We start from the raw sequence: 55241 nt of genomic DNA, 5'->3' as shown, positions 1-55241 counted from the left end.
CTGGCCGATCGGTGAGCCCGGCACGCCGGAGTTCCGCTTCTGCACGTCGGAGTCCTTCGCCGGGAAGCCCTATTGCCTGGAGCACGCCTCGATTGCCTACGTGAAGGCGCGCGATCGGCGCGAGGACGCTGCCTGAACGGCAGCGACATCGCGTGACAGGAAAGGCGCCGGTCAGGGGGACCGGCGCCTTTCTTGTTGGTCCTTCGGGAGGCTTTGCCTCCCGTGCCCTCCACCAGGAGGAAGAAGGAATTCTTCCCCCTGGTTCCCCATCATCTTTTTCTCCGAGTTGGTGCCGGGAAGACATGCCCCGCGCCGAGGGTCGTGGCCCCTCGGCGAACCGCCAGCCCCGCATTCCCCGGCAGCCCCCTTAAGAAAGACGAGGGGTGGGTTCCAAGGGAGGGGAGAATTCCTTCTCCCCTCCCTCCAGTCCATCACGCACCGCGCCCGCCGATCAGCCGCCGCCGGATGCGCCCGCCGATCCAATCGATCACCGCGACGGTGACGACCATCAGGATGATGATGAAGGCCACCTCGTCCCAGTGGCGCACCTTGATGCGCTCGGCGATCTGCAGCCCGATCCCGCCCGCGCCCACCACGCCGAGGATGGAAGCGGAGCGCGTGTTGCTCTCGAAGAAGTAGAGGGCCTGGGCCAGCATGACAGGCAGGACCTGCGGCAGGATGCCGAAGCGGACCGCCATGAGGCGCGATCCGCCCGCGGCCACCACCCCCTCCGCCTGGCGGCGGTCCGCGTTCTCGATCGCCTCGGCGTAGAGCTTGGAGAGGGTGGCGAGGTCGGAGACGAAGAGGGCGAGCACGCCCGCCAGCGGCCCGAGGCCGACCGCGCGCACGAAGGCCAGCGCCCAGATCAGCTGGTCCACGCCGCGCATCCCGTCGAAGACCCGGCGGAGCGAGAAGCGCAGCAGCGTGGCGGTGACGACGTTCCGCGCCCCGAGGAAGCCGAGCGGGATGGCGAAGGTCGCGGCCAGCACGGTGCCGAGGAAGGCCATCGCCACGCTCTCCGCGATGCCCTGCAGGATGTCCTGCCACAGCTCCCCGGGCGAGGGCGGGATCATCAGGCGGATGATGACGAAGAGGCCGGAGAGCCCGTTCCACAGCCGCTGCGGCGTGATGTCGAAGAGCCAGAGCGCCCAGACGAACCACAGCAGGAACAGCGCGCCCCCGGCCAGGCGCCACGCGCGCCGGCGCGGGGATAGGGCGAAGGCCTCCGGCAGCGCCGCCTTCCAGTGGTCGATGCGCGCCCCGCTCATGCGCGCGCCTCCCCCACCAGCCCGCGGCGGACGCGGTCGGAGAGGAGGTCGATCATCGCCACCACGATCACGATCAGCACGATGATGGCCGAGATCTCCTCGTAGTAGTTCTGGGAGATGACGAGGTAGAGCTCCTGCCCGATGCCGCCCGCGCCGACGAAGCCGATCACGCTCGCGCCCCGCACGTTGATCTCGAACCGCAGCAGCAGGTAGCTGACGACGTTCGGCGCCACCTGCGGCAGCACCGCGAAGCGGCAGGCCTGCACCCAGGTGCCGCCCGCGGCCCGCACCGCGTCCCACGGCCCCATCGCTGCGTTCTCGATCGCCTCGGCGAACAGCTTGCCCAGCGCGCCCGCCGTGTGGAGCGCGATGGCGATGATGCCCGCCAGCGGCCCCACCCCGAAGGCCCAGACGAGGATCAGCGCGTAGACGATCTCCGGCACCGTCCGCACCGCTTCCAGCCCGCGCCGGGCCAGAACGTACGCCCACCTGTTCGGCGCCGTGTTCCGCGCGGCGGCGAAGGAGAGCAGCAGCGCCGCCGCCCCGCCCGCCAGCGTAGCCAGCGCCGCCATATTCGCCGTCTCCAGCAGCAGCAGCGCCCACTTGTCCAGCCGGTAGAACCAGAAGGCGAGGCTGCCCTCCGTCTCCCAACCGCCGAACAGCGCCCCCCAGCGCAGCTCCGGCAGCAGCTTCACGAAGTAGTCCCCCGCGCGCGGCAGCCCGGCAACCAGCGCCGCCGGGTGGAACTCGCTCATCCACGCGCTGGCCAGCAGGGCGGCCAGGAACAGCGCCACGCCCAGCAGCGCCCGCCCCCGCTTCGCGCGGCGCGCGGCCTGGAAGGCGGCCTCGCCGCGCTGTGCTGCTGCGGTGGTCAGAGGGGGCGCCACTGGGGGAAGAGTGAATTCTTCCCCCAGACCCCCATCATTTTTTTCTCCGGGACTGCCGTGGATACCCTGATCGCTGTCCCGCCCTTGATCCCCGGGCTGCCATGTCTCGCGCCGAGCGGCATGGCCGCTCGGCGAGACCCCAGCGCAGCATTCCGCGGCAGCCTATTAGAAGAAGATGATGGGGGTTCCAGGGGGAAGGATTCTTTCTTCCCCCTGGGGGCCACTAGGACCGTCACCGCCGCCGCCGGCGTTCCGCCGCCTCCTCCTCGCGCAGCTTCAGCACCAGCGCGTAGTCCTCCGCCGTCACGGTGCGGAAGCCGGTTCCGCCGCCGCGCTCGATGCCCTGGTAGATGGCCGGGTGGACCTTCGGCAGGGCGAGGAGGAAGTCCCGCATGTCGTTCTTGAAGGTGTCGGGCAGGTTGGCGCGGCAGGCGACGGGGCCGGCGGGGATGGTGTCGCTGGTCCAGATCACGCGCAGGTCGCGCATGTCGAGCATGCCGTTGTCCACCATGGCTTTCAGCGCGCCGCGGGAATAGCCGGTGGAGACGTCGCCGACGCCGGAGGCCCAGGTGCAGGTGGCGTCGTACTGGCGGTGCAGCACGGCGACGATGCCCTGCTGGTGGCCGCCCGCGAAGCCGGTGCGGGAGAAGTAGGTGTTCACGTCAATGCCGGCGGCGCGCAGCGCGGCGCGCGGGGCGAAGTAGCCGGAGGTGGAGTTGGGATCCGCCCAGGCGAGGGACCTGCCGCGCATCCCAGCCAGATCCGTGATGCCGGAATCCGAGCGCACGATCATCACGGCCACGTAGCCCAGCGTGCCGTCCTCGCCCTCCGGGGCGACGAGGGGCTGGATGGCGCCGCGCGTCTCGGCCCAGGTGCCGGCGAAGTTGGCGGCGCCCATCTGCGCCACCTCGATCAGCCCGGCGGCGAAGGCCTGGCCCAGCCCGGCGAAGTCCGGCGCGGAGAAGAGGCGGACGGGGAGCTTGAAGGTCTCCTCCAGCAGGGCGCGGTAGGGCTCGTTGCGGGCCAGGCGGTCCACCTCGTTCTCCCCGCCGGAGAGGCCGATGCGGAGCGTGCCGATGGCATCCGCCCAGGGGCGGCGGCCGGGTTGGGGAAAGGCGGTGTCCGGGTCGGCGGTGCGCCGTGCTGCCAAGGCCGCCGGGATGAGTAAGGGGGCGGGCAGCGCGAGGGCGGCGGAGAGGAGGGCGCGGCGGCTGGGCATGGCGGGCCTCGGGTTCAGGCAGGCAGGGCGCCGGAGGGGGAGGGCGTCTCCGCCTCCAGCGCCTCCTCCGGCACGCCGTAGATGGCTTGGACCTCCGCGGCCCTCAGGGCGGCGGGCGGGCCGTCGAAGACCACGCGGCCGGCGGCCATGGCGACGATGCGGTCGCAGTAGCGGCGGGCGGTGTCCAGGTGGTGGAGGTTCACCAGCACGGTCAGCCCTTCCCGCCGGTTCACGTCGCGCAGCGCCTCCATCACCACGCGGGCGTTGTGCGGGTCGAGGGAGGCGATGGGCTCGTCCGCCAGGATCAGGCGCGGCTCCTGCAGCAGGGCGCGGGCGATGGCCACGCGCTGCTGCTGGCCGCCGGAGAGGGTTTCGGCCCGCTGCAGCGCCTGCTCCGAGAGGTCGAGGCGATCCAGGGCGTCCAGCGCCATGGCGCGCTCGGCCGGGGTGAAGTTCAGCAGGATGGAGTTCAGCGTGGCCAGGGGACCGTGGCGGTGGTTCAGGCGGCCGACCAGCACGTTGGTCAGCACGTCCAGCCGCCCGATGAGGTTGAAGCCCTGGAAGATCATGGCGCAGCGCGTGCGCCAGTCCCGCAGCGCCCGGCCGCGCAGCGCCGTAACGTCCACGCCGTCGTGCAGGATGCGGCCGGAGGTCGGCTCGGTCAGGCGGTTGACCATCCGCAGCAGGGTGGACTTGCCCGCGCCGGAGCGGCCGATGATGCCGACCATCGCGCCGTCGGGGATGGCGAGGGTGACGCCATCCACGGCCGCGCGGTCGCCGAAGCGGCGCGTCAGGTTCTGAAGTTCGAGCATCCCCGGCCCTGCGGTTGCAGGGCCAGTATAGGGCGGCCTCAGACCCCCGCCAGCACCGCCTCCGTCACCCGCGTCACCTGCGCGTCGTCCAGGTAGGGGTGCATCGGCAGGGCCAGGATGCGCTTGCACAGCGCCTCGCTCACCGGCAGCGGCGGCACCTGGCCGAGCGCGGAGGCGTGGGCCTCCCGGTAGGCGGGCTGATGGTGCAGCGGCAGGGGGTAGTACACCGCCGTCGGCACGCCGCGGGCCTTGCAGGCCTCCTGCACGCGGGTCCGCTGCGCCTCATCGGCCAGCGCGATGGAGTAGAGGCCATAGGCGCTCTCCGCCCCTGCCGGCTTCGCGGGGGTCTGCACCTTGCCTGCCAGCGCGGCGTCGTACCCGGCGGCCACGCGGGCGCGGGACGTCAGCTCATCCTCCAGCAGCGGCAGCTTGCAGAGCAGGATGGCGGCCTGGATCGTGTCCAGGCGGCCGTTCATGCCGGTGCGCATCACCTCGTAGCGGGTCTTGCCCTCGCCGTGGGTTCGCAGCGAGCGGTAGAGCTCCGCCTTCTCCGCGTCGTTGGTCAACAGCGCGCCGCCATCGCCGTAACAGCCCAGCGTCTTCGTCGGATAGAAGGAAAGGGCGGCCGCACCGCCCCAGTTCCCCAGGCGCTTGCCGTTCAGCGCCCCGCCGAAGGCCTGCGCGGCGTCGTCCAGGGCGAACATGCCCTCCTCGGCGCAGATCGCCTCGATCGCCTGCCAGTCGGCGGGCAGGCCGAAGAGGTCCACGCCCACCACGGCGCGGGGGCGGAGCTTCCCTTCCGCCTTCACCAGCGCGATGCGGTTCTTCAGGTCGGCGATGTCGATGTTGAAGGTCTGCGGGTCCACGTCCACGAAGACGGGGGTGGCGCCGAGCACCAGCGGCACCTCGGCCGTGGCCGTGTAGGTGAAGGCGGGCAGGAACACGGCGTCGCCGCGCCCGATCCCCTCCGCCATCATCGCGATCTGAAGCGCGTCCGTGCCGGAGGAGACGCCGACGCAGTGGCCCGCGCCCGCGAAGGCGGCCAGCGCGCGCTCCACCTCCTCCACCTCCGGCCCCTGCACGAAGCGGCCGGAATCCAGCACGGCGGCGATGCGGCGGTCGATCTCCGGCCGGATCAGCGCCTGCTGGGCCTTCACGTCGAACAGCCCGATGGGCGGGAGGGAAGAGGGGTCTTGCGCCATGGGCGCCCCCTTAGCCCAAAGCGGCGGGGGCGTCGAAATCAAGGATCGTATCCGAGGGTTACGCGGCGGGCCCCCTGGCCGGCATCCGCATGACCCGGGAGAGGACGAGGCCCAGCGCCAGCATCGCCGCCCCGCAGGCCAGCAGCGCCACCATCGCCCCGAGCCCCGTGACCAGCCCACCGAAGAGCAGCGGCCCGAGCGACTGCCCGACGAAGAAGGAGAAGGCGTGCAGCGCCACCGCCGAGCCGCGGGCCTTCGGCGCCACCTCCGTCACCCGGGTCTGCAGGGCGTTGTGCATGGTGAAGTAGCCCATGCCGACCAGGAACAGGCCGAGGATCACCGGCAGCGCCGCCAGCAGGGGCGCCGCCCCGGCCCCGCGCCCGCCCGAGAGGGCGACGATGGCGAAGCCCAGCCCCGCCAGCACCCCCGCCACGCGCATCATGGCCGGCAGCCCCAGCCGCGCCAGCATGATCCGCGAGACGAGGGCGTAGCCCACCCCGGCCAGGCCGAAGGCGCCGATGGCCAGCCCCGCCTCCAGCGGGCCGCCCATGCCCCAGCTTGCCATCAGCGCGGCCAGGAAGGGCAGCAGCCCGAAGACCAGGAGCCCTTCGGCCCAGACGGAGGCATAGACCCGGCGCGCCATCGGCAGCCGCACGATCTCGCCGTAGCGGCGGAAGGCGGCCACGGCATCCACCCGGCCCGCCGGCGGCTCCGGATCGCGCCGCAAGTCTGCCCACAGCACCGCCGCCACCAGCAGCACCGGCACCGCGCCGAGGCCGATGATCTCCCGCCAGCCGACCAGCCCGTGCACGAGCCCGGAGAGCACCCCGCCCCCGATCTGCCCGATGATGCTGAAGGCCAGCAGCTGGCTCAGCGCCACCGGTCGCTGCGCCACCGGCACCCGGTCTCCGAAGGTGGCGATGATCAGCGGGTACACGCCACCCGCCGCTGCCCCCGCCAGCGCCCGGAACACAAAGAGCGGCCCCGCCCCCGGCGAGAGCGCGCAGGCGATCAGTGCCAGGCCGGTAAGGATGGTGGCGATCACGATGATCCGCCGCTTGCCCAGCGCGTCGCCGACGGGCCCGAGGATCGGCTGGATCAGCGCGTAGGGCAGGGCGAAGGCCGTGGCGAGCAGCGCGATCCGGTCCGTGGAGACGGCCAGGTCCCGCGCGATCTCCGGCAGGATCGGGTCCAGGCTGCGCGCCGAGAGGCTCGTGGAGAAGGCCGTGAGGCCATAGAGCAGGATCAGCCGGCGGGTCCGGGCTGCGGTGTCATCGGGCGGGGCAGGCATGCCCGGCCATGGTGGGCCCCGTCCCGGCGGATGGCCAGCCACGCCCGCGCGGGGCTGGGATGCCGGGGGTGGCAGGGTGGGCCCGGAGAAGGAGCTGGGCGCGCCCTTGCCGCACGGCCTGGGAAATGCCGGATGCGGTGACGGCGCCACCGCCGCCACCCCGGCCTCAAATTTCCGGCAGGTGCAGCCAGAGCGCGACCGCGCTGAGGATCATGTTGACCGCGAGGGCCGCGAGGATGAGGCCCATGATCCGCCGCAGCAGGTGCGCCCCGTGGGCGCCGATGACGCGCCGCACCCTCTCGCCCAGGAGGAAGACGCAGAGCAGCGCGGCGAGGACGGCCGCCAGGGCGGCGATCGTCACCCCCTGCTGGACCGGCGAGTAGCGGTTGTTGTCCATCAGCAGGACCATCGTGAGCATGGAGCCCGGCCCGGCGATGATCGGCGTGGCGAGCGGGTGGATCGCCACCGCCGTCGCATCCTCCCCGGAGGAGGACTGGATCGCGGATTCCCTGGCCTCGCCCAGCACCATGTTCAGGGCGAAGAGGAAGACGATCACGCCGCCGGCGATCTGGAAGGACAGCAGCGAAATCCCCATCGCGTGCAGCAGGAACTGCCCGACCACGGAGAAGGTGGTGAGGATGCCGAAGGCGATCGCCACGCCCAGCCACGCCGCCCGCCGGCGCCCGGCCTCGCTCAGCGCCGTGGTGGCGCCGAGGAAGAGGGGCAGGTGGCCGATCGGGTCGAGCACGGCCCAGAGGGTCACGAGCTGCGTGGTGAAGAGCCGGTAGTCGTCGAGCAAGGCGCGCTTCCACTGCTGTTGGCATTCCGGTGAGGAAACATGCCTGCCCCGCCTCAGGCGGCGGGGGTGCCTTCGGTCCTCGTGCCCGCGGGCTCGGCGGCTCCCCCCGGCGCCAGCCGCCGCAGGTAGGCCTCCGCCTCGTCCCAGGCATCCGTCGATGCGGAGAGGCCGACATAGCCGTCCGGCCGCACGACCAGGATGCGGCCATCGACGGGCGGCCTGCGGGGGCGCGGCTCCAGCAGGGCCGGGAAGCGCGCCGCCAGGGCCGCCCCGCGCGCGGCGTCTGCGGAGTACAGCACGAAGCGCGGCGCGGCCCCGGCGCCCGGGGGCGGGCCGTCGTAATCGGCGGGCGCGAGCCGCACACCGGCGTGCCGGCCGGCCGAGAGCGGGCTGCCGGCATAGGCGATCTCGATCTCGCTCATGGTCAGGGCCATGCGCTGCCGCACGGTGTGGAGGCCGAGCATGAAGTGGAGCGCCAGGTTCCGCGCCGCGATCGCGGCCGGGTGGGCGAGGGTTGCCATGTCCGTCAGCCTGGCGGCGTTCCGCAGCACGGTCTCGCCCACCGCGCCCCGCTCGGGCGAGTAGCTGTCGAGCAGGGCCGGCGCTGCCCCGCCATGGGCCACCATCGCCAGCTTCCAGGCGAGGTTGATGGCGTCCTGCATCCCCGTGTTCATGCCCTGGCCTCCGGCCGGGCTGTGGATGTGCGCGGCATCGCCGGCGAGGAAGACGCGGCCCTGCCGGTAGTCCCGCGCCTTGCGGCCGTTGATGCGAAAGCTGGCGAGCCAGACCGGGTCCAGGGCCCGGATCTCCCCGCCGGCCCGCTGCCCCAGCACGGCCTGGACCTCCTCGATCGTCGGGGCGGGCCTCGGGTGGTCGGGGCTGGATTCCCCGACGGCCGCGATCATGCGGACGCGGCCGCCCCGCATCGGGAAGATCGCGAGCGGCCCGTCCCGGTGCAGGTAGGTCGTGATCTCGTCGGCGGGCGGTCTTGCCTCTCCCTCCAGGCGTATATCCGCCAAGATCCAATCGTCGCGCTGCGCGGTGCCCTCGAATTCGGCGCCCAGCCCGTGGCGCACCGCGCTGTGAGCGCCGTCGCAGCCGAGCAGCCAGGGCGTCTCCACCGTCTCCTCGCGCCCGCCGGCATGGGCCAGCCGCGCCGTGACCCCTTCGGCGGAGGCGGCGAAGGAGACCAGCTCCACCTCCCGCTCCACCGTGATGCCGAAGGATCGCAGATGCGCGGCCAAAAGGCGTTCCGTGTCGCTCTGCGGGACCATCAGCGCGAAGTTGTAGGCGCTGGCGATGTCGCCGAACTCGGTGCGGCCCAGCACGGCGTCGCCGCTGCGGATGGAGGCGGCATGGACGCGGTGCCCGATCTCCAGGAAGGCCTCCGCGCAGCCCATCCGCTCCATCAGCTCCAGCGTGCGGCTCCAGACGACGATCGCGCGGGAGGTCTCGGCCGGGTGCGGGCTGCGGTCGATGATGCGCACGGGAATGCCGTAGCGCGCCAGCTCGGCCGCCATGGTCAGACCGACCGGGCCGGCACCGACGATCAGGACGGGTTCCATGCTCTCTCCCCTTGCTGCCGGGCGCCAGCCGTGCCGGCAGCGCGCAGGATAGGCTTTGTCGTGCGTCGCCGGCCCCTCAGCCGCGGAAGCAGGGAGGGCTCGCCTCGTCACCCAGGCGATCCAGATGGGGGCGCCTCGTCGTCGTGGCCGTCAGGCCGATCGGAGAAGAGAAGAGCAGGGCAGCCAGGATCACAACGGCGAAGCGGAAGGCGGCCTCCTGCCCGTTTCAGTGGAGAGACCGCCACATCCCCAACCACTCGCGGCCGATCACCGATGAACCGGGGCGCAATCTCTCAATCCGCAGGCCGCGCCCGCGATGGGCAGTGCCCGGCCCGTGCGGAACGGGGCGAAGCTGGTGTCGTGGTGCGCCACAGGAGTGACAAGGAAACGTCGCCCTGCCGGAAGGCTCCCCTTAACTCAACTCCGGAGGACTGGCCGGGGATGTATGCGAGCGGTTCGCCGGGATCGTCGAACCTCGGCCCTGGACATGCGTCCCGAGTACCAACTCGACGGAAATGATGCGCATTCCAGGGAGGAACGCTCTCCTCCCCGGCCTGAGACGGACTGCTCGCGTTTGCCTGGAGGCCTGAAGGTCCACGCCTCCCGGAGATCACCCCACCTTCGCGCCGCCGGGCCGGGGCACGCTGATGACGAAGAGGCGGTGGTTGGCGATGTCGATGTTGCGCCGCGCCTTCTCGTTCCACACGCGATCAGCGGTCTTCTCGTCCGTGTAGGGGCCGTAGCTCTCCTCGGTGCCGGGCTCCAGCGTGCTGAAGGTGGCGTCCGTGAAGATGCCGCCCCAGATGAAGTGCAGCTTGGGGTAGGAGGTGTCGGGCATGGCTTCGGCTCGGCGCTGTTGCGCCGCAGCACATACTCCCGCCCGCCCGATTTCCCAAGCGCCATAGCCCGGATCGTTCATTATTCGTTCTTGTCAGGGTCGGTCCGGTGCCCATATTCCCCCTCCAGCCGGAAGGGGCGCCGATGGAGCTGCGCGAGAAGCTCGAGATCCTGGCCGATGCCGCGAAGTACGACGCCTCCTGCGCCTCCTCGGGCACGGAGAAGCGGGACAGCCGGGATGGGGGCCTGGGCAGCACGGAGGGGATGGGCATCTGCCACGCCTATGCCCCGGACGGGCGCTGCATCTCCCTGCTCAAGGTGCTGCTGACGAATGCCTGCGTGTTCGACTGCGCCTACTGCGTCAACCGCGCCTCCTCCAACGTGCGGCGTGCGCGCTTCTCGGTGCGGGAGATCGTGGGGCTGACGCTGGACTTCTACCGGCGCAACTACATCGAGGGGCTGTTCCTCTCCTCCGGCATCATCCGCTCCCCGGACTACACGATGGAGCAGATCGTGCGCGTGGCGCGGGAGCTGCGCGAGACGCACGGCTTCAAGGGCTACATCCACCTCAAGACCATCCCCGACGCCGACCCGGCGCTGCTCGCGGAGGCGGGGCGGCACGCCGACCGGCTCTCCATCAACGTGGAGCTGCCGCAGCCGGCCAGCCTGAAGACCCTGGCGCCGGAGAAGGACAGCGGGCGCATCCGCGTGGCCATGGCCGGGCTGCGGACGCGGATCGAGGAGGCGAAGGAGGCCAGGGCCCAGGCCGCGAAGCCCCGCGTGCTGATGAATGGCGGCCCGCGCGCGGCCGCGCCGCGCTTCGCCCCGGCGGGCCAGTCCACCCAGATGATCGTGGGCGCGGACGCCTCCACGGACGAGACGATCCTCGACACCAGCACGCATCTTTACGGCTCCTACCGGCTGAAGCGCGTCTACTTCTCCGCCTATTCCCCCATCCCCGACGCCTCCGCCCTGCTGCCGCCCGTGGCGCCGCCGCTGGTGCGGGAGCACCGGCTGTACCAGGCCGACTGGCTGCTGCGCTTCTACGGCTTCACCGCGCCGGAGATCATGGCGGGCGGCGAGGGCGGGATGCTGGACCTGGAGGTGGACCCGAAGCTCGCCTGGGCGCTGAAGCACCGCTGGATGTTCCCCGTGGACATCAACCGGGCCGATAAGGAGATGCTGCTGCGCGTGCCCGGGCTGGGGGCGAAGACGGTGGAACGGATCCTCTCCTCCCGCCGCGTGCGCTCCTTCCGCATCGCGGACCTCGCGCGGCTCCGGGTCAGCATCCGCAAGGTCGCGCCTTTCGTCACCGCGCTGGACCACCACCCGCGCGCCGGGCTGCTGGACCGCGCCGACCTGCGCGCCATGCTCGTGCCGAAGGGCGGGCTGGCAGATCGCGCCGCCATCCTCCCGGCCGGGCTGGTCCCGCGCCCCGTGCAGCTGCCCCTCTTCGCCCATGCCTAGCGTCACCCTCGCCATCCCCGACGACTTCGAGGGCTGGCGCGCCGCCGCCCGCGCCCTGGTGATGGCCGGCATTCCGCCGGAAGCCGTGGAATGGCGCGCGGAGGGCGATCCCGTCCCCCTCTTCGCCGACGGCCCGCCGCCCGCGCCGCCGGCGGATGCGCCGCCGCCCCGCGTGCCGCGCGGCTTCCCGGACCTGGCCGGGCTCGTCATCCGCCATCGCGATCCCGGCCGCTTCGCCCTGCTGCACGGCCTGCTGCACCGCCTTCAGCATGAGCGCGGCCTGCTGGACGACGCCGCCGACCCGGCCGTGGCCCGTGCCAATGCCATGGCCCGCGCCGTGCGGCGGGACGCGCACAAGATGCACGCCTTCCTTCGCTTCCGGGAGGTTCGGGTGAAGGACGGGACCCTGGCGGCGCCGCTGGCCGCGCCCGATCCCGTGGCGGTGCCGGATACCCCTGCCCCCGCGCGCAACGCCCGCAGCGTCGCCCTGGCCCTGCGCGACCTCGGCCCGCTGGAGGAGCCCGCCGAGGCGCCGCCACCCCCGCCCGGGCGCCCCGCCCCGGCCCCCGCGCCGGAGAGCCGCTTCGTCGCCTGGTTCGAGCCCGAGCACCACATCCTGCGCGCCGAATCCGGCTTCTTCACCCGCCGCTTCGCCATGCTGCGCTGGAGCATCCTGACGCCCGAACTCTCCGCCCATTGGGACGGCCAGGAGGTCCGCTTCGGCCCAGGCGCCCGCCGCGCCGACGCCCCCGCCGAGGACGCGGCGGAGACCCTCTGGCGCGCCTACTTCGCCTCCATCTTCAACCCCGCCCGCCTGAAGCCCGACGCCATGCGCGCGGAGATGCCCCAGAAGTACTGGCGCAACCTGCCCGAGGCCCAGGACATCCCCCGGCTGATGCAGGAAGCCCCGAAGCGCGTGGCCGAGATGGTCGCCCGCGGCGCCACCCCGCCCACCGAGCGCCGCCAGCGCGCCATCCACCTGCCCGCCATCATCCGCCCCGCGCAGCCGGAGGCGCCGCGCGGCGTTGATTCCGCCATGCCCGCCGACCTGCTCACCCCCGACGAGGACTTCGCGGAAGCCCAGGCCGCGCTGCGCCGCGACCTGCTGGCGCGCAACGACCTGCCGCCCTGGGTTGCCAACGCCACCCAGCCCGTGATGGGCGAGGGCCCGCAGCACCCGCTGCTGATGTTCATCGGCGAGCAGCCTGGCGACGAGGAGGACCTGAAGGGCCAGCCCTTCGTCGGCCCCGCCGGCCGGTTGTGGAACAAGGCGCTGGAGGAGGCGGGCGTTCCCCGCGGCGAGGCCTACGTCACCAATGCCGTGAAGCACTTCAAGTTCACGCCCACCGGCAAGCGCCGCCTGCACCAATCCCCGGACGCCGGCGACATCACGTTTTACCGCCCCTTCCTCCAGCGCGAGATCGGCTTCGTCCAGCCCCGCCTGATCGTCACCCTCGGCGCCACCGCGCTGCGCGCCGTCTCCGGCCGCGCCATGCCCGTGACGAAGGTGCGCAGCTCCCTGCTGCGCGATCCGGAAGGCCGGCCCTTCTACCCGACCGTCCACCCCTCCTACCTGCTGCGCCTGCCCGACCCCGCCGCCAAGGCACGGGAGTACGACCGCTTCGTGGAGGACCTCGGCCAAGCCGCAGCCACCGCCCGCAACCTGCCGGCGCGCTGACGGCCGGTTCTGGTCTGTTCGGCCCCAGGGGGCTGACTTGCGGCGTGGGGCTGACGATCAGGACCCGGTCCTGCCGTTGCAGTCGCCTCGGCTCATCGAGCCGAGGCGCACCGTCAGCGAGGTTCAGACCAGCTGATAGAAAAAGATGATGGAGAGGGGTCCGGGGAGAGGAAGAATTCCTTCTTCCTCTCCCCGGGACAGACCGCCACCCCAGGAAAAGCGAGCCTAGCTCCCGGTGAACTGCGCCGGGCGCTTCTCCAGGAAGGCGGCCCGCCCTTCCTTGTGGTCGGCGGAGAGGAAGAGCGTGGTCTGGAAGTGCCTTTCCGCTTCCAGGGCCGCTTCCAGCCCGGCGGCGAGCATGGACTTGGTCAGGGCCATGGGCGTGGGGGCCTGTTCCGCCAGGTAGCGGGCGCGCTCCAGGGCGCGGGGCAGGGCTTCGCCGCGGTGGACGACCTCCTCGACCAGGCCGATGCGCTCGGCCTCGGCCGCCGTCACCTGCTCGTGCAGCATCAGGATGCGGCGGGCGCGGCCGGCGCCCACGCGGGCAGGCAGGGTGAAGGGCAGGCCCAGGTCGGCCATCAGCCCCACCTTGCCGAAGCCGGCCATGAAGCGGGCGTCCTCCGCCGCCACGATCAGGTCGCAGGCGCAGGCCAGGGACAGGCCGGCGCCGACGCACCAGCCCTCCACCGCCGCCACCACGGGCTTGGACCCGGTTGCGAGGAGGCGGATGGAGCGGTGCGCGCGGCGCAGCCTCTCCCGCCCGCCGAGGGCGTCCTTCACGTCCATGCCCGAGAGGTCGCCGCCCGAGCAGAAGGTGCCGGAGGCGCCGGTGACGAGGATGGCGCGGATGGCGGGATCGGCCTCTGCCTCCTCCAGCACCTCGGCCATGCGGTCGCGCAGCGGCACGGCCAACGCGTTGCGGCGCGCGGGGTAGTCCAGGGTCAGGAGCAGCACGGCACCGTCTCGGGCGACGTGCAGCGCCATGCCGTCCGGCAGGGGCGTCTCGCTCATCCCGCCGCGCCTCAGGCGCCGGCCGTCTCGCGCGCGTCCTGCAGCGGCGCGGCGGTGACGGAGCGGAGGTGCTCCAGGGTGACGCCGGGAGCGAGGTCGCGCACCGCGAAGCCGCTCTCCGTCACCTCGAGCACGGCGAGGTTGGTATAGACGCGCGCCACCGCCTTCATCGCCGTCAGCGGGTAGGAGCAGCGCTCCACCAGCTTCGGGCGGCCGTCCTTGGTGGTGTGCTCCATCATGACCCAGACGCGCTTGGCGCCGGCGGCCAGGTCCATGGCGCCGCCCACCGCGGGCGCGCTGTCGTTCTCGCTGGTGGCCCAGTTCGCGATGTCGCCGTTCTCGGCCACCTCGAAGGCGCCGAGCACGCAGAGGTCGATGTGGCCGCCGCGGATCATCGCGAAGCTGTCCGCGTGGTGGAAGTAGCTGCCGCCAGGGTGCAGGGTCACGGGCTGCTTGCCGGCGTTGATCAGCCAGGCGTCCTCCTTCCCGTTCTCCGGCGCCGGGCCCATGCCGAGGATGCCGTTCTCGGAGTGCAGCACCACCTCACGCCCCTCGGGGATGTGGTCGGCGATCAGGGTCGGCATGCCGATGCCGAGGTTGCAGTACCAACCGTCCGGGATGTCCTTCGCGGCGCGGGCGGCCATCTGGGTGCGGGACCAGGGTTCCATGCTCGTTTCCTCCGTCAGGTGCAGGAAATCACGCCCAGGGGGCGCCGCGCTTCACGTTGACGACACGGTCCACGAAGATGCCGGGCGTCACCACCCGCTCGCCGTCGATTTCGCCCAGCTCCACGATGTTCTGGGCCTGCACGATCGTCAGCTTCCCCGCCATCGCCATCACCGGGTTGAAGTTCCGCCCGCTGCGGCGGTAGGCCAGGTTGCCCCAGCGGTCGGCCTCCCAGGCCTCCACCAGCGCCACGTCGCCGTGCAGGGCCAGCTCCATCACGTGCGGGCGGCCGTCGAACTCGCGGGTTTCCTTGCCCTGGCCCAGCCGCGTGCCGGCGGCCGTGGGGGTGAAGAAGGCGGGAACCCCGGCGCCGGCGGCGCGCATGCGCTCGGCCAGCGTACCCTGCGGCACGATCTCCAGCTCCAGCCGGCCGGCCTTGTACAGCTCCTCAAACACCACCGATCCGGCGCTGCGCGGGAAGGAGCAGATGATCTTCCGGACCCGGCCCAGCTCCATCAGCCGCGCCAGCCCCGTGCGCCCCGTGCCCGCGTTGTTGGCGACGATCGTCAGGTCCTTGGCCCCCTGCTCGATCAGCCCCTCGATCAGGTCGTCCGGCTGGCCCGCGGCGCCGAAGCCGCCCACCAGCACGGTGCTGCCGTCCTTCACGCCCTCCATAGCTTCGGCCATGTCCCGGACGATCTTGTTGATCACGTCGTTTCTTCCCCTGTTCCAGCGCAGCCGGTCAGGCCGCCATATCCTCAGCCCGGTCGTTGGTGAAGCCGTGCAGCCGCATCGGCGCCGGCGGCAGGCCGTGCAGGGCCCGCAGCAGGTTGGCGGCCAGCCAGGCATCCTCCAGCGCGCCGTGCAGGTTCCCCTCCCGCGCCAGGCCGCAGGCCGCGGAGGCGTGGGCGAGCCCGGAACGCTGCCCCGGCCGTGCCCGGCGCCAGGCGGTCATGGTGCAGAACTCGCCCCGCCAAGGCCGCTGCATCTCCAGCCGGTCGAACTCCCCGCCCAGCATCCGCCGGTCGAAGGCCATGTTGTGCGCGCAGCCCAGCGCGCCGCCGAAGAACGCCGCGACCTCCTCCGCGTGCTCCGCGAAGCCGGGCTGCCCGGCCAGGTAGGCGTCCGACAGCCCGTGCACCCGGAAGGCCCCGAAATGGCAGCGCATTCCCGGTGCGAAGACGAGGTGCAGCGTCGCTTCCGGCTCCAGCGCCGCGTCCAGCCGCACGGCGCCGAGGGAAACGACCCGGTCCTGGCCGGTGCAGCCGGTGGTCTCGGTGTCGAAGACGATGACGGGACGGCCAAGGGACATGGCCGGGGAAACTGCCACAGGGCGGGATGGGAAGGAATGAGCGGAGTTGGCGCGGGCGTCCGGAGGGAGGCTTCCTTCTCCCTCCCCCTGGCCGCGCGAAGGGTCAGGCCCCGATCTCGCGCGAGGAGATGGCGTAGCGGAAGGAGGCCGGGTCCAGGCAGTCCTGCTCGCCCTTCGCCGTCATGGCGCAGGGGTACATCAGGAAGTTGGAGTCCATGGCGCGCGGGGCACCGGGCAGGGCGACGTTGGTGGCGCTGTTGTAGCCCACCCAGTTCATCTCCCAGTTCCCGAACAGGCGCTCGCGCTGGCGGCGGACATGGTCGCTCTCCACCGGAAGGTTCTCCTCCAGCACGATCTTGCGGATGTCGGCCGGGTCCACCGGTACCCACCGGCCGCTCACGTACATCTCCGTGCGGCAGTGCTGGGCGCGGGTGATGTCCGGGCTTCCGGTGCCGAGGGAGCGGGAGTTCTCCGAGGGTGCGACGCGAATGCCGTACACGTCGCGCGCGGGGATGCCGCAGGAACGGGCCAGGCCGGTCATCAGCGCGTTGATGTCGGCGCACTTCCCGCCCAGCCAGCCCGTCTCCAGCATCACCTTGATGTCGCCCGTGCCGCAGCCGCGGGTGGAGCCGTTGCGGAAGGTGTTCTCCACCACCCAGTCATACAGGGCGCGGAGCTTCGCCTCGTCCGTTCGAAGGCCAGCGGTGATCCTCTGCGCCGTCTCCGCGACGATGCCGTCCGTCGGCACGCTCTCGGTCGGCGCGGTCCAGAGGGCGCGCTCCGCCCCGTTCAGCGCCGCGGCCTCGGCGCCCCGGGCGCGGGTGGCGACGGCCTGGGTGACGACCACCCGCTGCTCCCGGGGCGTGGGCCAGGTGATGCGGAGCATCTCGGCGCCGTAGCGGGCGTCGCGCACGCGCTCGGCCCGGCCGTTCGTCGCGATCACGGGCTCGGCGGCCTGCTGGTAGGAACCCGCGGTCTGCGCCAGGGGCAACCAGAGAATGGCGGGTTCGTCCCCGGTCTCGACCGTCACTTCGGTCCGCAATTCGAAGCGGCGCCAGCCGGCGGGCAGCGTGTCCGCAGGGCGTGCCTGCCCCCGGGCAAGGGCCGGAAGAAGGGGCAGCCCGGCGGCGCCCGCCAGCAGGGCGCGGCGGGGAAAAGGATTCGAAATTGTATTCACCGGGGGCGTTGTCTCCACACGGGGAACGGGTGACGCGGCGCCCCATGTGGCGGGTTCGCGCGAGCGTGCCAAGCCGGACGGAGAAGTTTCATCCATGAGGCGAATGGCGGGTATCTGATTCTTTGCATGGTTGTGGTATCGGATTCGTCACATATCTCACCAAACGAGACAAACCCAGCCTCGACGCCAATCGCTCAGAGTATCCCCGATGAACCGTTCCCTCCGCCTCCTCGTCGCCGTCGCCGCCCTGATCGGTGCCCTGCCCTCCCCCGGCGCGAGTGCCCAAACCTCCTCGCGGCTCGGCAACGCGCCGGTTCAGACCGAGCGCAGTGCTGACGAGGCCATGTACGACGCGCGCTACGGGATCGGGCCCCGCAACGATGCAGGGCAGGGTTCCCTGGAGAGGAACGGCGCGACTGGCGGCGGTGGCCAGCACGGCTGAGCCGTTTCCCCGGGCCTCGTGACGGAAGGGCCGCCGGGCACCCCGGCGGCCCTTTCCATGCCCGGCCTTCAGCCCCGACGCAGGTTCCACAGATAAGGGTTGGGCCCCTGCAGCACGCCGGAGAGGTCCGCGCGGAACCCGGTTTTCAGCACGAAGAGGCCGGAGGGCGCGAAACCCACATGGTCCCAGGCGCTGCGCTGCACGTCGGCGAAGGCCTGCCCCTGGGCCGCGGCATCGGGCGCGAAAAGCCAGCGATCGATGTTCGCCTCCGTCGCCGGATCGGTGGGCCAGCCGAACCAGGCGGTCGGGCCGTCGCCTCGGATGCCGGAGTTCACCGCCGGGTTGGCGATGGAGGCGGCGGGGAAGTTGGTGGGGTAGATGCTCCAGCCGCCGCGGTTCGCGTCCTCCCGCGAGTTGCGGCGGGTGAGCAGGGCGGCCCAGTCCATCTCCTGCAGCTCCACCTGGAAGCCGAGCTGGCGGCAGACATCGGCGGCCAGCCGGCCCTGGGGCGCGACGGCGGCGAAGTCCGTGGGGTTGATCACCACCACCTTCGCGCCCTCCGCCCCCGCCGCGCGGATAGCGGCGCGGGCCTTCGCGAAGTCGCGTGGGGGCGAGGGGAACTCGGCCACGCCGGGCAGGGTGCAGGGGAACAGGGCGTGGCACTCCCGCCAGTCGCCCGGCGCGGCCACGGCGGCCATGTGGTCGGGCTGGCTGATGCAGTCCCGCACGGCGCGCCGCACCTCGACGTTGTTGAACGGGGCGTGCAGGTGGTTGAAGCGGATCACGCCGAGGAAGCCGATCGGGTCGTAGACCTGGGTCTTCAGGTGGCGGTCCCGCTCCAGCACCGGCAGCAGGTCCGGCAGCGGGTACTCCACCCAGTCCACCTCCCCGCGCTGCAGGGCGGCGCCGGCCGTCGCGCCATCGGGGATGATGTGCCACTCCAGCCGGTCGAAGTGCACGCGCTTGCCGCCCGAGGCACCCTCGGCCGGCTCGTCGCGCGGCACATAGGCCTCGTTGCGGGCATAGGCGACGAAGCTGCCGGGGTTGAACTCAGGGGCGACAAACTTCCACGGACCGCTGCCGATCATCTCCGGCACGGGCCTGGCGGGATCCGTCGTCGCCAGCCGCTCCGGCATGATGAAGGGCGGCACGCCGGCCGGCTTGGCCAGGGCGTAGAGCATGGCGGGGAAGGCGCGGTTGAGCCGGATGGTGAGGGTCCGGTCGTCCGGCGTGCTCCATTCCGCCACGGCCTTGCCGAGCATCTGCCCGAAGAGGTCCCGCACGCACCAGCGCTTCAGGCTGGCAACACAATCGCGTGACAAGACCGGGGCGCCATCGTGGAAATGTAAACCCTCGCGCAGGCGGATGGTCCAGAGTAGCCCGTCAGCACTCACCTCGTGCCCCGAGGCCATCTGCGGATGCGGGTTCAATTTCGCATCCGTTGAGTAGAGCGTGTCGAACACGCAGAAGCCGTGGGTGGTGCTGATCGTGGCGTTCTGCACAATGGGGTCCAGCGCCGTCAGCGCGGCCTGCGGCACGAATCGCAGCGTGCGGGCTCGGGCGGGTTGGGCCAGCGCAGGCCGGGCAAGGGAAGCGAGGCCCGCTGAGAGGGCAGCGCCCTTCAGGAGGGAACGGCGATGCATGGAATGTCCTCCACCCCGTGGACAGGCAGAGACGGCGAGAGGACACGGGGCGCCCATGCGGTGCCGCACCCCGGCCACGAAGGGCCGGAATGGCGGCAGGCGCAATCCGGGCGCGCATTCGTCCTCATGGTGCACCGTCCCTACGCCGGTCCGAACCGGATCAGGTTCCAGGGGTCGCGGGTCGCCCCGCCTCTCAGCCCGGTATGGGCTCCCCCCGATGTCCAGGGCTGGTATGGAACGGCGGCCGCCGGGCGGCAAGCCGCATATGGCCCCGGGGCCCCAGCCCTGATACCTGCACGCCCCACGCCAATGGAGCCGCTTGTGCCCCCCTGCCCCGCTGCCCCGTCGTCCTGATCAATGGGCCAGGTTCTCGTCACCGGCGCGGCCGGCTTCATCGGCGCCCATGTCTGCCAAGCCCTTCTCGCGCGCGGCGAGCAGGTGATCGGCCTGGACAATTTCAACTCCTACTACGATCCGGCGCTGAAGGAGGCCCGGGTGGCGGCGCTGACGGGCAATAGCCACCCCGGCGCCTTCACGATGCACCGGCTGGACCTGGCCAATACGGACGACATACTCGACCTTTTCGCGGCGAACCCCGGCATCGACCGCGTGGCGCATCTCGGCGCGCAGGCCGGGGTGCGCTGGTCGCTGGAGGCGCCCTTCGCCTACGCCGCCGCCAACGTCACCGGCCATCTCGGCATTCTCGAGGGCATTCGGCGCAGCGAGGGCCGCGTCGGCCACGCCGTCTATGCCTCGACCAGCTCCGTCTACGGTAAGCGTACGGATGGCGCGTTCCGGGAGACGGACCGCACCGACACCCCCGCTTCCCTCTACGCCGCCACGAAGAAGGCGGGCGAGGTGATGAGCAGCACCTACGCCGACCTCTACAACCTCCGCCTCACCGGGCTGCGCTTCTTCACCGTCTATGGCCCCTGGGGCCGGCCGGACATGGCCTACTGGCTCTTCACAGACGCCATCCAGAAGGGCCGCCCCATCCGCCTGTTCAACGAGGGGCGGATGCTGCGCGACTTCACCTATATCGACGACATCGTGGCCGGCATCCTGGCCGCGCTCGACAACCCCTCGGTCGAGGCCGGCCACCGCCTCTATAACATCGGCAACAGCCAGCCCGAGCCGCTGCTGGACATGGTGGCGATCCTCGAGGACCTCATCGGCATGCCCGCACGGCGCGAGCTGCTGCCGATGCAGCCCGGCGACGTGCCCGCCACCTTCGCCGACATCTCCTCGATCCAGGAGGATCTCGGCTGGGAACCGACCACGGATCTCCGCACGGGCCTCGGGCGCTTCATTGGGTGGTGGCGGGGGTATTTCGGGTAGCGTTCCGACCGCCGGCGATCACCCCGCGCGCACCGCGAAGTCCCGCGGCCGCAGCCCGGCGTGGAAGTAGGTGATCATCGAGTAGATGTCGTAGACCGGCCGGCCCGTCGCGCGCTGCACGGCGGCGGCGTAGGGCGGCATGTTCGTGCATTCCAGCACGATGGCGCCGACCTCCGGGTGGCGGGCGACGAGACGCTCGGCGGCCTCCACCACGTCCCTCTCCGCCAGGTCCACGTCCATGTCGTCCTTCTCGGCCTTGATGAGGACGCGGAAGAACTCGCGGCCGCCCTCCGTGCCCTCCATGGGGATGTCGAGCGGGACGCCCACGGCCTCCAGGTGTTTCGGCGTCAGGCTGCCGCCGGAGACGGTGACGAGACCGACGCGCTGACCGGGTGGCAGCATCGCCTGTACCCAGGGCACCTGCATGAGGCTGGAGGTGGCGACGGGAACGCCCACCGCCGCCGCGATCTCCTTCTGGAACAGGGAGAGGAAGCCGCAGTTGGTGGTGATGGCCTCGGCGCCCTGGGAGACGAGGTCCTTCGCGGCTTCGATGAAGTCTTCCAGCAGGCCGGCCGCGCCGTTCAGCACCACCTTCTCCGGGCTCGCACCGCGGACGAGGCGGTAGAGCACGGGGAAGGGCCAGGTGGTGCCGTTGCCCATGTCTCCGAAAATGCGGGGGAAGCGGGCCTCCAGCATGAGGATGCCGAGCGGCACGCCGTAGAGCGCCTTGCCGCCCTTCGCGACGCCGCGACGGGGGGAGGGGGCGGGAATGGCGGTCATGGGCGGCCTACCGGAAACGGGTGGGGGAGAAGGGCGCGATGTCGATCTCCGGCGCCTGGCCGGAGAGGAGCTGGGACACGATACGACCGGTTCGCGGCCCTGCCACAAGCCCGACATGGCCGTGCCCGAAGGCGTGGATCACCTCCGGGCAGCGGGAGGAGGGGGCGAGGACGGGCATCCCGTCCGGCGTGCTCGGGCGATGGCCCAGCCACATGCTCACGCGATCGGCCGGGAAGGGATCTGGCAGGCCGGGAAAGGACTTCAGCAGGTGGTCGCGCAGGATCTCCGCGCGCTTCCAGTTCGGGGGCGCGTCCAACGCCGCGATCTCCACCTGCCCGGCGGCGCGCAGCCCGTCTGCCATGGGGTTCACCACCATCTTCGCCGCGCCCAGGCCGATGGAATGGCGCGGCCCGGCATTCGCGCCGCGCAGCATCACGTGGTAGCCGCGCTCGGTCTGCAGCGGCACGCGATCCCCCGCCTGCGCCGCCAGAGGGGCGGAGCGGATGCCGCAGGCGATCACCGCCGCGTCGCACTCCAGCACCGTGCCGTCCGAGAGCGCGACGCCCTTCAGCGCCCGCCCTTCCAGCCGCAGTCCGGTGGCGGCCACCTTCCGCAGCGCCGCGCCCTGCGCCTGGGCATGCGCCACCAGCGCCGCAACGTAGCGCCCGGGCGAGAGGCAGCGCCCCGCCTCCTCCGTCAGCACCGCGAAGCTGTAGGCCGGATCCAGGTCCGGCTCCATCTCGCGCAGGGCCTCGCCCTCGATCTCCCGCCACTCGATCCCGACCTGCCGGCGGATGCGCCAGCCCATCACCTCCGCCTCGAACCCGGCGCGGGAATGCCAGGCGTTCATCAGCCCCTTGTGCTCGATCAGTTCCGGCACGCCCGCCTCGCCCGCCAGGGCGGTATGCAGCACGGCGCTGTCCTTCAGCAGCGGCCGCAGCGCCCGCGCGATCCGCAGCAGCCTCTCCTCCGTGGAACCGGCCGCGAGGTAGCGCAGCAGCCAGGGCAGGGCGCGCGGGAAATACCCCCAGCGCACCGCCAGCGGGCCCAGCGGATCGGACAGGAAACCCGGCACCTTCTTCCACAACCCCGGCGCGCTCGGCGGCAGCACGGAATGGGAGGAGAGCCAGCCCGCATTGCCGAAGCTCGCCGCCTGCTCCCCGCCCGGCGTCCCCGGCTCCAGGATCGTCACGCGGTGGCCGGCGCGGAGCAGCTCGACCGCGCTCGCCGCGCCTTCGACACCTGCACCGATCACCGCGACATGGCGTGTCATGTCTTTCGGCCCTTTTCCTTCGGTGGCGGTCTGTCCCGGGGAGAGGAAGAAGGAATTCTTCCTCTCCCCGGACCCCTCACCATCATCTTCTTCTAGGCTCTGGAGTCACCCGGCTGACGGTGCGCCTCGGGTCGATAACCCGAGGCGACTGCCAGGGCAGGAGAAGCTCGACACCGGCGACACCGTGTCAGGACGGCGTGGCGGCAGCCCGATGCAGGTCCAGGAGGCTCAGCCTCCTGGCGGGGTTCCAAGGGGCGGCGCCCCTTGGGTCACCCTTCCAGCCCGATCCGCCGGCAATGCACCAGCGAGGCCTCGATCAGGTTGTCCGTGGCCTCGGGCGTGCGGAAGGCGGAGTGGGCGGCGAGCGTCGCGTTCTGCAGCTTGGAGAGGAAGTGGCCGGCGGGCAGCGGCTCCTCCGCGAAAACGTCCAGGCCGATGTGGCGGATTGCGCCGCTCTCCACGGCGGCGGCCAGGGCGGCTTCGTCCGTGATCGCGCCGCGGGCGGTGTTGATGAAGATGGCGCCGGGCCGCATCTTCGCGATGCGCTCGGCCGAGAGGAAGCCGCGCGTCTCGTCGTTCAGCAGCAAGTGCAGGGAGACGACGTGGCTCTCGGCCAGCAGGGTGTCGAGATCGGTGAAGGTCACGCCCTCGGTCTCGCGCGGGGTGCGGTTCCAGGCGAGCACCTTCATGCCGGCGCCGCGGCAGAGGCGGGCCATCTCCGCGCCGATGCCGCCGTAGCCGATGAGGCCGACGGTCTTGCCGGTCAGCTCCATGCCGTCCGTGCGGTCCCAGCGGCCGGCGCGGATGCCGCGGTCCATGAAGGCCAGGCCCTTGGCGGCGGCCCACATCAGGGCGAAGGCCATCTCGGCCACGGCGGTGTCGCCGTAGCCCTTGATGATGTGGACCTGGATGCCGCACTCGGCCTCCAGCTCCTCCGGGTTCATGTAGCTGCGCGCGCCGGTGCCGAGGAAGACGACGTGCTTCAGCCCGACGCACTGCTTCGCGATGGCGGTGGGAAGCTGCGTGTGGTCGATGATGGCGATCTCGGCGCCCGCCAGAACGCCGGGCAGCTGGTCCGGCGTCACGTCGGGGTCGCGGTGCACGGCCACGGGAATGTCGTCCGGCCGGTGGAGCCGTTCCATCACATCGGCCAGGGCGCCCCCGGCATCGACGAAACAGGCGCGCATGGGGGAATCCTTTCGGCGGCTTCCGGGCGGTAGGACCGGGATGCTCTATACACTTGCCCCCACAGGTCAATCCGGCGGGTGCAGCGGGCCGGGATAAGGGATTTCGAACCAGGCCGCGTTGTTTTGCGTCTTTTCCGGCTCAGGCCGGCGCGACAGATTCCGCGCCCAGTGGCAGGAGGACGTCATGCGAACCCAGGTCGGCATCATCGGCGCGGGCCCGGCGGGGCTGTTCCTCTCCCACCTGCTGAAGGCGCAGGGGATCGAATCCGTGATCCTGGAGGCGCGCAGCCGCCCTTATGTTGAGGGCCGCGTGCGCGCCGGCGTTCTGGAGCCCGGCACGATCGAGACGCTGGGCCGCCTGGGGCTCGATGCCCGCATGCGCCGCGAGGGGCTGGTGGACGAGGGGCTGGACATGCGGTTCCGCGGCCGCACCATCCACCTCGACCTGCCCGGGCTGACCGGCAAGTCCGTGATGATCTACGGCCAGCAGGAGGTGGTGAAGGACCTGATCGCCGCCCGCGTGGAGGCCGGCGACCCGCTGGTCTTCGAGGCGCAGGTCACGCGCATCGAGGGCATCGAGACCGACCGGCCGCGCATCCACTACACGGAAGGGGGCACCGACAAGGTGCTGGAATGCGACTTCGTGGCGGGCTGCGACGGCTACCACGGCGCCGGCCGTGCCACGATGCCTCAGGACATCCTGCAGGTCTTCGAGCAGGTCTATGACTTCGCCTGGCTCGGCGTGCTGGCGCGCGCGCGGCCGATGCCGGACATGACCTATACCAACAGCGACCGCGGCTTCGCCCTGTGCAGCCGCCGCTCCATGCAGGTCTCCCGCCTCTACCTCCAGGTGCCGGCGGACACGGACCCGAATTCCTGGTCCGACGACCGCTTCTGGGACGAGCTGCACGCCCGCATGTTCGACGAGGGCCGCACGGAGATCGAGGAGGGCGAGATCTTCCAGCGGGACCTGGCGAAGCTGCGTGCCTTCGTCGCCGCGCCGATGCAGCACGGCCGCCTGTTCCTGGCCGGGGACGCCGTGCACATCGTGCCGCCGGCGGGCGCCAAGGGCCTGAACATGGCAGTGGCCGACGTGCGCGTGCTCAGCCGCGCGCTGACGGAATTCTACCGCACCGGCTCCCGTGCCGAGCTGGAAGGCTACTCCACCCTTTGCGTAGAGCGCGCCTGGCGGGTGGTGCGCTTCTCCAGCACCCTCACCGGGCTGCTGCACAAGTTCGGTCACCACACGCCCATGCAGCGCAACCTGCAGTTGGCGGAACTGGAGTACATCGCGGGATCCCGCAATGCCCAGGCGAGCATCGCGGAGCAGTACGTGATGCTGAACTACCTGCCGGACTATCCCTGACAGGGCCCCGGCCCTGCCATCCTCCTTCGGGGATGGCTAGGCTCCGCTAATATCGAGACGCCGCGTCGCCCTCCGCAGCAGCCAGCCGAGCGGGCCCGGCGCCTCGGTGATGGCTTTCCGGAGCGCGCGCAGCTCCGCCTCGGCCTTCGACTTCGCCAGTGCCGCATCGACGGCCTGCCCGCGCGCGACCTGCTGCCCCTCCTCCAGGGCGGCGAGGCGCTGGGCCGTGGCGCTGTCGATCCCGTGCTTCTCGATCTGCGCCAGCCTCGCGCGGCACTCGTCCAGCTTGCGGCTCAGCCGCGCAACCTCGGCGCTGGGACTCGCCGGGCGGGAGGAGCCCTTCTTCGCTGGCCCGGGGCGGGGGCGTCGGCTGCGGTTCATGCTGGACCCTTCCTCAACTTCATAACGCCCCTCCGCCGTCACAGGCGTCCCACTGCCCGGATGCTATCCATCAGCATCCGCGCCGCCAAGGAAGGGCTGCCGCCGGCGCGCTGCAGGAAGCCGATGGCGCGGCGGGTTTCCGGCATCTCGAAGGGCAGCACGGCCAGGGATTTCGCCCCGATCTCGTGCTGGAAGAGGTGGGGCGAGACGGCGGTGACCATGTCGCTGTCCAGTAGCAGGCCGCGCGTGATCGTCAGGTCGGTGGTCTCCACCGTCACCGCCGGCTCCGGCAGGCCGCGGGCGCGCAGGGCGCCTTCCAGCAGCTCGCGCGTGGGGGTACCGCGCTGCGGCAGCACCCAGCGCGATGCGGCCAGGGCGGCGAGTACGGCGGCGGGCACGGCGGCGCCGCGGCGGGCCAGCGGGTGGCCGGCGCGCACCACCAGGGCCATCTCGTCCTCCGCGATGGGCTCGCGCAGCAAGCCGATCGTGTGCTCCGGCGGGCGCAGGGCGCCGAGGATGAAATCGATGTCGCCGGCCCGTAGGCGCATGGAGAGGTGCTCGAAGGTGCCCTCCAGCGTGGTCACGGAAAGGTTGGGGTGGTGCTGCTGCATCCCCAGGATGGCGCGCGGCAGCAGGCGGTCCCGGCCGAGGGAGAGGGTGCCGACGGTGACGCGCCCGGCCATGGCGCCCTGGAGGAGGCCGATCTCCACCTCCGCCGCGCGGATCTCCGCCAACGCCCGGCGGACGTGAAGCGCGAGGAGGGCGCCCAGCGGCGTGGGCTGGAGGCCGGCGGGGGAGCGGATGAAGACCTCGATCCCCAGGCCGATCTCCACCTCTCGCAGGGCCTGGCTGACCGCGGGCTGGGAGATCATCAGGCTGTCGGCCACCGCGCCCATGTGGCGCTGCTCCACCAGCTCCGCGAAGGCCAACAGGCGCTGGCGGCCGAGCGAGAGGGAGAAGATCGGCGCGGCCTCGTTCCAGCCGGCGGGCGGGCCGGCGGCGGCGATGCCGCGGCGGGCGCTCTCCATCTCCGCGAACGCCCGCTCCACCCGGTGCAGCAGGGTATGGCCGGTGCCCGTCAGCAGCATGCCCTGCGGGCGCCGCTCGAAGAGGGTGACGCCCAGCTCCCGTTCCAGCTCCTGGATGGCGCGCGTGATCGCGGACTGCACGCGCCGCAGCCGCTGGCTGGAGCGGACGACGCTGCCGGTCTGCGAGACGGCCAGGAAGGCGCGGAGGTGCTTGGGGTTGATGGCGTGCGGGGCCGGGGTGATAGGGGCCGCCTCCGGTTCATAAGGCTTTTCGATGGGGCGCCGGGAAGTTTCGGCTGGCTGTCACGCCTCGGCAATCGGATTCTGGGGCCCGGGACAACGCCTGAATACCCCCAGGGACGAGACCATGACCGACCCCGCCCCCTTCGAGATGCCCGGCTACGTGCTGGACCGCGTGATGAAGAAGCGCGGCCGCCTGCGGGTGTTCGATGGCTTCGAGCCCGCGAAGAGTGCCCTTGTCGTGATCGACATGCAGGCCTTCTACGTGACCGACGTGCCGCCGGCCGTGGCCATCATCCCCAACATCAACCGCCTGGCCCGTGCCTTCCGCGAGCGGGGTGGCCACGTGGCCTGGGTAAAGATGACGGCGGGGGAGGGCGGCAGGAGCCTCTGGCCGCTCTACCACGAGCGCTTCTTCACGCCGGCGAACGCGGCGCGGCACCGGGATAACCTGACGGTGGGCGCGCCCGGCCACGAGCTGCACCCGGAGCTGGAGCCGAAGCCGGAGGACATCCAGGCCGAGAAGTCCCGCTTCAGCGCCTTCATCCCCGGCAAGTCCGACCTGCCGGAGAAGCTGGCCGCGCGCGGCATCACCAACGTGGCGATCACGGGCATGCTGACGAACTTCTGCTGCGAGACCTCGGCGCGCGACGCGATGATGCTGGACTACAACGTCGTCATGGTCTCCGACGCCAATGCGGCGCGCTACGACGAGGACCACAACATCGGCTTCAGCACGGTGTTCCAGAGCTTCGGCGACGTGCTGACGGTGGATGAGACGATCGGGCTGCTGGATGCCGGAAAGGGGAGCTGATCCCCGGCTATAACCCCCGCTGATACCGGGCAACCGCGAAAACATACCGTCGCCGGCGCGGTTCGCCCGGATTATCCCGCCTGGACGGCCGGGCGGCGGTGCCGCATCCTATAACCCAGGGTAGGGAAAGCGTCTGATGGCCAGGATCATCGGTGGGATCGGGACGTCTCACGTGCCGACGATCGGCGTCGCCTATGACAAGGGCAAGCAGGAGGATCCCTCCTGGTCGCCGCTGTTCAAGGGCTATGAGCCGGCGCGGCAATGGCTGGCGGAGAAGAAGCCCGACGTTCTGATCTTCTTCTACAACGACCACCTGAACGCCTTCTTCTACGACCTCTACCCTACCTTCGCGATCGGCGTGGCCCCTGGCTACGACGTGGCGGACGAGGGCGCGGGCCGCCGGCCCCTGCCGATCCTGCCCGGGCACCCCGGCCTCTCCGCCCATATTGCCGAGTGCCTGGTGAACGAGGAGTTCGACCCGGCGGTGTTCCAGGACCGGCCGCTGGACCATGGCGTCTTCTCGCCCCTGCCGCTGCTCTGGCCGCACAAGGATAACTGGCCGGGCGCGGTGGTGCCGATCGAGGTGAACGTGGTGCAGCACCCCCTGCCCACCGCCATGCGCTGCTGGAAACTCGGCAAGGCGCTGCGCCGCGCCATCGAATCCTACCCCGAGGACATCACGGTGGCCGTGGTGGGCACGGGCGGCCTCTCCCACCAGATCCACGGGGAGCGCACGGGCTACAACGACACCGAATGGGACATGCGCTTCATCGAGCTGATCGAGAAGGATCCCGAGCAGCTCGCGAAGATGAAGCACGTGGACTACATCCGCCTGGGCGGGGCGGAGAGCGTCGAGGTTATCATGTGGCTCGCCATGCGCGGGGCGCTGAGCGACGACATCACCAAGGTCCACCAGAACTATTACCTCGCCACCACCACCGCGATGACCGTTCTCGTCTTCGAGGAGAACAACCCGGAGGCGCCCAGGGCGGCACCGCGGGCGGGGAACCCGCAGCTGGAGGGCGTGGACGCGATCGAGGGCACCTATGCCTTCGACATCGCCACGGGCCGCGACCGGCTGCGGCTGAACCGCTTCTTCTGGGAGATGAAGGATCCGGCCGCGCGCGCCGCCTTCTCCGCCGACGAGCGGGTCGCCTGCGAGCGCGCGGGGCTGACACCGGAGGAGACGCGGCTGGTGCTGGAGCGGGACTGGCTGGGGCTGGTGCGCTACGGCGCCAACTTCTTCGTGCTGGAGAAGTTCGCCCGCCTCTCCGGCCGCTCCAACCTCGAGGTTTATGCGGAGATGCGCGGCGAAACCTTCGAGGAATTCCTGGCCACGCGGCAGGTGCCGGGCGCGCGCTAGGCGCTGCCCGGCGGTCTCACGTCCAAAGAAGCATGAAGGAGAGCGTCGCATGTCCCCCAGCAACCCGCTGACCGGCACGGCAGGCCGGCGTTCCGTCCTCCTCGGCGCGGCCGCCGCCGCCGCGGCCCCGCTGGCCCGCCCGGCCATCGCGCAGGAGCGCAAGCTCGTCGTCGGCGTCGTCCTGCCCCTCTCCGGCACCTTCGCCGACCAGGGCCGCAACAACGAGGACGGCATCAAGGTCTTCCAGAAGATCCACGGCACGAAGGTCGGCAACATCACCGTGGAGACGGTGACGCGCGACGACCAGGGGCCGGGCTCGGGCGACCTCTCCCGCCGCATGACGCAGGAGCTGATCCAGCGCAGCCGGGCGGAGATCATCCTCGGCTACAGCTTCACGCCCAACGCCCTCTCCGCCGCCTCCCTGCTGACTGAGGCGAAGAGGCCGGGCATCATCATCAACGCGGCCACCTCCATCATCACGGAGCGCTCGCCCTACTTCGCCCGCGTCTCCATGACGCTGCCGCAGCTGGCCGCCTCGCTCGGCACCTGGGCCGCGAAGAACGGGGTGAAGACCGTCTACACCATCGTCTCCGACTACGGCCCGGGCCTGGACGCGGAGACCTGGTTCACCAAGGCCTTCGAGGCCGGCGGCGGCAAGGTGATCGGCGGCGCCCGCACCCCCGTCGCGGGCATGGAGTACTCCCCCTTCCTCCAGCGCGCGGTGGAGGCGCGGCCGGACGGGCTGTTCAGCTTCAGCCCGGGCGGTGACGTCTCGGTGGCCTTCATGAAGCAGACGAAGGAGCGCAACATCGTCGGCTCCGGCATCAAGCTGATGGTCACCGGCGACGTGGTGGACGACAACCTGGTGCCCGCCATGGGCGACGCGCTGGACGGCGTCGTCTCCGCCCTCCACTACCAGGTCGAGCTGGACAACGCGGAGAACAAGCGCTTCCTCGAGGCCTTCCGCGAGATGTCCGGCCCCAACGCGATGCCGAGCTACCGCACCGTGCAGGCCTATGACGGCATGGCGCTGATCTACCACGCCCTGCAGCAGACCGGCGGCAAGACGGACGCGGAATCGATCATGAACGCCATCAAGGGCGCGCGGCTGAACAGCCCGCGCGGCCCCATCATGATCGACCCGGCGACGCGCGACATCGTGCAGAACATCTACATCCGCCGCGGGCAGCGGAAGGACGGCCGCTGGGCCAACATCGCCTTCGAGACGATCGAGGGCGTAAAGGACCCGGCGAAGGCCTAAGCCGAAACCATGTCCGGGCTGATCAGCATCCTTGCGGACGGCATCGCCTATGGGATGCTGCTCTTCCTCTTCTCCATCGGCCTGTCGATCACGCTCGGGCTGATGCGCTTCATCAACCTCGCGCACGGCGCCTTCGCCATGTGCGGGGGCTACGCCGCCGTGGTGCTGCTGAACGGCTTCGGCGTGCCCTTCCTGCTCACCTTGCCGATCGCCGCGGTCCTGACCGGGGCGATCGGCGTGGTGCTGGAACAGCTCGTCATCCGGCGCGTGTACCCGATGCCGGAGCTGCAGCAGGTGCTCTTCTCCATCGGCCTCGCTTTCGCGGCGGGGGCGGTGGCGAACATCCTCTTCGGCCCGCAGCAGCAGCCCATGCTGCTGCCGGACTGGCTGACCACCCGCGTGGACCTCGGCGTGGTGGAGATCACGGGCTACCGTATCTTCCTCATCCTCTTCGGGCTGGTGGCGGCGGGGGCGCTGGTGGCGCTGTTCAACGCCACCCTCTTCGGCGCCCGCGTCCGGGCCGCGGTGGACAACCGGCGCGCGGCGGAGGGCATCGGCATCCATGTCACCCGCCTTTTCGCCATCACCTTCGGGCTCGGCGCCGCCTTCGCGGGGCTGGGGGGCGCGCTGGCGGTGGGCTTCCTCGGCCTCGATCCCACCTTTCCCTTCAAGTACCTCGTGCTGCTGCTGATGGTGGTGGCCATCGGGGGCCCCGGCTCCATCGCCGGCTCCTTCGTCGCCGCCGTCGCGCTCGGCGCCATCGACGCGCTGTTCAAGTACTACGTGCCGGAGGTCGGCAGCTTCGTGATCTACGGGATCCTCGTGCTCATGATGGTGTTCTTCCCCAAGGGCCTGGCCTCGCGGAGGGCGGCATGAGGCTGGTGCGCGTCGGCGCCGGGCTGCCGCTCCTTCTCCTGGCGGTGGCCGGCTACTTCCTGTTCCCGGAGTATCTCACCCTCTTCACCAGCCTCTTCATCCTCTCGGTCTTTGCCCTCTCCTACGACCTGCTGCAGGGCCATGCCGGGGTGGTCTCGCTCGGCCACGCCGTGTTCTTCGGCACGGGCGCCTACACCGCCGCCATCCTGGCGCGACACGGGCTGGAGGAGCCGTTGCTCGGGCTCCTGGCGGCGCTGCTGGTCAGCGCGGCGCTGGCCCTGGTCCTGACGCGGATCGTCGTCGTGGGCAACGACCTGACGCGGCTTCTCGTCACGCTCGGCGTCGGCTTCCTGGTGTTCGAGGCGGCGAACCAGGCGCGCGATCTCACCGGTGGGGCGGACGGGCTGTCCGACTTCACCATGGGCCCCGTGCTCGGGCTGTTCCGCTTCGACTTCGCGGGGGAGACGGCCTTCTTCTACAGCCTCGCCGTGCTCGCCCTCGTCTACTTCTTCCTCTGGCGCCTCGCCGGCTCGCCCTTCGGCCTGGCGCTGCGCGGCATCCGGGAGAATGTGCGGCGCATGCCGGCCATCGGCGCGCCGGTGCGGCGGCACCTTGCCACCGCCTACACCATCTCCGGCGGGATCGCGGGGCTGGCGGGTGCGCTGCTGGCGCAGACCAGCAACTTCGCCAGCCTGGACATGCTGGGCTTCGAGCGCTCGGCGGAGGTGATGATGATGGCCACCCTCGGCGGCACGGGCAGCATCCCCGGCGTGGTGCTGGGCGCAACGGGCCTGGGCTACCTGAAGGACGCGCTCTCCGCGATGAGCCCGAAATACTGGCAGCTCGGCATCGGCATCGTCCTCATGCTCTCGGTCTTCGTGCTGCGCGGCGGCATCGCCGGGGCATTCACCGCGCTGCTGCGCCGCCTGCGGGGGCGCGCATGACGGCCGGGACAGGGACGCCGGCCATCGAGCCCGCCGGGACGCCGGCCATCGAAACGGCGGGGCTGACCCTTCGCTACGGCAACTTCACGGCGGTGAACGACGTGTCGCTGCGCGTGGCGGCCGGGGCGCGGCACGCGCTGATCGGGCCGAACGGGGCGGGCAAGACCTCCCTCGTCCATGCCCTCACGGGCAACGTGCCGGCCACCTCCGGCACCATCCGCCTGGGCGGGGAGGACCTGACCGCCCTGCCCCAGGCCGCGCGCGTGCGCCGCGGGCTGACGCGGACCTTCCAGATCAACCAGCTCTTCCGTGGGCTGACGGTGCTGGAGAACGTCTCCCTCGCGATCCTGGAGCGGGAGCGGAAGACGCGGAACTTCTGGCGTTCCGCCACGGCCGACCGGGCGGTGGCGGAGGAGGCGCGGGAGCACCTGGCCTTCGTGAACCTGGACGCCTACGCCGCCCGTCCCGTCCACGCCCTACCCTACGGGCTGCAGCGGCTGGTGGAGCTGGCGATCGCGCTGGGCACGAAGCCCCGCGTGCTGGTGCTGGACGAGCCCGCGGCCGGCGTGCCCGCCGCCCAGAGCGAGGCAATCTTCGAGCGCATCCACGCCCTGCCGCGCGACCTGACCCTTCTTTTCGTCGAGCACGACATGGGCCTTGTCTTCCGCTTCGCCGAGCGCATCACCGTGTTGGTGCAGGGCGCCATCATGACCGAGGGCACGCCCGCCGAGATCCAGGCGGATGAGCGCGTGCGCGAGGTCTATCTCGGGCGCCGGGGTCACCATGCCGCTGCTTGAGGTGGAGCGACTGACCGCCGGCTACGGCGAGGCGGTGGTGCTGGAGGAGATGAGCCTCTCCATCAATGACGGAGAGGGGCTGGCGGTGCTGGGCCGCAACGGCGTGGGCAAGACCACGCTGATGCTCGCCATCATGGGCCATGCGCGCCGCCTCTCCGGCAGCCTGCGCTGGCAGGGGAAGGAAATCGGCACCCTCCCCGCCTATGAGCGCGCGCGGATGGGCCTTGGCTGGGTGCCGCAGGAGCGGGACATCTTCCCCTCCCTGACGGTGGAGGAGAACCTTCTCGTCGCCGGCCGCCCCGGCCCATTCGGTCTGAAGGACGCCTACGACCTCTTCCCCCGCCTGCGGGAGCGGCGGCGGAACATGGGCGACAAGCTCTCAGGCGGCGAGCAGCAGATGCTGGCCATCTGCCGCACGCTGATGACCAACCCGCGCCTGCTGCTGCTGGACGAGCCCTTCGAGGGCCTGGCGCCCGTGATCGTGGAGGAACTGGAGGCCACGCTGCGCCGCCTGCGCGCGGAAAAGGGCTTCGCCACCGTGATCGTGGAGCAGCACGCGGAGGACGCGTTGGCGCTGAGCGACCGGGCCATTGTGCTGGATCGCGGGAAGATCGTGCTGGAAGGGCGCTCCGCGGAGCTGCTGGCGGATTTCGGGCAGGTGCGGCGCTGGATCGCGGTGTGAGGCCGGGGGAGAAGAGGATCCTCCCCTCTCGGCTCCGCAGGGTCAGGCCCGCGGCCGGATGCGCGGCTCCTCGCGCGGCCCCGCATCCTTCGGCCCCAGCGGCAGGCCGGCCGGCACCTCGGGCAGGCGCCCGGCCCCGAGGGTGAAGAGATAGGCCGCCGCGTCGCGCGCCTCGGCTTCCGTCAGCCCGAGATTCGGCATGGCGCTGCCCGGCGCCATCGCCTGGGGATCGCGCAGCCAGGCGACGAGGTTCTCCGGCGAGTTGGGGTGCTGCCCGGCCAGGTAGCCGCGCCGGGACCATTCCGTCAGCGGCGGGCCGGCCCAGGAGGTGGCGCCGCGCACGCCGGGGATGACGTGGCAGGCACCGCAGCCACGCGCCGCGATCACCGCGCGGCCGCGCTCCGTGTCGGCGCCGGCGAGGCGCAGCGCGGCCGGTGGCTCCTCGTCGCAGGCGGCGAGCGCGAGGGCAAGGATGGGAAGAAGCCTGAGGATCGGTCGTGTCCGCGTCGGGTCCGCCCGGCGAACGCCGGTTCGCGGGCGGGGTTGCCGGGGAAGGGGCCCGATGCCCCTCCCCGGCGCGCCTCAGGCCGGCTCCGGCAGCCGCTCGATGAGCTTGTCGAGCGTGATCGGGTAGTCGCGCACGCGGATGCCGGTGGCGTTGTGGATGGCGTTCGCCACCGCCGCGCCCACGCCGCAAAGGCCCAGCTCGCCCACGCCCTTGGCCTTCATGGGGGAGGAGACCGGGTCCACCTCGTCCAGGAAGATCACCTCCTGGTGCGGGATGTCGGCGTGCACCGGCACCTCGTAGCCCGCCAGGTCGTGGTTCACGAAGAAGCCGTGGCGGGTGTCCACCTCCAGCGCCTCGGTCAGCGCCGCGCCCACGCCCATGGTCATCGCGCCGATCACCTGGCTGCGCGCCGATTTCGGGTTCAGGATGCGGCCCGCCGCGCAGACGGCCAGCATGCGCCGCACCCGCGTCTCGCCCGTCATCGCGTCCACGCCCACCTCCACGAAATGGCCGGCGAAGGTGGATTGCTGGTAGCGCTTGGCGAGGTCGCCGTACTCGATCACATCCTCCGCCGAGAGGCCTTCCGGCCCCGCGGCCTGGCCCAGCGGGGCGGCGCGGTTGCCGGCGCGCACCTGGCCGTCCTCGAACACCGCATCGGCCGAGTTGATGCCGAGCTTCTGCGCCACCTGCTCTCGCAGCTTCACGCAGGCGGCATAGACGCCGGCGGTGGAGTTGTTGGCGCCCCACTGCCCGCCCGAGCCGGCAGAGGCGGGGAAGTCGGAGTCGCCGAGCCGCACGACCACCTTCCCGATCGGCACGCCCATCATCTCCGCCGCCGTCTGGGCGATGATGGTGTAGCTGCCCGTGCCGATGTCCGTCATGTCGGTCTCGACCGTGACCACCCCCTGCCCGTCCAGCCGCACGCGGGCGGCGGACTTCGTCAGCAGGTTGTTGCGGAAGCCTGCGGCCACGCCCATGCCGACCAGCCAGCGCCCTTCCCGCCGCGTGCCGGGCCGGAAGTTCCGGTTGGCCCAGCCGAAGCGCTCCGCCCCCTGGCGCAGGCACTGGACGAGCTGGCGCTGGGAGAAGCGGCGGCCCGGCTTCTCCGGATCCTCCTGCGTGTCGTTGAGGATGCGGAACTCCACCGGGTCCATCCCCAGCCTCTCCGCCATCTCGTCGATCGCGACCTCCAGCGCCATCAGCCCCGGCGCCTCGCCGGGGGCACGCATGGCGTTGCCCTCGGGCAGGTCCATCTCGGCCATTCGCATGGAGGTGAGCCGGTTGGCGCCGGCGTAGAGCAGCTTCGTCTGCGACACGGCCGTCTCCGGCTTGCCGTCCTTCAGGTTGCCGGAAGTGCTCTCATGCGCGATGGCCGTGATCTTCCCGTCCCGCGTCGCGCCGAGGCGGATGCGCTGGATGGTGGCCGGGCGGTGCGTGGTGTTGTTCGCCACCAGCGGGCGGGTGAGTGCCAGTTTCACCGGCCGCCCCGCCGCCTTCGCGCCGAGCGCCGCCAGCACGGCATCGGCCCGCAGGAAGAGCTTCCCGCCGAAGCCGCCGCCGACATAGGGGCTGTCGATCCGCACGTTCTCGGGCTTCAGGCCGAGGGTCTTGGCGAGGTCCCGCTTGCCCCAGGCGATCATCTGGTTGGAGGTCCAGACCGTGAGCCTGTCGCCTTCCCAGGCGGCGATGGAGGCGTGCGGCTCCATCGCCGCGTGGCTCTCGTCCGGGGTAGTGTAGGTCTCGTCCAGCTTCACCGGGGCAGCGGCGAAGGCGCCCTCGAAATCGCCGACGCGGTCCTCCGGCGGCGCGCCGCTGCCCTCCTCGCTGTCGCCGCCGACGAGCGGGGCGTGCCTGGCTTCCGCGGCCAGGTCGAAGCGGCCGGGCTGGCGCGCGTAGTCCACCCGGATCAGCCCGGCGGCGTCGCGCGCCTGCTCGAAGGTCTCGGCCACCACCACGGCGACCGCCTGGTGGTAGTGCTGGATCTCCGCCCCGCCGAACAGGGCGGCGGCGTTCGTCTGCCCCTTCTCCAGCTTCGGCATGTCGAGGGTGGTGACGATCGCCAGCACGCCGGGCGCGCGGCGCGCCGCGGCGGTGTCCATGGCATTGACCCGCCCCTTGGCGATGCCGGCGCCGAGGACGAAGCCATAGGCCTGGTTCGGCGCCACGCCGTGACGCTCATAGGCGTAGGGGGCGGTGCCCGTGGTCTTGAACGGGCCGTCGATGCGGTCCAGCGGCTGGCCGACGACCTTCAGCCGGTCGATGGGGTTGGTGGTGGCGGGAGTATCGAACTTCATCGTCTCAGCCCCTCGCCTCGGCCAGCACGGCGGCAAGCGCCCGTTCCGCCAGCTTCACCTTGAACGCGTTGTCGTGGGTCGGCTTCGCGCCATCCAGGATCGCCGCCATGGCGGGCTTGGCGCCGCGCGGCAGCTCGGCCTCGGCCGCTTCCACCCGCCAGGGCTTGTGCGCCACCCCGCCCAGCGCCACGCGCCCCGTGCCGTCCCGCTGCACCACGGCGGCGACCGAGACGAGCGCGAAGGCGTAGGAGGCGCGGTCGCGCACCTTGCGATAGAAGTGCCGCCCGCCCATTGGCGGCGGCAAGGTGACCGCGGTGATGAACTCGCCCTTTTCCAGCGAGGTCTCGATGTGTGGCGTCTCGCCGGGCAGGCGGTGGAATTCGGCCATAGGGATGCGGCGCGTCGTGCCGTCCGCCTTCACCGTCTCCACGGTCGCGTCCAGCGCGCGCATGGCCACAGCCATGTCGGAGGGGTGGGTGGCGATGCAGGCCTCGCTCGTGCCGATCACCGCGAGGGCGCGGGTGACGCCGCCGATCGCCGAGCACCCGCTGCCGGGCACGCGCTTGTTGCAGGGCTGGGCGGTGTCGTAAAAATAGGGGCAGCGCGTGCGCTGCAGCAGGTTGCCCGCCGTGGTCGCCTTGTTGCGGATCTGCCCGGAGGCCCCGGCCACGATGGCGCGGCTCAGCACGGCGTAGTCGCGCCGCACGCGCTCATCCGCCGCCAGGTCCGTGTTGCGCACCAGCGCGCCGATGCGCAGGCCGCCCTCCGGCGTCGCCTCGATCCGGTCCAGGCCCAACCCGTTCACGTCCACCAGATGCGTCGGTACCTCGATCTGCAGCTTCATCAGGTCGAGCAGGTTGGTGCCGCCGGCGATGAACTTGGCGCCCGGCTCGCGGGTGGCCGCCGCGGCGGCCTCGGCGGGCGTGCGGGCGCGCTCGTAGGTGAAGGGCCTCATGCCTGCTTCTCCGCGACCTCGGTGATGGCTTCGACGATGTTGGAATAGGCCCCGCAGCGGCAGATGTTGCCGCTCATGCGCTCGCGGATCTCATCCGCCGTCACCTGGGGCGCGGCCGTCAGGTCGGACGTCGCGTGGCTCGGCACGCCCGCCTTAATCTCCTCGAGCATGGCAACCGAGGCGCAGATCTGGCCGGGGGTGCAGTAGCCGCACTGGTAGCCGTCGTATTTCACGAAGGCGGCCTGCATGGGATGCAGGTTCTCGGGCTGCCCCAGCCCCTCGATCGTGGTGACCTCGTCGCCCTCGTGCATCACGGCGAGCGTCAGGCAGGAATAGATCCGCCGGCCGTCCACCATCACCGTGCAGGCGCCGCACTGGCCGTGATCGCAGCCCTTCTTGCTGCCCGTCAGCTGCAGGTGCTCGCGCAGCGTGTCCAGCAGCGTGGTGCGCGGGTCCAGCTCCAGGGCCCGGGGCTGGCCGTTCACCGTGAGGCTCACCTTGGACAGCACCGGGGTCGCCGGCGCCGATGCGGCGGCACCGGGCGCGGGCTGGGCCGCCACCGGCGCCGCCACCAGGGAGCCGGCCAGACCCGTGGCGGAGGCGGCCCCGGCCATCAGGTCTCTCCGGGACAACTCGAATTCCTTCGCCTTCTGCATGGCCCGCCCTTTCGTCTGGTTGCGCCGGCACCGTCACGCCAATGGCCCGGCAGCCCCTGGGGCTGCCCGGCACGTGGTTCCCGCAGCCGTCATCCCCGTGGAAACGTTCCACGCAGCCGAAAGTGCTCCCTTCGTGATCCGGGAATTAGGTGCCGGAATCGGCATGGGCCTATGCGGGAAACTTCTGAATGCGCGGGACGAACCGACCGGCCTGAACGTGGCCCCGGCCGTGGCGGAGGGGGGGTAGCCTCGCCCGGACCGCCAGGAGGGAGAGTTCCTTCCCTTCCTGGGGCACGGGAGCCAACCCGCCGGAACGGCTCACCCCTCGGTCTGCCGCCCCCAGGCGCGCAGGTCCGCCACGAAGTCGTCCGGCACTTCCATTGCCGGGAAGTGCCCGCCACGGGGCATGTCGCTCCAGCGGTTCACGGCGTAGCCCTTCTCGACCAGGCTGCGCGGCGGCATGGGGGAGCGCGGGTCGGGGTAGGCAGCGACGGCGGTGGGCACCATCACGCGGCGGCCGGGCGGGATGTTGCGCACGCCCTCCTCCATCGCGCCGAAGTAGTACCAGGCGCCGGTCGTGAAGGCGTCGTTCATCGCGTAGATCATTACGTCGGTGATGAGCTGATCCTTCGTGAACACCGCCTCGAAGGGGCGCTCGCGCAGGTCCGCCCAGTCGTGGAAGCGCTCCACGATCCAGGCGGCCTGGGCGAGCGGATTGTCCTGCATGGCGTAGGCGATGGACTGGGGCTTCGTGCCCTGGAGCTGGGCGTAGGCGCCGAGCTTGCCCTGCACCGCTGCCTGCTCGGCCTGCCAGGCCAGTTCCTCCGGCGTTTTCGGCGCGGCGTCGGCGCGAACGAGGACCATGTTGAGGTGGATGGCCTTGAGGGAGGCCACGTGGTCCAGCGCCAGCCAGGCGGTGACGGCCGCACCCCAGTCGCCGCCCTGGGCGCGGTAGCGCGGGTAGCCCAGGCCGCGCATCAGCGCGTCGAACAGGCGGGCGGTGGTGCGGGCGGAGATGGGCGCCTCCGGCTTGCCGGAGAAGCCGAAGCCGGGGAGGGAGGGGATGACGAGGTCGAAGGCGTCCTCCGCCCGGCCGCCGTGGCGGGAGGGGAAGGCGAGGGGCTCGATCACGCCGAGGAACTCGAGGACGGAGCCGGGCCAGCCATGGGTGAGGAGGAGGGGGCGCTTGCCGCCCGCCTCACCCACAACGTGGTAGGCGTGGATGTCCAAATCCTCCACGCGGGCGATGATCTGGGGGTGGCGGTTCAGCGCGGCGGCGGCGGCGTCCGCGTCGTAGCCATCCCGCCAGTGGTCGCGCAGGGCTGAGAGGAAATCCGGGTCGCAGCCGTACTTCCAGCCGGCATCGCGGGGCTGGCGGGGCAAGGGCGTGGCGCGCAGGCGATCGCGCAGGTGCGCCAGGGCGGCGGGGTCCCAGCGGACCTCGAAGGGGCGGGTTTCCATCGTTGTTCCCATCGTCGTTCCAGCGGTCTCTTATTGGGCGTGCCGTGCTGCAACGCGGGAGATGGGCGGGGGATGTCGCCCCTTCCTTGGCGCCGAAAGCGCGGGCTATGCTCGCGCCAGAGGAAAACGTTTCAAGGAGTTCGGACGATGGGAAGCATCCCGCGCCGAAGTGTTCTCGCGGCCGCCGGCATTGCGCTCGCCGCGCCCCGCATTGCCCGCGCACAAGGGCAGCAGCTCGCCATCGCCACGGGTACGACGGGGGGCGTGTACTACCCGCTCGGCGGCGGGCTGGCGAACATGATCTCCCGCGGGATTCCCGGCATGTCCGCCACGGTGGAGGTGACGGGCGGATCCGTCGGCAACCTGCAGTTGCTGGGCGCGAACCGCGTGGGGCTGATTTTCAGCCAGGTGGACGCCGCGGTGGATGCGGTGCGGGGGAATGACCGCTTCAAGGGCCGCCCCGTGCCGGCGCGCGCCATCGCGGTGATCTACACCAACCGCATGCAGGCGGTGACGACGGTGGCGACGGGGATCAAGTCCATCCCGGACATGAAGGGCAAGCGCGTCTCCACCGGCGCGCCGGGCTCGGCGACCGAAGTGATGGCGCTGCGGCTGATCGAGGCGGCGGGGCTGGACCCGGCGAAGGACTTCCGCGCGCGGGAGCGGCTTTCCCCCGCCGAGAGCACGAACGCGGTGAAGGACGGCAAGCTGGACGCCTACTTCTTCGTCTCGGGCATTCCCACCAGCGCCATCACCGATCTCGGCGCCAGCCCGGGCGTGGAGATCCAGATGATCGACCACGACACCTACACGGCGAAGATCGTGGAGAAGTACGGGCCGGTCTACTTCAACGAGGTGATCCCGGCCGGCACCTATCCCGGCCAGAAGACCGACAACAAGCAGATGTCCGTCGCCAACGTCCTGGCCGTGCGGGAGGACATGCCGGCCGACCTGGTAACGCGGCTGCTGCGCCTGACCTGGGAGGGGCGCGAGGAGCTGGCGCGCACCCATGCGGAGGCCAGGAACTTCAAGCTGGAGGGTCAGAAGACGGCGGCCGCCGGCATCCCCTGGCACCCGGCGGCGGAAGCCTTCTGGCGCGAGACCGGGGCGAACCTCGGCTGATGCGCGCCGAGGAGCTGGCATCCCCCGCTGACGGCCCGCCCGGCGCGGCGGGTTCCGCACTGCCGCCCGAAGCCGCGGCGGGCGCGCTGGATGCCGCCACCACCGCGAAGGTGGAGGCGCTGATCGAGGAGGAGGAGGGCGCGCAGCACCGCTTCCGCGGCGCCCTGGCCTGGATCGGCACGGCGATCGCGCTGGCGATGAGCCTGTTCCACCTCTGGGCCGCCTGGGACATCGTGCCGACGACGACGCTGCGCTTCGTTCATGTCGGCTTCGCGATGGTGCTGGGCTTCTACCTGTTCCCGGTCGCCCGCCGTTTCCGGCACCGCTTCATGCCCTGGGACGCCGTGCTGATCGCGGCGGGGCTCTACGTCACCTGGTACCTGATCTCGGGCGGCGACGACCTGCAGGACCGCGTGATCTTCCCCGAGCCGATGGACCTCGTCGTCGGCTGGATGCTCGTGGCGCTGGTGCTGGAGGTGACGCGGCGCACCACGGGATGGGTGATGCCCGTGGTCGCCATCGTCTTCATCGCCTACGCCTTCCTCGGCAACCACCTGCCCGCGCCCTGGACGCACCGGGGCTATGACTCGGAGCGGCTGATCCCGCATCTCGCGGTGGGGTTGGACGGGATCTTCGGCACGGCCGTGGATGTCTCGGCGACCCTCATCATCCTCTTCACCATCTATGGCGCCATCCTGCAGCTCTCCGGCGCGGGGAAGTTCTTCGTGGACTTCTCCTTCTCCGTCATGGGCGGCAAGGCGAGCAGCGCGGGGCGCACCGTCGTGCTCTCCTCCTTCCTGCTCGGCGGCCCCTCGGGCTCCGGCGTCGCCACCACCGTCACCCTCGGCACGGTGGCCTGGCCGATGATGAAGAAGGTGGGCTACCGCGCGGCCGATGCCGGCGGGCTGCTGGCGGCGGGCGGGCTGGGCGCGATCATCTCTCCGCCCGTGCTCGGCGCGGCGGCCTTCCTGATCAGCGAATACCTGAAGATCGGCTATCTTGACGTGCTGCGCATGGCGGTGATTCCCACCTGCCTCTACTACGCCTCCCTCCTCTTCATGGTGGAGCTGGACCAGCGCCGGCTAGGCGCGGCGGGCAAGGCCGTGGAAGTGCCGCAGGCGACGCCCGCGCGGGAGCTGGTGCGGAAGTACGGCTTCCACTTCTCCTCCCTCGTCGCGATCATCGTCTTCATGGTGCTGGGCTACTCCTCCACCCTCGCCGTGCTCTACGCGATGGCGGTGGCGGTCGTGCTCTCCTTCCTCCGGCGCGACACGGCGCTCTTCCCACGCAAGCTGGTGGAAGCCCTGGCGATCGGCGCCATCCAGTCGGTCGGCATCGCCGCCACCTGCGCCTGCGCGGGCATCATCGTCGGTGTCATCACGCTCACCGGGCTGGGCCTGAAGTTCTCGGACATCGCGATCCAGGCGGCGAACGGGTCCATCCTCGGCACGGCCCTGTTCACCGCGCTGATCGTCTGGGTCATCGGCCTCGCGGTGCCCGTGACGGCCAGCTACATCATCTGCGCCGTCGTCGCCGCGCCCGCGCTGATGAAGCTCGGCGTGCCGGACTACGCCGCGCACATGTTCGTCTTCTACTACGCCGTCCTCAGCGAGGTCTCCCCGCCCACCGCCCTCTCGCCCTTCGCGGCGGCGGCCATTACCGGCGCCGGGCCCTACTCCACCACGCTGCAGGCCTGGAAATACACGCTGCCCGCCTTCGTGCTGCCCTTCGTCTTCGTCACCGATCCCGAGGGCGTGGGCCTCCTTCTCTCCCTCACGCCACAGATGACCTGGCTGGACGTGGCCTGGCAGGTGATGCTCGCCACCGCCGGCCTCGCGGCGCTGGCCGCGGCCTGCCAGGGCTACTTCTTGCGCGCCCTGAACGGGGTGGAACGCGCGGGCTTCGCCGTGGCAGGGCTGCTGCTGGTCTTCCCGGCGCTTCTGGAAGGCGTGGTGCCCTGGCTGCCCGCGCCGCACTGGATCGGGCTGGTGCTGGCTGCGGGGCTGCTGGCCTTCCAGGGGCGGGCACGGGTGACGGCCTGATCCTGGGAGGGGTGGTTTGTGGCCAGGGAGAGGAAGAAGGAATTCTTCCTCTCCCAGGACCCCTCACCATCATCTTTTTCTATCAACTTTTTCTATCAACTGGTCTGGGCTTCGCTGACGGTGCGCCTCGGCTCTTGGAGCCGAGGCGACTGCAAGGGCAGGGATGGGCCCGAGCGTCAGGCGGCATGCCGCAAGTCAGTCTCGCGGCAGCCCGAAGCAGGTCCAGGTGCCCCGGGGCTCCTGGCTCGGGACAACGCTTCGCGTTTGCCCGGGGGTCCAGGGAGGCGGAGCCCCTTGGGGCCACGGGCACGAAAAAGGCCGGGGAAATCGCTTCCCCCGGCCTTCAACGGTTTCCGTGCAGGAGCCTTAGCGGCGCAGGCCGAGGCGCCCGATCAGGCTCTCGTAGCGCTGCTGGTTCTTGCGCTTCACGTAGTCCAGCAGGCCGCGGCGCTGGCCGACGAGCACGAGCAGGCCGCGCCGGGAGTGGAAGTCCTTCGGGTGAGCCTTCATGTGCTCCGTGAGCGAGGAGATCCGCTCGGAGAGAAGGGCGATCTGCACCTCCGGCGAGCCGGTGTCGCCCGGGGCGGTGGCGTATTCCTGGATGAGCGCGGCGCGGCGCTCGGCAGTGATCATCGACATCGGGATATCCTAAGGTCGGGGTTCTCGGGTCACCCGCGGGCGAGCCAGCGTTCGGGGCGGAGAAGCCCTTCCCCCAGGCGGCACAGACCCATCAGGCGCTCCCCCGACAGCACGCGGACCAGGCCCCCATCGGGGTTGGCCGCCTGCGGAACCCGGCCCATGAACTCGACCAGGGAAAGCTCCTGGCCGAAGGAGAGCCGGGCGGCCTCGGCTTCGGTGACGGCCAGGGCCGGGATGTCGTCCAGCGCGGTCGTCACCGGCAGCAGAAGCGCCGGGGAAGGGGGCGGGGTATCGCCCGTGGGGATCAGGCTGTCCAGCGGAATCGCCGCCTCCTCGCGGAAGGGTCCGACCCGCAGCCGGCGCAGGGCTGCGATATGCCCCACCGTGCCCGCCGCCCGCGCGAGGTCCCGCGCCAGGGAACGCATGTACACGCCCTTGCCGGACTGCACGTGGAACACGGCCGTGTCGTCGTCCACCCGCTCCACCAGCTCGAAACGGTCCACCCGGGCCGGGCGGGGCTGAAGCTGGATCTCCTGGCCCTCACGCGCCAGGTCGTAGGCCCGCTCCCCATTCACCTTGATGGCGGAGTAGATGGGCGGCACCTGCATGATATCGCCGCGGAAGGCCGGGAGGGCGGCCTCGATCTGCTCGTTCGTCGGGCGGTAGTCGGAGGTGGCGATGGTCTTGCCGTCCGCGTCGTCGGAATCCCGCTCGTCGCCCATCTTCAGCGTGAAGCGGTAGACCTTCGTGCTGTCCATCACGTAGGGCACGGCCTTGGTGGCGGCCCCGAAGGCGATGGGCAGGATGCCCGTGGCCAGCGGGTCCAGCGTGCCGCCATGGCCGACCTTCTGGGCGTCGAAGGCGCGCTTGAGCTTCGTGACCACGTCCGTGGAGCCCATGCCCGTGGGCTTGTCTACGATCAGCCAGCCATCCAGCGGCCGCCCCTTGGGCTTGCGGTTCTGCCGCCCCCGATACCCGTTCTGCCCTGCCATTCGCGGCCTGCCCTCTCGCTTCAGACCGTCGTTCACGCGGTCGAACCATCCGTCCCGGCCCGATCAGGGCAGGAAGGGCGGGCGTCTAGCACCGGGCAGGGCCGTGCGGGAATGCCCCAGGAGGGAGGGAGCAAGAATTCTCCCCCTTCCTGGAACCCCGGCCCTCATCCTCTTCCAACAGGCGGCGGCAAGACTGACCTGAGATATGCCGCCCGACGATCAAACCCGGCCATGCCCTTGCAGTCGCTTCGGGCCGTGGGCCCGAGGCGCCCCGTCGGCCCGGTAGTCCCAAACAGATAGAGAAAGATGATGGTGAGGGGTCCGGGGAGAGTAAGAATTCCCTCTTCCTCTCCCCGGCCACAGACCGCCACCGAAGGATCAGGACCCGACGAGCGTGTGCGCGACAAGCTGCCGAACCGCCCGGACCAGGTCTTCCGGCCGGATCGGCTTCGTCAGCACCGCCGCCCCCTGGTGGCCGGGGGGCGGTTCGTCGTAGCCCGTGGTGAACAGCAGGGGCACGCCGCGCGCCACCAGCTCGTCCGCCAACGGCAGCACGGGGCGGCCGCCGAGCTTCATGTCCAGCACCGCTGCGTCGATCGCGTTCGTGCCGCGGGCCGCGGCCAGCCCATCCTCCAGCGTGCCGGCGGGGCCGATGATGCGGCAGCCCGCGGCGGCCAGGGCGTCCGCCACCTCCACCGCCACCAGCGCCTCGTCCTCCACCACCAGCACGCGCAGGCCGCGAAGCGCGTCCCTGCCCGGCGCGGGCTCGGGCTCGGGCTCGGGCGGGGCGGGCGGTGGCGGGCCGGCGCCGGGCGCGATGGCGGTGATGCAGCCCGCGCCCACGCGGATGGTGGCCACCAGCCCGGCGCGCTGCCAGTCCTGGGCGAAGCTGCCGCGCAGCTGGTGGCGCACGCTGATTTCGATGAGGCGGGACCCGAAGCCCTTGCGCGCCGGGGGCGCTTCCACCGGCGGCCCGCCGCGCTCGGTCCAGCGGATCACCACGTCGCGGGCGGCGAGGTCCGGACCGGCCTCCGACGGCTCCGCCCACCAGCGCATCTCCACCCGCCCCTCGGCGCGCGACAGGGCACCGTACTTCCGGGAGTTCGTCACCAGCTCGTGCAGCACCATGGAGAGGGGCTGCACCGCGTCCGGCCGCAGGGTCACGGCCGGGCCGTCCAGCTCCGCCTGGGGCGGGCCATCGGCCGGGATGCCCAGCTCGCCCTCCGCCAGGGCCCGGAGCGAGCCGCCCTCCCAGCGGTCCTGGGCCAGCAGCCCGTGGGCGCGGGCCATGGCGGAGATGCGGCCCTCGATCGCGCGGGCGAAGGCCTTCGGGTCATCCTTGGGCGAGAGCTGCACGAGGGAGCGGACGACGGACATCACGTTGCGGGCGCGGTGGTCCACCTCCCGCATCAGCAACTGCTGCTGCTGGTCGGCCGCCCGGCGCTCCCGCAGGTCGCGCAGGATGACGGACACGCCGATTGCCCGGCCATCCTTGCCCCGCATGGCGGCCAGGGTGATGGCGACGGGGATGCGCGACCCATCCTTGGCCACGCGCACCACCTCCTGGTCGCGGGTCGTCTCGCCGGAGAGGGCGCGGCGGAACAACGGCCCGGCCTCGTCGTCGGGCGGCAGGAGCAGGTCGATCCGGCGGCCCAGCACCTCCTCCGGCGCGTAGCCGAACAGGTCCTCCGCCCCCTGGTTCCAGCTCATGATCGTCCCGTCCGCCGGGGAGAGGCTGATGATGGCGTCGGCGGCGGAGGTGACGATGGCGGCCAACCTGGCATTGGCCTCCTCGCTCTCGCGCAGGGACCGTTCCCGCGCCTCGGCCGTCTCCGCCATGGCGTTGAAGGCGGCGGCGAGGCGGTCGAACTCGGAGCCCTCCCCCTGCTTCAGCGGCGCGACCTCGATGCGGGCCGCCGTGTCGCCCCGGCGCCAGCGCCCGGAAGCCGCGAGGAGCCGGTCCACCGGCCCCCGCACCAGGCGGCGCGCCCCGATGACAGTGAGGAGGAGCGCGAGCAGGATGGTGCCCGACAGGATCATCGCCCCGCGCTGCTCGGCCGCCGAGGCCTGGGCGAGAAGGGCGGCGCGGTCCAGCCCGACGACGATGGTGTGCGAGCCCGTGACCGCGGCCGGGATATAGGCGTAGATCCGGCGCCTTCCGTCGGATCCAACCCGGTCCTCCACCCCCTCGCGCTCACGCCCGAAAAGCGCCGCGACGGAACCGCGGGCCTTCTCGCCCACGGTCTGGCCCCGCCCAGGCCGGGAGGCCAGCACGACCCCATCCCGGTCCACGACGCTGGCGACGGAATTCGGCGGGAGCGGCATGCGGTTGAGCTGCTCGGCCAGCCAGTTCAGCCCGATCCCGGCATGGACTACCCCGGCCACCTGCCCCGCCGTGTCGCGGAAGGGCTGAGAGAAGTGGAAGCTGCCCTGGCCGGAGGCCCGCCCGAACACGAAGCCGCCGGTGACGAAGCCACCCTCCGCCAGGGCGCCGCGGAAGTAGCCGCGGTCGCCCACGTTGTTGCCGATGGCCGAGGGCTCGCCGGAGCAGACCACCTGCCCTTCCGGCGTGGCGGTGGCGAGCACGACGTAGCGCGGGAAGTCCCGGATGACCCGCGCGAAGAAGGACTGGCACTCGGCCGCGTCCAGGGCGCGCACCGCGCGCAGGTTGCCGAGGGCGGTGAGGAGCTGCCGCGCCCCGTCCGCGATCCGCTGGTGGTCCGCGGCCATCAGCCGCGCCGTGCGCAGCACCTCGTCCCGCGCCGCAGCCTCACGCGCCTGCCGCTCCTCCTGGGCACCCCAGAACAGGGCACCCAGTGCCGGAAGCAGGGCGATGCCCACCAGGATCAGCAGGCGGGACAGGAGGGACATGGGGCCATGTTCAGAGGTAAAAGGATTTGCACGGAACGTACCATAACGGTCACGTTCCGCACCGCCAGATCAAGGCGTGGCCAGCGCCCTCCGGGCCATCTCCACTGCCCCCTCCCGCGTGCGGGCGGCGCCGACGAAGCGGCGGAGGTGGACGAAGACGGCGTCTGCCACCCCGCAGCGGGCCGCCAGCTCCTCTCCCTGCAGCCCCGCCCAGTCCGCCGGCAAGGGCATGCGCTGGGCGAAGGAACCGGGCTCCGGCGGCATGGTGTCCAGCATCCAGTTCCCGTTCGAGGCCGGGCTGACACAGAACAGCACGGGCAGCTCATGGGTGAAGACCGCGCTCTTCCAGGGCATGCCGCGGGCCAGGACGAGGATCTGCGGGTCCGCCCCGGCCCGATGCGATTCCAGCACGAAGGCCTCCGCGGCGCGGCGGGCGCGCATTCCATCCACCCGGCGACGCAGGACCCCCTCGGCGAAGGCCGAGGCGGCGACGAAGGCCGCGCTTCCCGCATCCGGCCCCTCGGCCTCCGGGCTGTCCCAGGGCGGGTTGAAGTCGCCGGCCAGCGCCGCGAGGCCCAGGTCGTCGTCCCGAACAGGCCCGCTGGCGGAGACGCCGTTATCAACCTCGTCGATGCGCAGGATCAGGGAGCGGTCCAGTTCCGCCGCGATGCCCTCGGCGAAGCCGCGCGCCTCCTCCGGCAGGATTGCGGCCACCGCCGCCTCCCCGTACTCCTGCCAGACGAGGCCGGCGGAGGAGAAGGGCGTGCCGTCCGGCCGCTCCGGCGCGCCGCGCTGGTGGTGGTCGAAGCGCCGGGCCGCCGCGTCGTACACCGTGCCCACGTCCCACACGATATCCGCCGCCGCGATCGCCTCCGGCTTGCGGGTGCGGACCAGAATATGGTCCTCCCCCGCCGCGCGCAGGCCGAGCGCCAGGCGCAGCACGGCATAGGCGAACACGTCGTCGCAGTGGAACTTGCCGCTATGCGTGGCCAGTACCGGCCGCGCTTGCTCTTCCGCCATGCTCATCCTGTCTGTCGTGCCTTGTTCTGATCTATTCGGAACCAGGGGGCTCCGCCCCCTGGAACCCCTGCCAAGGGCCTGAGGCCCCTGGACCCCCGTCTGGCTGCCGCCGCCCCGTCCTGATGCGGGGTCTCGGTTCGACGGGGCTTTTCCCGCCCTTGCAGTCGCCTGAGGTCATCGACCTCAGGCGCACCGTCAGCCGAGTAAGACCAACTCCCAGAAGAAGATGATGGTGAGGGGTCCGGGGAGAGGAAGAATTCCTTCTTCCTCTCCCTGGCCACAGACCGCCATCTGAGAGCTCAATCCACCAGCTCACGCGTCCGCAGCAGCGCCGCCGTGCTCGGTGCGCGGCCACGGAACTCCATGTAGAGCGCCATCGGGTCGCGCGTGTCCCCGGCCGAGTACAGCGTGCGGAGGCGCGCGGCCGTCGCGGGATCGAAGGGGTTCTGCGCCTCGGTGAAGGCATCGAACCCGTCCGCGTCCAGCACCTCTGCCCACATGTAGGCGTAGTAGCTGGCGGCGTAGCCGCCGCCGGCGAAGAGGTGCTGGAAATGCGCGGGGCGGTGGCGGATGCCGATCTCCGCGGGCATGCCGATGGAGCCGAGGAATTCGCGCTCGAAGCTCTCGATGTCGATCGTCCCGGGCGCGGGGTGGCTGTGCAGCGCCATGTCGATGAGGGCGGAGGAGGTGTACTCCACCGTCGCGAAGCCCTGGTTGAAGCCGCGCGCGGCGAGGAGGCGGTTGATCAGCGCGTCAGGGATCGGCGCGCCGGTCTCGTGGTGGCGGGCGTAGAGGCGCAGCGTCTCCGGCAGGGCCATCCAGTGCTCGTAGATCTGGCTCGGCAGCTCCACGAAGTCCCGCCGCACGGATGTGCCGGACTGCGCGGGGTAGCGGACCTTGCTCAGCAGGCCGTGCAGGGCGTGGCCGAACTCGTGGAACAGCGTCTCCGCGTCGTCGAAGCTCAGCAGCGTGGGATCGGACTTGGCGAAGTTGTTGTTGTTGACGATCACCGGGGAGACGGGCGCGTCCAGGTTCTCCTGGTCGCGGTAGCTGCTCATCCAGGCGCCGGAACGCTTGTCCGCGCGCGCGTAGGGATCAGCCAGGAACACGCCGACATGCCCGTCCGCGTCGCGCACCTCGTAGGTGCGGACGTCCGGGTGGTAGGCCGGCGCCTCCACCTCGGTGAAGGAAAGGCCGAAGAGGCGGCCGGCCGTGTCGAAGGCGGCCTGCTGGATGTTGCCGAGGAGGAAGTAGGGCTTCAGCTCCGCCTCGTTCAGCTCGTAATCGGCCTGGCGCACCTTCTCGGCGTAGTAGCGCCAGTCCCAGGCGGCCAGGTCGCCCTCGAAGCCCTCCTTGCGGGCCACCGCCAGAAGGCGGTCGCGCTCCTTCGCCGCCTTGCGCTTGGCGGGCTCCCACACCTCGGCCAGCAGGCCCTGCACCGCCTCCACCGTGCCGGCCATGGAATCGGCCAGCCGGAACTCGGCGAAGGTGGCGTAGCCCAGCAGCTTCGCGCGTTCCGCGCGCAGCGCCAGGATCTCCGGGATCAGCGGGCGGTTGTCGTGCTCGCCCGCGTGGGTGCCGCGCGCGATCCAGGCGCGGTAGGCCGCCTCCCGCAGATCCCGCCGCGCGGAGAAGGTGAGGAATGGCTCGATGAGGGAGCGGGAGAGGGTGACGGCGTATCCCGGCAGGTTCCGCTCCGCCGCGGCGCTCGCCATGCCGTCGCGCAGGAACTCGGGCAGCCCGCCCAGGTCCGCCTCCGTCAGCGCGAGATGCCAGACCTTCTCGTCGTGGACGACGTTCTGGCCGAACTCCGTGTGCAGGGTCGCCAGCCGCGCGGAGATCTCCGTCATCCGCACCTTCGCCGCCTCGTCCAGCGCCGCGCCGGAGCGGATGAAGCCGAGATGCGTGCGGTCCAGCAGCCGCATCTGGTCTTCCTCAAGCCCCAGCAGCGTCCGTTGCCGGTGCAGCGCGTCCACCCGCGCGAAGATGGCGGGATCAAGCGAGACGCGCATCCCGTGCTCGGCCAGGCGCGGCGACATCTCCGTGTCCACCGCCTCCAGCGCCTCCCCGCCGAGGCTGACGACGAGGTTGCCGAAGACGTTGCCCACCCGCGCCAGCGCCCGCCCGCTCCGCTCCAGCGCCTCGATCGTGTTGGCGAAGCTCGGCTCCGCTGGGTCGGCGCCGATGGCCGCCACCTCCTCCAGGTGCTCCGCCATCGCCGCCTCGAAGGCCGGCACGAAGTGCTCCGGCCGGATCCGGTCGAAGGGCGGCAGGCCGAAAGGGGTGTCCCAGGGGGCCAGGAAGGGATTGGGCTCGGTCATGGCACCCATACGCGGCCGATGCGGCGGGACGGTCAAGGTGGGGGTGGCGGCCCTGGACGAAGGGTGAACAGGCTTCCTGCCCTTGCGAGATGGATCCGGGGGGAATCGCCACACCGGCGGGCGATCTCCTGGCCTGCCCGGCCCAAGGGGCTCTGCCCCTTGGATCCCCGCCAGGAGGCTGAGCCTCCTGGACCTGCATCGGGCTGCCGCGGGACCGACTTGAGACGGGGTCTCCGGTGAGGGTCTCTATCCTGCCCTTGCAGTCGCCTCGGCTCCACGAGCCGAGGCGCACCGTCAGCGATGTTCAGACCAGCTGATAGAAGAAGATGATGGAGAGGGGTCCGGGGAGAGGAAGAATTCCTTCTTCCGCCCCCCCGCCCCCCCCCCCCCCCCCCCCCCCCCCCCCCCCCCCCCCCCCCCCCCCCCCCCCCCCCCCCCCCCCCCCCCCCCCCCCCCCCCCCCCCCCGACAGACAGTCAGCGCTGGGAGCGCGGAGCCTCAGACCGCCCGCTTTTCCCGCAGCGGCAGGGCATTTCCGCGCCACACGGTGGTCCCGGTGGTCCAACCCATGGCCCAGACGCCGAGGATCATCACGTCCCGCACCGGCATGGCGGCGAGGAGCTGCCAGGAGAGGGGCCATCCCTTGCGCCAGGCCAGCGCTGCCTCGGCCCCGTACCAGAGGAGCGGGACGAGGAGGGCGGCCGGGCCCGCGGCGATGGCGGCCAGCATGGTGGGCACTGCCGCGCCGATCAGGACTTCCGGCGCGAAGAAGAGGGGGAAGGTGACGCGGCGCAGGCGGGCCCAGCGGAGCTGGCGGAGCCAGACCTGGCGCGCGGTGCGGGAGCCGAGGGGCTGCTCGAAGGGTGAGTTCACGAGGTGGACACGGCGGCCGGCGCGGCGCACCAGCTTCGTGGCGGCCGCATCCTCCGCGATTTCGGCGGCCAGCGCCCGGATGCCGCCATGGGCGTCCAGGAAGTCGCGCTGCCACAGCATGCTCTTGCCCTGGGCGAAGCCGAGGCCCAGCGCCTCCCCCGTATATTGCCAGCGTGCCTGGAGGGTGTTGAGGAAGGCGCACTCCACCTCCGCCCAGAAGTTCGCGGGCTGGCTGCCGAGGGGGGTGGAGCAGACGAGGCCCGTATCCGGGCGCCAGGCGGCGAAGAGCTGCTCCACGTAGTCGGGCGGCATGAGGACGTTGGAATCCGCCAGGATGATCCAGTCGTGCCGCGCGGCGTCCCAGCCCTTGATGCAGTTGTTCAGCTTGGGGTTGCCGCTGTGCCGGTTCTCCCCGATCAGCAGCCGGGCCTGGACGTTGGGGTGTGCGGCGATCAGGCGCTCCACCAGCGGGCGCACGGGGTCGTCCGCGTGGTCCAGGCAGAAGATCAGTTCGAGGTCCGGATGCTCCAGGGCGAAGCCGCTCGCCAGCGTGGCCTCGATGTTCGGTTCCAGGCCGCAGACCGGGCGCACGATGGTCACGCCTTCCTTGCGGGTGGCGGGGCGGTGGTGGCGGCGGCGCAACCGGGCGGCGGCGAGGGCGAGGCCCGCGAGGTTGGTGGCCGTGATCGCGGCGGCGGCCCAGAGAGGAAGGTTCATCGGGAGAGGTTCATGCGACGGAGGCCGTGACAGGGATCGCGGCGCGCAGCGCACGCAGGAGCTGCCCGGCCCCGGCCTCCACGCTGGTGTCGTTCACCACGCGGTCGACGGCCAGGCCGGCGGGCAATGGCGCCTCGCGCGCGAGACGGCGGGCAATGTCCTCCGCGCTCTCCCGCCCGCGGGCGGCGAGGCGGGTGGCGAGGACATCTGGCGAGGCGGTGATCTCCACCACGCGCAGCGGAAAGCGCGCGTCGGCATCGGCCAGGGCGCGGCGGGAGAGGTTGGCGACGGCCGCGCAGCCCTTCGCCAGCGCCGCTTCCAACGGGCCGGCGGGAATGCCGTAGAGGAGGCCGTGCGCCTCCCACCACAGGGCGAAGTGGCCGGCCTCGCGCCCGGCGAGGAAGGCCTCGCGCGAGAGGGGGAGGTGGTCCTCCCCGCCCGCCTCCGCGGGGCGGGTGACGGCACGGCGCAGGAAGGTCACGCGCGGGTCCCCGGCCAGCGCGGCGCGGGCGGCCTCCATCAGCGTGTCCTTGCCGGCGCCGGAGGGACCGACCACGCCCACCAGCACGCCGCTCACGCCGCCTCCCGCAACGGCGCGACCTCCAGGATGCGGTCCGCCACGCGGTCGCGCACCTCGATGTCGTGGAAGATGCCCACCAGGGCCGCGCCGCGCGCCTTGGCCTCGCCGATCAGGGCGATCACCACCTCGCGGTTGGCGGCGTCCAGGCTCGCCGTCGGCTCGTCCAGCAGCATGACCGGGAAATCCGCCACGAAGCCGCGCGCCAGGTTCACGCGCTGCTGCTCGCCGCCGGAGAAGGTGGCGGGGGGAAGGCCGTGCAGGCGCTCCGGCAGGTTCAGCCGGCGCAGCAGGGCGGCGGCGCGGGCGCGCGCCTCATCCGGCGCCACGCCGCGGGAGGTCAGGGGTTCCGCCACCACGTCGATGGTCGGCACGCGGGGGATGACGCGCAGGAACTGCGAGACGTAGCCCAGCGTGTCCCGGCGCAGCGCGATCACCGTGCGCGGCGGGGCGGTGGCGAGGTCCGTCAGCGCACCGTCGCGCCCGCGGATGAGGATGCTGCCGGCATCCGCGCCGTAGTTCCCCTGCAGCAGGCGCATCAGCGTGGACTTGCCAGCGCCGGAGGGACCGGCGAGCGCCACGCACTCGCCGGGCGCCACTTCCAGCGCCGCGTCGCGCAGCACCGGGATCTGCACCCCACCGCGCAGGTGCAGGGTGAAGCCTTTGGCCACGCCCTCGGCCTTCAATGCCCAGGTTTTCTGATCCGGGGTCATGCCGCGAGCACCGAGGAGACGAGGAGCTGCGTGTAGGGGTGGCGCGGGTCGTCCAGCACGCGGTCGGTCAAGCCTTCCTCCACCACGCGGCCCTGCCGCATCACCACCATCCGGTGGGCGAGCAGCCGTGCCGCCGCGATGTCATGGGTCACGAGGATCACGGCGATGCCGAGATCGGCCACCAGGGCGCGGATCAGGTCCAGCAGCCGGGCCTGCACGGAGACGTCGAGACCCCCCGTCGGCTCGTCCATGAAGACCAGCCGCGGGCGGGTGACGAGGGTGCGCGCGATCTGCAGGCGCTGGCGCATGCCGCCGGAGAAGAGGCGCGGTGCGTCGTCGATGCGGCTGCGCGGGATCTCCACCCGCTCCAGCCAGCGCGCCGCCTCCTCGCGGATGTTGCCGTAGTGGCGGTCGCCCACCGCCATCAGCCGCTCGCCCACATTGCCGCCGGCGGAGACGGCCATGCGGAGCCCGTCGCGCGGGTCCTGGTGGACGAAGCCCCATTCCGTGCGCGCCAGCCGGCGGCGCGCGGCCTCCGTCATGCCGTGCACGTCGCGGGTGCCGCCCTGCGGGTCGCGGTAGGTCACGCTTCCCGCATCCGGCCGCGTCTCCCCCGCCAGCACGCGCAGCAGGGTAGACTTGCCGGAGCCGGATTCGCCCACGATCGCCAGTACCTCGCCGGGCCAGACGTCGATCGAGACGTCGTCCAGCGCCCGCACCGGCCCGAAGGACAGGCGCAGGCCCTGAGCGGAGAGGATCGGTTCGTCACTCATTCCGCCGCTTCCTTCATCGCCGCCTGCCGGGTGCCGCAGTAATCCGTATCGGAGCAGACGAACATCCGCCCACCGCGATCGTCCGTCACCACCTCGTCCAGGTAGCTCTCACCCGAGCCGCACAGCGTGCAGCGGCCATTCGCGCGCAGCGGCACGAAGGGGTGGTCCTCGAAGTCCAGGCTCCGCACCGCCGTGTAGGGCGGCACGGCGTAGAGGCGGCGTTCGCGCCCGGCGCCGAAGAGCTGGAGCGCGGGGGACATGTGCATTTTCGGGTTGTCGAAGGAGGGGATCGGCGAGGGCGACATGAGGTAGCGCTCGCCCACCATGACCGGGTGGTCGTAGGAGGAGGCGACGCGGCCGTGCCGCGCGATGTCCTCGTACAGCTTCACCTGCATCAGCCCGTAATCCGCCAGCGCGTGCAGGCGGCGCGTCTCCGCCCGGCGCGGCTCCAGCCGGAACAGCGGCTCGGGCTGCGGCACCTGGTAGACCATGACCTGGCCCTCGCGCAGCGGCGTCTCGGGGATGCGGTGGCGGGTCTGGATCACCGTCGCCTCCGCCGTGCTCTCCGTGGTGCGCAGCCCCGGCGCCACGCGGGCGAAGAAGCGGCGGATGGAGACGGCGTTGGTGGTGTCGTCCGCGCCCTGGTCGATCACCTTCAGCGTGTCGTCCGGGCCGATCACCGCGGCCGTCACCTGGATACCGCCCGTGCCCCAGCCATAGGGCAGCGGCATCTCGCGGGATCCGAAGGGAACCTGGAAGCCCGGCACCGCCACGGCCTTCAGCAGGGCGCGGCGGATCATCCGCTTCGTGCCCTCGTCCAGATAGGCGAAGTTGTAGCCGCTCATTCCGCAGCCTCCTTGAAGGCTTGCGGCGCGGCGGCGCGCTCCGCCTCCACCTGGGCACGCATGGCGCGCACGGATTCCAGTTCGCTCTGGAAGTCCACGTAGTGCGGCAGCTTCAGGTGCTCGAGGAAGCCCGTGGCCTCGATGTTGTCGGAGTGGTTGAGGACGAACTCCTCGTTCTGCGCCGGCGCCGTGGCGTCCTCGCCCAGCTCCTCCGCCCGCAGGGCGCGGTCCACCAGCGCCATGGACATGGCCCGCCG

At 71.4% G+C, this 55241-nt stretch carries 51 protein-coding genes and 1 riboswitch (2 of these 52 only partly in view); of the genes, 15 read left to right on the top strand and 36 right to left on the bottom strand.

Annotated elements, in window-relative coordinates; genetic code table 11:
* Positions 1 to 136, top strand: the final stretch of a protein-coding gene (locus NRP21_RS18210; protein ID WP_257717649.1) for a GcrA family cell cycle regulator. Its footprint begins 353 nt before the window's first position; only the last 136 of its 489 coding nucleotides appear in the window; its start codon lies off the left edge, out of view; the stop codon is at positions 134 to 136.
* Between the two features lie 295 nt (positions 137 to 431).
* Here NRP21_RS18210 and phnE (NRP21_RS18205) read toward each other — a convergent pair whose 3' ends face one another.
* The 9 genes from phnE (NRP21_RS18205) to NRP21_RS18165 form a co-directional block, all read right to left on the bottom strand.
* Complete coding sequence (gene phnE / locus NRP21_RS18205; RefSeq protein ID WP_257717648.1) at positions 432 to 1268, bottom strand: phosphonate ABC transporter, permease protein PhnE; 837 nt, start codon at positions 1266 to 1268, stop codon at positions 432 to 434.
* Positions 1265 to 2155, bottom strand: a complete 891-nt coding sequence (gene phnE / locus NRP21_RS18200; RefSeq protein ID WP_257717647.1) for a phosphonate ABC transporter, permease protein PhnE — start codon at positions 2153 to 2155, stop codon at positions 1265 to 1267. The genes phnE (NRP21_RS18205) and phnE (NRP21_RS18200) overlap by 4 nt, the downstream gene beginning before the upstream one ends.
* A gap of 232 nt (positions 2156 to 2387) precedes the next feature.
* Complete coding sequence (gene phnD / locus NRP21_RS18195; protein ID WP_257717646.1) at positions 2388 to 3374, bottom strand: phosphate/phosphite/phosphonate ABC transporter substrate-binding protein; 987 nt, start codon at positions 3372 to 3374, stop codon at positions 2388 to 2390.
* 14 nt (positions 3375 to 3388) lie between these two features.
* A complete protein-coding gene (phnC, locus tag NRP21_RS18190; RefSeq protein ID WP_257717645.1) occupies positions 3389 to 4186 on the bottom strand; it encodes a phosphonate ABC transporter ATP-binding protein in 798 nt (265 codons plus the stop codon).
* Between the two features lie 38 nt (positions 4187 to 4224).
* Positions 4225 to 5388: a DegT/DnrJ/EryC1/StrS family aminotransferase gene (locus NRP21_RS18185; RefSeq protein ID WP_257717644.1), complete on the bottom strand. Its 1164-nt coding sequence runs from the start codon at positions 5386 to 5388 to the stop codon at positions 4225 to 4227.
* 58 nt (positions 5389 to 5446) lie between these two features.
* Positions 5447 to 6679 carry an MFS transporter gene (locus tag NRP21_RS18180; RefSeq protein ID WP_257717643.1) on the bottom strand — a complete coding sequence of 411 codons (1233 nt, stop codon included), beginning with the start codon at positions 6677 to 6679 and terminating at the stop codon, positions 5447 to 5449.
* Positions 6680 to 6845: 166 nt separating this feature from the next.
* Positions 6846 to 7478, bottom strand: a complete 633-nt coding sequence (locus tag NRP21_RS18175; protein WP_257717642.1) for a MarC family protein — start codon at positions 7476 to 7478, stop codon at positions 6846 to 6848.
* A 53-nt stretch (positions 7479 to 7531) separates the two neighbouring features.
* On the bottom strand, positions 7532 to 9043 hold the full coding sequence (locus NRP21_RS18170; RefSeq protein WP_257717641.1) for an FAD-dependent monooxygenase: 1512 nt from the start codon (positions 9041 to 9043) through the stop codon (positions 7532 to 7534).
* 610 nt (positions 9044 to 9653) lie between these two features.
* Positions 9654 to 9881, bottom strand: a complete 228-nt coding sequence (locus NRP21_RS18165; RefSeq protein ID WP_257717640.1) for a DUF4170 domain-containing protein — start codon at positions 9879 to 9881, stop codon at positions 9654 to 9656.
* A gap of 143 nt (positions 9882 to 10024) precedes the next feature.
* On the opposite strand from NRP21_RS18165, the gene NRP21_RS18160 reads away from it, so the two are divergent.
* Together NRP21_RS18160 and NRP21_RS18155 are read left to right on the top strand one after the other, a co-directional pair.
* Entirely contained in the window at positions 10025 to 11347 is a 1323-nt protein-coding gene (locus tag NRP21_RS18160) for a putative DNA modification/repair radical SAM protein (RefSeq protein WP_257717681.1), read from the top strand.
* Positions 11340 to 13025, top strand: coding sequence for a UdgX family uracil-DNA binding protein (locus tag NRP21_RS18155; RefSeq protein ID WP_257717639.1), 1686 nt, complete (start codon positions 11340 to 11342; stop codon positions 13023 to 13025). The genes NRP21_RS18160 and NRP21_RS18155 overlap by 8 nt, the downstream gene beginning before the upstream one ends.
* Before the next feature lie 225 nt (positions 13026 to 13250).
* On the opposite strand, the gene NRP21_RS18150 is transcribed toward NRP21_RS18155, so the two are convergent.
* The 5 genes from NRP21_RS18150 to NRP21_RS18130 all read right to left on the bottom strand — a co-directional run bounded on the left by NRP21_RS18150 (position 13251) and on the right by NRP21_RS18130 (position 17191).
* The gene (locus tag NRP21_RS18150) at positions 13251 to 14036 is read right to left on the bottom strand and encodes an enoyl-CoA hydratase/isomerase family protein (RefSeq protein WP_257717638.1); all 786 of its coding nucleotides are present in this window, start codon (positions 14034 to 14036) and stop codon (positions 13251 to 13253) included.
* A gap of 11 nt (positions 14037 to 14047) precedes the next feature.
* Positions 14048 to 14704 carry a 3-oxoacid CoA-transferase subunit B gene (locus NRP21_RS18145; RefSeq protein WP_257717637.1) on the bottom strand — a complete coding sequence of 219 codons (657 nt, stop codon included), beginning with the start codon at positions 14702 to 14704 and terminating at the stop codon, positions 14048 to 14050.
* A gap of 28 nt (positions 14705 to 14732) precedes the next feature.
* Positions 14733 to 15413, bottom strand: coding sequence for a 3-oxoacid CoA-transferase subunit A (locus NRP21_RS18140; protein WP_257717636.1), 681 nt, complete (start codon positions 15411 to 15413; stop codon positions 14733 to 14735).
* 31 nt (positions 15414 to 15444) lie between these two features.
* Entirely contained in the window at positions 15445 to 16014 is a 570-nt protein-coding gene (locus NRP21_RS18135; protein WP_257717635.1) for a 3'-5' exonuclease, read from the bottom strand.
* 103 nt (positions 16015 to 16117) lie between these two features.
* Positions 16118 to 17191: a transglutaminase-like domain-containing protein gene (locus NRP21_RS18130; RefSeq protein WP_257717634.1), complete on the bottom strand. Its 1074-nt coding sequence runs from the start codon at positions 17189 to 17191 to the stop codon at positions 16118 to 16120.
* Between the two features lie 208 nt (positions 17192 to 17399).
* Here NRP21_RS18130 and NRP21_RS18125 point away from each other — a divergent pair, with 208 nt between their 5' ends.
* A complete protein-coding gene (locus NRP21_RS18125; protein ID WP_257717633.1) occupies positions 17400 to 17633 on the top strand; it encodes a hypothetical protein in 234 nt (77 codons plus the stop codon).
* A gap of 68 nt (positions 17634 to 17701) precedes the next feature.
* On the opposite strand, the gene NRP21_RS18120 is transcribed toward NRP21_RS18125, so the two are convergent.
* Positions 17702 to 19276 carry an ABC transporter substrate-binding protein gene (locus NRP21_RS18120; RefSeq protein ID WP_257717632.1) on the bottom strand — a complete coding sequence of 525 codons (1575 nt, stop codon included), beginning with the start codon at positions 19274 to 19276 and terminating at the stop codon, positions 17702 to 17704.
* Between the two features lie 120 nt (positions 19277 to 19396).
* Positions 19397 to 19501: riboswitch (TPP riboswitch) on the bottom strand.
* Positions 19502 to 19633: 132 nt separating this feature from the next.
* On the opposite strand from NRP21_RS18120, the gene NRP21_RS18115 reads away from it, so the two are divergent.
* Positions 19634 to 20614, top strand: coding sequence for an NAD-dependent epimerase/dehydratase family protein (locus tag NRP21_RS18115; protein ID WP_257717631.1), 981 nt, complete (start codon positions 19634 to 19636; stop codon positions 20612 to 20614).
* Between the two features lie 18 nt (positions 20615 to 20632).
* On the opposite strand, the gene NRP21_RS18110 is transcribed toward NRP21_RS18115, so the two are convergent.
* From NRP21_RS18110 to NRP21_RS18100, 3 genes are all read right to left on the bottom strand, one after another.
* The gene (locus tag NRP21_RS18110; RefSeq protein ID WP_257717630.1) at positions 20633 to 21394 is read right to left on the bottom strand and encodes an aspartate/glutamate racemase family protein; all 762 of its coding nucleotides are present in this window, start codon (positions 21392 to 21394) and stop codon (positions 20633 to 20635) included.
* Positions 21395 to 21401: 7 nt separating this feature from the next.
* The gene (locus tag NRP21_RS18105; protein WP_257717629.1) at positions 21402 to 22667 is read right to left on the bottom strand and encodes an NAD(P)/FAD-dependent oxidoreductase; all 1266 of its coding nucleotides are present in this window, start codon (positions 22665 to 22667) and stop codon (positions 21402 to 21404) included.
* 269 nt (positions 22668 to 22936) lie between these two features.
* Complete coding sequence (locus NRP21_RS18100; protein WP_257717628.1) at positions 22937 to 23854, bottom strand: NAD(P)-dependent oxidoreductase; 918 nt, start codon at positions 23852 to 23854, stop codon at positions 22937 to 22939.
* Positions 23855 to 24038: 184 nt separating this feature from the next.
* On the opposite strand from NRP21_RS18100, the gene NRP21_RS18095 reads away from it, so the two are divergent.
* Positions 24039 to 25220 carry a 4-hydroxybenzoate 3-monooxygenase gene (locus NRP21_RS18095; protein WP_257717627.1) on the top strand — a complete coding sequence of 394 codons (1182 nt, stop codon included), beginning with the start codon at positions 24039 to 24041 and terminating at the stop codon, positions 25218 to 25220.
* 36 nt (positions 25221 to 25256) lie between these two features.
* On the opposite strand, the gene NRP21_RS18090 is transcribed toward NRP21_RS18095, so the two are convergent.
* Together NRP21_RS18090 and NRP21_RS18085 are read right to left on the bottom strand one after the other, a co-directional pair.
* Positions 25257 to 25601, bottom strand: coding sequence for a hypothetical protein (locus NRP21_RS18090; RefSeq protein WP_257717626.1), 345 nt, complete (start codon positions 25599 to 25601; stop codon positions 25257 to 25259).
* Between the two features lie 38 nt (positions 25602 to 25639).
* On the bottom strand, positions 25640 to 26872 hold the full coding sequence (locus tag NRP21_RS18085) for a LysR family transcriptional regulator (protein ID WP_257717680.1): 1233 nt from the start codon (positions 26870 to 26872) through the stop codon (positions 25640 to 25642).
* A gap of 124 nt (positions 26873 to 26996) precedes the next feature.
* Between NRP21_RS18085 and NRP21_RS18080 the strand changes: the two genes are divergently transcribed.
* The 7 genes from NRP21_RS18080 to NRP21_RS18050 all read left to right on the top strand — a co-directional run bounded on the left by NRP21_RS18080 (position 26997) and on the right by NRP21_RS18050 (position 33606).
* A complete protein-coding gene (locus NRP21_RS18080) occupies positions 26997 to 27683 on the top strand; it encodes a cysteine hydrolase (RefSeq protein ID WP_257717625.1) in 687 nt (228 codons plus the stop codon).
* 136 nt (positions 27684 to 27819) lie between these two features.
* Positions 27820 to 29046 carry a gallate dioxygenase gene (locus NRP21_RS18075; protein WP_257717624.1) on the top strand — a complete coding sequence of 409 codons (1227 nt, stop codon included), beginning with the start codon at positions 27820 to 27822 and terminating at the stop codon, positions 29044 to 29046.
* 49 nt (positions 29047 to 29095) lie between these two features.
* Positions 29096 to 30307 carry an ABC transporter substrate-binding protein gene (locus tag NRP21_RS18070; protein WP_257717623.1) on the top strand — a complete coding sequence of 404 codons (1212 nt, stop codon included), beginning with the start codon at positions 29096 to 29098 and terminating at the stop codon, positions 30305 to 30307.
* Positions 30308 to 30316: 9 nt separating this feature from the next.
* Positions 30317 to 31183 (top strand): branched-chain amino acid ABC transporter permease, encoded by an 867-nt coding sequence (locus tag NRP21_RS18065; protein WP_257717622.1) that lies wholly within the window; start codon positions 30317 to 30319, stop codon positions 31181 to 31183.
* Positions 31180 to 32127, top strand: coding sequence for a branched-chain amino acid ABC transporter permease (locus tag NRP21_RS18060; protein ID WP_257717621.1), 948 nt, complete (start codon positions 31180 to 31182; stop codon positions 32125 to 32127). Before NRP21_RS18065 ends, NRP21_RS18060 begins: the two co-directional genes overlap by 4 nt.
* A complete protein-coding gene (locus NRP21_RS18055; RefSeq protein ID WP_257717620.1) occupies positions 32124 to 32924 on the top strand; it encodes an ABC transporter ATP-binding protein in 801 nt (266 codons plus the stop codon). Before NRP21_RS18060 ends, NRP21_RS18055 begins: the two co-directional genes overlap by 4 nt.
* On the top strand, positions 32911 to 33606 hold the full coding sequence (locus tag NRP21_RS18050) for an ABC transporter ATP-binding protein (protein ID WP_257717619.1): 696 nt from the start codon (positions 32911 to 32913) through the stop codon (positions 33604 to 33606). Before NRP21_RS18055 ends, NRP21_RS18050 begins: the two co-directional genes overlap by 14 nt.
* Before the next feature lie 42 nt (positions 33607 to 33648).
* Here the strand turns inward: NRP21_RS18050 and NRP21_RS18045 are convergent, their stop codons facing one another.
* The 5 genes from NRP21_RS18045 to NRP21_RS18025 form a co-directional block, all read right to left on the bottom strand.
* A complete protein-coding gene (locus NRP21_RS18045) occupies positions 33649 to 34032 on the bottom strand; it encodes a c-type cytochrome (RefSeq protein WP_257717679.1) in 384 nt (127 codons plus the stop codon).
* A 156-nt stretch (positions 34033 to 34188) separates the two neighbouring features.
* Complete coding sequence (gene paoC, locus NRP21_RS18040) at positions 34189 to 36408, bottom strand: aldehyde oxidoreductase molybdenum-binding subunit PaoC (protein ID WP_257717618.1); 2220 nt, start codon at positions 36406 to 36408, stop codon at positions 34189 to 34191.
* Positions 36409 to 36412: 4 nt separating this feature from the next.
* A complete protein-coding gene (locus NRP21_RS18035; protein ID WP_257717617.1) occupies positions 36413 to 37363 on the bottom strand; it encodes an FAD binding domain-containing protein in 951 nt (316 codons plus the stop codon).
* Positions 37360 to 37977 carry an aldehyde dehydrogenase iron-sulfur subunit PaoA gene (gene paoA, locus NRP21_RS18030; RefSeq protein ID WP_456300242.1) on the bottom strand — a complete coding sequence of 206 codons (618 nt, stop codon included), beginning with the start codon at positions 37975 to 37977 and terminating at the stop codon, positions 37360 to 37362. The genes NRP21_RS18035 and paoA overlap by 4 nt, the downstream gene beginning before the upstream one ends.
* 360 nt (positions 37978 to 38337) lie before the next feature.
* Positions 38338 to 39480 carry an epoxide hydrolase family protein gene (locus NRP21_RS18025; RefSeq protein ID WP_257717615.1) on the bottom strand — a complete coding sequence of 381 codons (1143 nt, stop codon included), beginning with the start codon at positions 39478 to 39480 and terminating at the stop codon, positions 38338 to 38340.
* A 147-nt stretch (positions 39481 to 39627) separates the two neighbouring features.
* Here NRP21_RS18025 and NRP21_RS18020 point away from each other — a divergent pair, with 147 nt between their 5' ends.
* Positions 39628 to 40602, top strand: a complete 975-nt coding sequence (locus NRP21_RS18020) for a TAXI family TRAP transporter solute-binding subunit (RefSeq protein ID WP_257717614.1) — start codon at positions 39628 to 39630, stop codon at positions 40600 to 40602.
* The gene (locus tag NRP21_RS18015) at positions 40602 to 42644 is read left to right on the top strand and encodes a TRAP transporter permease (protein WP_257717613.1); all 2043 of its coding nucleotides are present in this window, start codon (positions 40602 to 40604) and stop codon (positions 42642 to 42644) included. Before NRP21_RS18020 ends, NRP21_RS18015 begins: the two co-directional genes overlap by 1 nt.
* A gap of 366 nt (positions 42645 to 43010) precedes the next feature.
* On the opposite strand, the gene rpsO is transcribed toward NRP21_RS18015, so the two are convergent.
* The 11 genes from rpsO to NRP21_RS17960 all read right to left on the bottom strand — a co-directional run.
* Entirely contained in the window at positions 43011 to 43277 is a 267-nt protein-coding gene (rpsO, locus tag NRP21_RS18010; RefSeq protein ID WP_257717678.1) for a 30S ribosomal protein S15, read from the bottom strand.
* Positions 43278 to 43312: 35 nt separating this feature from the next.
* On the bottom strand, positions 43313 to 44275 hold the full coding sequence (gene truB, locus NRP21_RS18005) for a tRNA pseudouridine(55) synthase TruB (RefSeq protein WP_257717677.1): 963 nt from the start codon (positions 44273 to 44275) through the stop codon (positions 43313 to 43315).
* 378 nt (positions 44276 to 44653) lie between these two features.
* Positions 44654 to 47146 (bottom strand): PAS domain S-box protein, encoded by a 2493-nt coding sequence (locus NRP21_RS18000; RefSeq protein ID WP_257717612.1) that lies wholly within the window; start codon positions 47144 to 47146, stop codon positions 44654 to 44656.
* 69 nt (positions 47147 to 47215) lie between these two features.
* Entirely contained in the window at positions 47216 to 48166 is a 951-nt protein-coding gene (locus NRP21_RS17995; protein WP_257717611.1) for an MYG1 family protein, read from the bottom strand.
* Between the two features lie 299 nt (positions 48167 to 48465).
* A complete protein-coding gene (locus tag NRP21_RS17990; RefSeq protein WP_257717610.1) occupies positions 48466 to 50487 on the bottom strand; it encodes a M3 family metallopeptidase in 2022 nt (673 codons plus the stop codon).
* Positions 50488 to 50984: 497 nt separating this feature from the next.
* On the bottom strand, positions 50985 to 52076 hold the full coding sequence (locus NRP21_RS17985; protein WP_257717609.1) for a ceramide glucosyltransferase: 1092 nt from the start codon (positions 52074 to 52076) through the stop codon (positions 50985 to 50987).
* Positions 52077 to 52086: 10 nt separating this feature from the next.
* Positions 52087 to 52653: a phosphonate metabolism protein/1,5-bisphosphokinase (PRPP-forming) PhnN gene (phnN, locus tag NRP21_RS17980; RefSeq protein ID WP_257717608.1), complete on the bottom strand. Its 567-nt coding sequence runs from the start codon at positions 52651 to 52653 to the stop codon at positions 52087 to 52089.
* Positions 52650 to 53366 carry a phosphonate C-P lyase system protein PhnL gene (phnL, locus tag NRP21_RS17975; RefSeq protein ID WP_257717607.1) on the bottom strand — a complete coding sequence of 239 codons (717 nt, stop codon included), beginning with the start codon at positions 53364 to 53366 and terminating at the stop codon, positions 52650 to 52652. Before phnL ends, phnN begins: the two co-directional genes overlap by 4 nt.
* Complete coding sequence (phnK, locus tag NRP21_RS17970; protein WP_257717606.1) at positions 53363 to 54139, bottom strand: phosphonate C-P lyase system protein PhnK; 777 nt, start codon at positions 54137 to 54139, stop codon at positions 53363 to 53365. Before phnK ends, phnL begins: the two co-directional genes overlap by 4 nt.
* Positions 54136 to 54984 (bottom strand): alpha-D-ribose 1-methylphosphonate 5-phosphate C-P-lyase PhnJ, encoded by an 849-nt coding sequence (locus NRP21_RS17965; RefSeq protein WP_257717605.1) that lies wholly within the window; start codon positions 54982 to 54984, stop codon positions 54136 to 54138. Before NRP21_RS17965 ends, phnK begins: the two co-directional genes overlap by 4 nt.
* Positions 54981 to 55241, bottom strand: partial view of a carbon-phosphorus lyase complex subunit PhnI gene (locus tag NRP21_RS17960; protein WP_257717604.1) — the 3' portion only. The gene runs 849 nt beyond the window's last position; only the last 261 of its 1110 coding nucleotides appear in the window; the start codon falls outside the window, past its right edge — the gene reads right to left on this strand; its stop codon occupies positions 54981 to 54983. The genes NRP21_RS17965 and NRP21_RS17960 overlap by 4 nt, the downstream gene beginning before the upstream one ends.

It is taken from the genome of Roseomonas populi (assembly GCF_024594815.1).
Classification (GTDB): Bacteria; Pseudomonadota; Alphaproteobacteria; order Acetobacterales; family Acetobacteraceae; genus Roseomonas; species Roseomonas populi.
This window is presented reverse-complemented; position numbering and strand designations above follow the sequence as displayed.

What these genes read in the sequence shown, in the direction of transcription:
- NRP21_RS18065 (WP_257717622.1), top strand. Translation starts at nt 30,317, where the DNA reads ATGTCCGGGCTGATCAGCATCCTTGCGGACGGCATCGCCTATGGGATG.
- NRP21_RS18105 (WP_257717629.1), bottom strand. Translation starts at nt 22,667, where the DNA reads ATGACACGCCATGTCGCGGTGATCGGTGCAGGTGTCGAAGGCGCGGCG.
- NRP21_RS17985 (WP_257717609.1), bottom strand. Translation starts at nt 52,076, where the DNA reads ATGAACCTTCCTCTCTGGGCCGCCGCCGCGATCACGGCCACCAACCTC.
- NRP21_RS18150 (WP_257717638.1), bottom strand. Translation starts at nt 14,036, where the DNA reads ATGAGCGAGACGCCCCTGCCGGACGGCATGGCGCTGCACGTCGCCCGA.
- NRP21_RS18025 (WP_257717615.1), bottom strand. Translation starts at nt 39,480, where the DNA reads ATGGAAACCCGCCCCTTCGAGGTCCGCTGGGACCCCGCCGCCCTGGCG.
- NRP21_RS18060 (WP_257717621.1), top strand. Translation starts at nt 31,180, where the DNA reads ATGAGGCTGGTGCGCGTCGGCGCCGGGCTGCCGCTCCTTCTCCTGGCG.
- phnD (WP_257717646.1), bottom strand. Translation starts at nt 3,374, where the DNA reads ATGCCCAGCCGCCGCGCCCTCCTCTCCGCCGCCCTCGCGCTGCCCGCC.
- NRP21_RS18160 (WP_257717681.1), top strand. Translation starts at nt 10,025, where the DNA reads ATGGAGCTGCGCGAGAAGCTCGAGATCCTGGCCGATGCCGCGAAGTAC.
- NRP21_RS18095 (WP_257717627.1), top strand. Translation starts at nt 24,039, where the DNA reads ATGCGAACCCAGGTCGGCATCATCGGCGCGGGCCCGGCGGGGCTGTTC.
- phnE (WP_257717648.1), bottom strand. Translation starts at nt 1,268, where the DNA reads ATGAGCGGGGCGCGCATCGACCACTGGAAGGCGGCGCTGCCGGAGGCC.
- NRP21_RS18050 (WP_257717619.1), top strand. Translation starts at nt 32,911, where the DNA reads ATGCCGCTGCTTGAGGTGGAGCGACTGACCGCCGGCTACGGCGAGGCG.
- NRP21_RS18125 (WP_257717633.1), top strand. Translation starts at nt 17,400, where the DNA reads ATGAACCGTTCCCTCCGCCTCCTCGTCGCCGTCGCCGCCCTGATCGGT.
- NRP21_RS17965 (WP_257717605.1), bottom strand. Translation starts at nt 54,984, where the DNA reads ATGAGCGGCTACAACTTCGCCTATCTGGACGAGGGCACGAAGCGGATG.
- paoC (WP_257717618.1), bottom strand. Translation starts at nt 36,408, where the DNA reads ATGAAGTTCGATACTCCCGCCACCACCAACCCCATCGACCGGCTGAAG.
- NRP21_RS18075 (WP_257717624.1), top strand. Translation starts at nt 27,820, where the DNA reads ATGGCCAGGATCATCGGTGGGATCGGGACGTCTCACGTGCCGACGATC.
- rpsO (WP_257717678.1), bottom strand. Translation starts at nt 43,277, where the DNA reads ATGATCACTGCCGAGCGCCGCGCCGCGCTCATCCAGGAATACGCCACC.
- NRP21_RS18070 (WP_257717623.1), top strand. Translation starts at nt 29,096, where the DNA reads ATGTCCCCCAGCAACCCGCTGACCGGCACGGCAGGCCGGCGTTCCGTC.
- phnL (WP_257717607.1), bottom strand. Translation starts at nt 53,366, where the DNA reads ATGACCCCGGATCAGAAAACCTGGGCATTGAAGGCCGAGGGCGTGGCC.
- NRP21_RS17995 (WP_257717611.1), bottom strand. Translation starts at nt 48,166, where the DNA reads ATGGCGGAAGAGCAAGCGCGGCCGGTACTGGCCACGCATAGCGGCAAG.
- NRP21_RS18020 (WP_257717614.1), top strand. Translation starts at nt 39,628, where the DNA reads ATGGGAAGCATCCCGCGCCGAAGTGTTCTCGCGGCCGCCGGCATTGCG.
- NRP21_RS18185 (WP_257717644.1), bottom strand. Translation starts at nt 5,388, where the DNA reads ATGGCGCAAGACCCCTCTTCCCTCCCGCCCATCGGGCTGTTCGACGTG.
- NRP21_RS18015 (WP_257717613.1), top strand. Translation starts at nt 40,602, where the DNA reads ATGCGCGCCGAGGAGCTGGCATCCCCCGCTGACGGCCCGCCCGGCGCG.
- phnK (WP_257717606.1), bottom strand. Translation starts at nt 54,139, where the DNA reads ATGAGTGACGAACCGATCCTCTCCGCTCAGGGCCTGCGCCTGTCCTTC.
- NRP21_RS18180 (WP_257717643.1), bottom strand. Translation starts at nt 6,679, where the DNA reads ATGCCTGCCCCGCCCGATGACACCGCAGCCCGGACCCGCCGGCTGATC.
- NRP21_RS18145 (WP_257717637.1), bottom strand. Translation starts at nt 14,704, where the DNA reads ATGGAACCCTGGTCCCGCACCCAGATGGCCGCCCGCGCCGCGAAGGAC.
- NRP21_RS18135 (WP_257717635.1), bottom strand. Translation starts at nt 16,014, where the DNA reads ATGTCCCTTGGCCGTCCCGTCATCGTCTTCGACACCGAGACCACCGGC.
- NRP21_RS18110 (WP_257717630.1), bottom strand. Translation starts at nt 21,394, where the DNA reads ATGACCGCCATTCCCGCCCCCTCCCCCCGTCGCGGCGTCGCGAAGGGC.
- NRP21_RS18035 (WP_257717617.1), bottom strand. Translation starts at nt 37,363, where the DNA reads ATGAGGCCCTTCACCTACGAGCGCGCCCGCACGCCCGCCGAGGCCGCC.
- phnC (WP_257717645.1), bottom strand. Translation starts at nt 4,186, where the DNA reads ATGCTCGAACTTCAGAACCTGACGCGCCGCTTCGGCGACCGCGCGGCC.
- NRP21_RS18165 (WP_257717640.1), bottom strand. Translation starts at nt 9,881, where the DNA reads ATGCCCGACACCTCCTACCCCAAGCTGCACTTCATCTGGGGCGGCATC.
- NRP21_RS18000 (WP_257717612.1), bottom strand. Translation starts at nt 47,146, where the DNA reads ATGTCCCTCCTGTCCCGCCTGCTGATCCTGGTGGGCATCGCCCTGCTT.
- paoA (WP_456300242.1), bottom strand. Translation starts at nt 37,977, where the DNA reads ATGGCCGGGGCCGCCTCCGCCACGGGTCTGGCCGGCTCCCTGGTGGCG.
- NRP21_RS18100 (WP_257717628.1), bottom strand. Translation starts at nt 23,854, where the DNA reads ATGCGCGCCTGTTTCGTCGATGCCGGGGGCGCCCTGGCCGATGTGATG.
- NRP21_RS18120 (WP_257717632.1), bottom strand. Translation starts at nt 19,276, where the DNA reads ATGCATCGCCGTTCCCTCCTGAAGGGCGCTGCCCTCTCAGCGGGCCTC.
- NRP21_RS17990 (WP_257717610.1), bottom strand. Translation starts at nt 50,487, where the DNA reads ATGACCGAGCCCAATCCCTTCCTGGCCCCCTGGGACACCCCTTTCGGC.
- NRP21_RS18080 (WP_257717625.1), top strand. Translation starts at nt 26,997, where the DNA reads ATGACCGACCCCGCCCCCTTCGAGATGCCCGGCTACGTGCTGGACCGC.
- NRP21_RS18090 (WP_257717626.1), bottom strand. Translation starts at nt 25,601, where the DNA reads ATGAACCGCAGCCGACGCCCCCGCCCCGGGCCAGCGAAGAAGGGCTCC.
- NRP21_RS18170 (WP_257717641.1), bottom strand. Translation starts at nt 9,043, where the DNA reads ATGGAACCCGTCCTGATCGTCGGTGCCGGCCCGGTCGGTCTGACCATG.
- NRP21_RS18155 (WP_257717639.1), top strand. Translation starts at nt 11,340, where the DNA reads ATGCCTAGCGTCACCCTCGCCATCCCCGACGACTTCGAGGGCTGGCGC.
- NRP21_RS18115 (WP_257717631.1), top strand. Translation starts at nt 19,634, where the DNA reads ATGGGCCAGGTTCTCGTCACCGGCGCGGCCGGCTTCATCGGCGCCCAT.
- truB (WP_257717677.1), bottom strand. Translation starts at nt 44,275, where the DNA reads ATGGCAGGGCAGAACGGGTATCGGGGGCGGCAGAACCGCAAGCCCAAG.
- NRP21_RS18055 (WP_257717620.1), top strand. Translation starts at nt 32,124, where the DNA reads ATGACGGCCGGGACAGGGACGCCGGCCATCGAGCCCGCCGGGACGCCG.